Consider the following 56,713-nt stretch of genomic DNA (forward strand, 5'->3'; position numbering starts at 1 on the left):
CATCACGAAGTTCACCAAGTTCAAGAAGCTGGCCGAGGTCGGTGAAGCCCTCGACAAGGCGTCCGACGCGGCGGAGAAGGCGCGCAAGGCGGCCAGGGCGGGCGACTTCGACGGCGCGAAGAAGGCTGCGGACGAGGCCCAGAAGCATGCCGACGAGGCCAAGAAGAAGGCCGAGAAGAACGGCAGCTGCACCATCGCGATCGGGCGCGTCCCGTACGGCGGTGGCGGCGGCCTGCGCGGCGTTACGGGCACCGGCACGGGCGTCCTGGCAGCCCCGCAGGGCGACCGGATCGTCGTCGCCGCAGGAGGCGGCAAGGAATGCACGGGCGACGACGCCGACGACGCACGCCAGGCCCAGCAGCAGGCCCTGGAAGCGCGGGCCGAAGCAGCGAAGGCCGCGCTGCGGGAGCGGGGCTCTTCGGTGCCCGACGACCAGATCGACGGGCTCGTCAACCGAGCCAAGGACCCCCCGGGACCCGGTGAGATCAGCACGAAGGACGCGGCCGACTCGCTCGACGAGATCACTGACCTCGCACGGCGCGGAAACGTCAACGGCGATGCCGCCGCCGCGCTGGAAGGCAAGGTCGCCAACGCCTCCGACGCCAACAAGCTCGCCGAGGCACGCGCGGAGGTGAACGCCGTACGCCGCGCTGCCGACGACGCGGCACCCGGAACCCACGTGGACGCCGGAGTCGGAGGCAAGATGAACCGCAAGGAGGCTGACCTGGGCAACGGGGAGAAGGTGAATCTCGACGAGATCCCCGACGCGGACGTGGTCTACAAGGACAAGAACGGCACCGTGCACGTCAAGGAGGTCAAGAACGCCGGCTCGGCCACACGCAAGGCGGACTTCGCCAATCAGGTCGAGAGGCTCAAGAAGTGGGCGAGCAAGGAGCCGGGCCGCAAGGCCACCGTGGAGATCGAGACGGCGGACCGCTGGACTTCGGTCTTCAGCGAGTTCAAGCCCGCCCGGAACGGCAAGCCGGCGAAGGACACCAGAACGGCGGCCGGTGAGATGGCCAAGAACGGTGTGGACGTGAAGGTGGCGGGCCAGGATCTGTCCGCCGACCAGCTCGGCAGGATGCAGCGTGCCATCGACGAGCGGACGGCGAACGGCACGATGGACTGGTCGAAGATGAAGGACCCGGACAGCGCCAAGGCGTACCTGGGCATCGAATGAGACGAACGAGTGGACGACAGCCACGAGACGTGGCAGGACGGCGGACATGAGCGAGTCGGACGCGGAGCCGAGTGCCGAGGAGATGTGGGATCCGCAGGTCGTGCGATGGCGTGATCCGGAGGGTGACTACGTTCTGCCCCGTGCCCTTCGGTCCTTGCCACAGCCTTGGGGCGAGGGCGACTGGGATCGGATCGGGGACCTGCCGCGCACCGATGAGCGGGTGGCGGAGGCCCGGCAGGTGGTGACCCAGCTGCTGGAGGACCCGGAGTTGGTGCCGAATGTGCCTCAACCGCCGTCTCCGGGCCTGTTGTGGCACGTGTGGGAGGAGTTCCACCAGGCGGTGGGGGAGAGGATGCCCCGCACGAGCCAGGTGACGTGGGCCGGTGTGGACGAGCTGGTGCGCGAGTGGCGGGGACGGGAGAGGCTGAACCCGCTTCAGCGGCATGTCGTCGATCACGTCGAAGCGGCGATGCTCGCCATGATCCCGCGGCTGCGGGACGACATCGCCGACTCGGTGTTCCGCTGGCTGGCCCTCGACTCCGACCCCGGCCGTTTCGCCGACTGGGCGGTGGATGTGGCCGAGCGCTGCGTGATCGAGGACATCGGCGCGGACTCTGCCATCGAGTTGCTGGGCGCGATGGGGAGTCGTGAGGCCAGGGCGGCTCTGAATCGCCTGTCGGTGAAGCCGGGCGGTCCGGCGAGCTGGGACAACGCGGAGGCGGCACAGGGGAGGCTCTTCGATCTGGAGACGGAGAGGCCCCAGTGGTAGGAGGCGCGGAAGCCTCCTGCTCCACCTGCACAAGAGCTTCTTCGCACGTGGGCCCGAAGTCCACCACCAAGATGAAGCTGACCGAGGTCGGTGAGCGATGGAGGGCTCGAAGGCCGCGATGCAGTACCTGGCTGTCAGACAGGTCCTAGGCGGAGCTGGTGGCTGTCACTTTCCGCTCCGGCCTCGTCTTTACAGCGCGATGACTGCGAAGACGAGGAGGGCGACGATGATGACGGCGACGGTCAAGCCGACGCTCCCTCCGACCGCGGCGCCGGATCGGGCAAGCGTTGCCGACATGTGGTGTCCCTTCGCCTGGCCGCCGCGGCGGCTACTTCCTTCTCGCCCTGATCAGGCCGGCGACGATGACGACAAGGCCAATGACGAGTAGAGCGATCGTCACGGGCGGATTGTCACTCGGGAATGCTGCGAGTGGAACCATTTCGAGCCTCCTCACATGAGTGCCCGGCGCCGGCTTCTGGGAGCGAGTACCCGCCGTTCACGCCTCTGTTCATGGCCTCCGACGCCTTGAGCAGGCCGGCGGCCACACCGATCTTTCCGCCAATGAGGTTGACCATCGCGCCGTCGGCTGTCTCGGACGAACTCTTCCCCTGCATGGTGCCTCCGGCGGCCTCCATCACCGGCCGGGGACGGTAGGCCCGATCGCGACCGACAGTCCCCCCTCCCGCGAACACGTCGATGAGTCCCACCGCCTGACCGGCGCGACCGAGAAGTTCGCCACCGTCCATTGGCTCCGTGAACCCGGACGAGATCATTTGCCAGACAGGTCCTAGTGGTCGGCTTCCCTGCCGACACCTCAGCCTCCGTCCGCCGACACGACGATCTCCACCCGAGCCCCCTTCCGAACCCCCCACTCACCCATCGCCCCGGCCTCCGCCTCCACCACATGCCGGGCACGCGGCCGGGGCATCCCCAGCCGGCCCGGCCGCATGGTGCGGACGGCGATGACGCGCAGGTGCCGATCGAGGTAGGCGACGTCGATCGGCATGCGCATGCGAAACGTGTGCACGCTGTTGGCAGGGGAGAGCAGGATCGCCCCGTCGAGGGAGTCCCGCCCCAACAGGCCTTTCGTGCGGGCCCGATAAGAGGTGGCGAACTCCAGCGGGACCCGAAAATGCGGTTCCTCACCGCTCCCGTGCACGATCAGTTCGCCACGCCCGTCCCGCCAACGCCGCCCCATGAGAACCCCCTTCGACCACGCCGCCTGCCGACAGCTCTGCGACCCCGAACGTAACCGCAGCGGGCAGTCCCTCACATGGGCCCACGGACCCATGCTCTTTGCTCGTTCCTGACGGAAACGCCGCGCGATGCGCCGCTGTTGGGGGTGGCGCTGGCGCGTTATGCAACCGTTACGGCTGGAATGGGTCGGCCAATCGCCGATTCCTCCCCGTACGCCCCGCCGATCGACAACCTTCACCCTGGTGCGGCCGCACCCCGCTGGATAGCTTTGGTTCGCTCGAGAGAAGCCTCGCCTCTGACCGGGAGTCGACCGTGAACCGCCGTCCCACCCTCCTCACAGCGCTCACGCTGACCGCCGCTGCGGTTCTGACGCTGGCCGCGTGCGGGAGCGATGACAGCTCCAAGAACAACAAGGACAGCGACAAGATCGCGGGAGCCGACACGGGGAGCGAGGCCTCGGCGTCCCCGACCGCTTCCGACCCGGCATCCACCGAACGCCCGAAGATCGAGCTGCCGTCCGACCTCTCCTACACCTTCGACTGGCCCAAGACCGGGGACAAGGACAAGGACGCGGTCATGGCCGACGGTGAGCAGTCGATCAAGGCGGTCGACCTGGCGATCGTTCACCAGAACGCGCTCGACAAGCCTTACCTCTTCTACTACGAGGGCGAGGCGGCGGCCGACACGCAGAAGTTCGTCCAGAACTATGTCGACCACAAGGCGGCCATCACCGGCGCCTACCGCTTCTACGCCCCCCAGGTGTCCGTGGACAAGGACGGCACGGCGTCGTTCAGTTACTGCGAGGACCAGGGCAAGGCGTACGTGAAAAACCTCAAGACCAAGCAGGCCAAGAAGACCGAGGTCACCGCCAAGAGCTACGTCATCTACCACACGTCGCTCAAGAAGAACGACAAGGGCGTCTGGGTGATCCAGAAGATGGTCTCGCAGAGTGGGAGCCCCAAGTGCCAGCCCTGAAGCGCCCGGTGAGGACGTTCCCCTCGGTGGTCATAGCCGGCACGAGCTGGGCACTGCTGGTCCTGCCCGGAGTGGCACACGCCGACGACACCCTGGGCGGAGCCACACAGGGGACCCAGCAGGGAGCCGAAGCAGGCAAGGACGGCACCGTCTCCGTCACGGTGGGCGGCGTCGTCTTCGACCGTTCCAAGAACGGCAGCGGCACATCCGCCGGCGCCCTCACCTCGTCCACGTCCTGGACCCCACCCCCCTGCTGGTACGCCCCGAAGTACACCCCGGAGCAGCTCCAGAAGGCCATGGAGCCGGTCTGGGAAGCCGGTTCCACGGGCTATGAGTGGGACGCCAAGCAGCGCGACCGGTACGTCAACGGCAAGCCGTACAAGGACTTCAACAAGGACAAGACCGGCAAGGGCTACTTCTGGGACTCGTTCGTCGACGAGGACTTCCCGCCGGGCTGGGACGCCTGCGATGAGGAGCCCTTCTGGGTGGACCAGGGCGCCCCGCCGCCCGCCGGCATCAAGAACGCCGTCACGCCCGAGATCCTCGCCGAACTCGCCTATGCCGAGGTCCGGGTCCCCGGCACCAAGGTGACCCTGGCCCCCGCCGCGCAGACGAAGGTCAACCTGCCCACCTGGGCCTGGCTGGACGCCGCCGACTTCAAGCCGGTCTCCGTCACCGCGTCCGTACCCGCGATCGGCATCCAGGCGACCGCGACCGCGGAACCCGTGTCGCTGCGCATCGAACCGGGCACCAAGGACGCCGTCACCTACCCGGCCTCCGGCGTCTGCGCGATCGACGACGGCCGCATCGGCGAGCCCTACGCCAAGGGCAAGGCGGACCGCACCCCACCCTGCGGAGTGAGGTACCTGCGTTCCTCCGGCAACGGCACGTACCCCCTCCAGGCCACCGTCACCTGGAAGATCCAGTGGACCGGCACCGGCGGCACGGGCGGCGACCTCCCCGACGGCACGTTCGGCGCGACCCAGAACGTGACCGTCCAGGAGATCCAGGCCGTCAACCGCTGAGCCCGGCCACAGCCCCCCACACACACACGCACGGGCGGCCACTCGCGGGTGGCCGCCCCGTTGCACCGAACGACTGACACACATGAGCCAGACCGGCGAGACCCGTGGCTGGTTTGCCACGCATGAGTCGCAAAACGCCTTGTCCGGCGCTTCCCCGCCCGGGTAGGAACAGCCCATGACCCCCCTAGGCGCAGTCTTCCGCCCCCAGCTGGCCCCCGAGCGGCTCCGCTCCGTATGTGAGACCGCGGAGCGGGCCGGGCTCGACGAGCTCTGGCTCTGGGAGGACTGTTTCAGAGAGGGCGGCATCTCCACCGCCGCCGCTGCCCTCGCGTGGACCGAGCGGGTGCGGGTCGGGGTCGGGCTGTTGCCCGTGCCGCTGCGGAACGTCGCCATCACGGCCATGGAGATCGCCTCGCTGCACCGGATGTTCCCCGGCCGGGCCATCGTCGGTGTCGGACACGGCGTGCAGGACTGGATGGGCCAGGTCGGCGCCCGCGTCGAGTCGCCCGTCACCCTGCTGCGAGAGCATCTCCTGGCACTGCGCGCCCTGTTGGCCGGGGAGCGGCTCACCGTCGACGGGCGGTACGTCACGCTCGACGACGTCGCCCTCGACTGGCCGCCGGAGAGCCCCGGGGACGGCGTGCTGGCCGGGGCCACCGGGCCGCGGTCGCTGCGGCTCAGCGGGGAGGCCGCCGACGGGACCATTCTCACCGCCGCCCACAACGCCGAGGGCGTGCGCCGGGCACGCCGGCTCGTGGAGGAGGGCCGGGCGGCTGCCGGTCGCGACGCCGCCCCGCACCCCCTCGTCGTCTATCTGCTCACCGCCACCGGGCCCGACGCCGCCGCCCGGCTGCGTGCGGAGCTCGCCGCCGAGGGGCTGGAGTCCGTTCCGGACCTCGGGGTCGCCGGGGACGCGGGTGCCGTCGCCAAGGCCGTCGGGCAACTGGTCGAGGCCGGGGCCGACCGCGTCGTGCTACAGCCGACGGCGGACGAGCCCGACCCGGAGGAGTTCGTACGGTTCGCCGCCGAGGACGTGCGTCCGCTGGTCCCCTGAGAGCGTCCCGTGAGACACGTCCCGTGTAAGACATCCCGTAGAAGGCGTTCATGAAGCAGCGGGCACCACACCCCCGGCGCCCCGTGCCGCCACACCCCGAACACCCCGTCACCTACGAGGAACTCCTCGCCGAAGGGGCCTCCGTCCCGACGGAAGGCTGGGACTTCTCCTGGTTCGAAGGGCGGGCCACAGAAGCACGGCCCTCATGGGGGTACGCCGTGTCGATGGCCGAGCGGCTGGGACGGGCGAGCGCGGCGCTGGACGTGCAGACCGGGGGAGGGGAGGTCCTGGACTTCGCCCTGGCCAGGCTCGCCGACGGGCACCCGGCCGGGACCACCGCCCGCACCACCGCCCACGCCTCCGCCCCTCCCTGCGCCCGGAAACCGCCCCGGCTCATGGCCGCCACCGAAGGCTGGCCTCCCAACGTCGCCAAGGCGACCGCCCTCCTCCGCCCCCGCGGCGTCGCCGTCGTGGCCGCCGCCGAGGACGCCCCCCTGCCCTTCGCCGACGGCGCCTTCGACCTGGTCGTCAGCCGGCATCCCGTCCGTCCGCGGTGGGACGAGATCGCCCGAGTCCTCCAGCCCGGCGGGACGTACTTCGCCCAGCACGTCGGGCCGGGCAGCGTCTTCGAGCTCGTCGAGTACTTCCTCGGGCCCCAGCCGGACGAGGTGCGCGGTGCCCGCCACCCCGACCGTGAGCGTGCCGACGCCGAAGCCGCCGGGCTGGACGTCGTCGGTCTGCGGGCGGAGCGGCTGCGGATGGAGTTCCACGACATCGGCGCGGTCGTGCACTTCCTGCGCAAGGTGGTCTGGATGGTCCCCGGCTTCACCGTCGAGGCGTACGAGCCGCGGTTGCGGGAGCTGCACGAGCGTATTCAGGCGGAAGGCCCGTTCGTGGCCCACAGCACCCGTCACCTCGTCGACGCACGCAAGCCGGGCTGACGCCCCGTGCCGCGCATCAGGCGTGCGGGCCCACCGTCACCTCTCCCACCACCAGCTCCGCCGTCGCCTCCAGCACCTCGCCCACCCGCTGCGCCTGCTCGTCGAGTTCCCGCTTCTGCCGCGCCGTCAGCCGGACGAGCGGCTCGACCGTGACGGTCGTACGACGGCCCCGGCGCCGCTGGTGCCACACCCCGGCCACCACACCGTCGACCAGCAGCACCGGGTAGTTGCCCGCCTGGCCGCCGCCGAGGGCACGGTGGTACGCCTGTCCCGGGAACAGGCGTTCGCGTGGCTGCCCGGCGATGACGTACGCGTCGAAGTAGGGGAGCAGGCGCACACCCCGCGGCGGACCGTCGGGGAAGTCCGTGTCGCCCGCCGCCACCCACGCCGGTGCCGCCTCGAACAGGACCTGCTCGATACGGCCCGCCGCGGCCAACTCGTCGAACAGCGCCATGGCCCAGCCGGGCGGCGCCGCCAGCCACCGCGCGAAGTGCTTCGGCGTGGCCGGGCCGTACGTGTGCAGATAGCGGTCGACGAAGGCAGCCAGTGCGTCGCTCGGATCCGCCTCCAGGTCCCCGGGGGCCGGCCGCGTGAACGTCGCCTTGCGGCCACGGTTCGGGCCGAAGCACAGCGTGCCCGCCCAACCCGCCCGGTGCATCACCTGGCGCCAGCGCGGCCACATGTCCTGGAACGCCGGCATCACGCGGTCTCCCGCCCAGGGGCCCGTCCGGGCGACGACCTCCTCGGACAGCTCGTCGATGGTCAGATACCTGCCGTCGAGCGCGTCACTGATCGCCGTGACCACCTGGCGAACCTGCTCCTCGGTGAGCCGCGCGTCGGGCGGGAACGGGCTCGGCCCGCTCGGAACCGCGCTCAACGCCGCCGAGAAAAGGGGGAGTTCATGGGTCGGGAGGAGGTGGACGGTGCCCCGCGGGCCGTACGTCTTGATCAGGGACCGTTCCTCCCAGAGCGCGGCCCGTACGTCCGCCCGCGTCACGCCGTCCGCCCGCATTCCCACCGACACCTCGGCCGCGGAGAGCACCTGCGCGTGCGCGCCCCGCATCGCACCCACCACCTCGGCGACCGGGGTGCCCGGGCGCGCCGGTCCGGTCAGATGCTGTCGCTCGGCCCGCCGCGCGCTCGCCGCGTCCCACGTGATCCTGAGGCTCGTCGTCATGCGGCGACGCTAAACGCCATTGAGGACAGCATCCGTCCTAATGGCCTCTGACGGCCCCTGACAGCCCTGACAGCTCCTGACGGCGGGCAGCGTGGGCGGATGCCGCCGGAATCCCTCGTGCATCCGTGGCCGGCCTAGGGTCACTCCTATCGCTCACCGCACTTGCGCAACTCCCGACGAGAGTTTTCACATCGTTATCGCCGGCGGCTCGCCTCCACGTCGTCACTCACGTAAATTCGGACCAGGAGATTCGCGTGAGCAAAGCTGCGCGGGCGGTACCGCGCAGTGGAGGGGGCTGCGCGGTGCCAAGGCCTCCACGCCGAGCCGCAGGGGCGGCGATGTCGTTCGGCAAAGGGCGGCGCTGGGCGGTCGCGGGGGACGCCCCGGTCCAGTGGATGCCGAGCGGGCGGTTCACCCATCGGGGGGATGTCGGGACAAGTCACCCGAGTGGCCCTGACGGCGCGTCCGATCCTCCGGATTCCGTGCCGGTGCATCCTGTTTTCCCTGTACAGGGGCCATGTTTCGGCCAGAAGCGAGCCCTGAACGAGAGCTTCCGCGGTCATCGCCGCGTCGCCGGGCGGCTCCGGAGAGTAGTTGTGGCCCGCCAATGCACGCAGCATCACTTACAAAGGGTTATGGTGGAAACCCCCCCTCGGGCCGGTCCGTCTCCCCCCCACGGACCGGCCCGTTTTTTGTTGGTCCGCCCGGCGGCTCGAACCCCGGGCCGGAACCTTTCGTTCCGCACCCGTTGGCGGCCCACGGCCGCGGCGGGGGTAGGCTTCGCCTCCGGGGACTGCCATACGGGCAGGGACCGCCCGCGGGCCACGACCGGGCCGCACGCCGCGGCCTGTCCGATCCGTACGGAGGGGCTGACAAACACGTGAACCTGCGCGACAAGCTGCGTGGCCTGCTGGTCAGGCTGTACGCACGCCGGGTGGAAGGCCACCTGGACCACGCTCAGGTGCCCAAGCACATCGGCGTCATCATGGACGGCAACCGGCGCTGGGCGAAGGCCGCCGGTTCCAGCACCGTCCACGGCCACCGGGCCGGCGCCGAGAAGATCGAGGAGTTCCTCGGCTGGTGCAGTGAGACCGACGTCGAGGTCGTCACCCTCTGGCTCCTGTCGACCGACAACTTCGACCGGCCGCGCGACGAACTCGTCCCGCTGCTCGGCATCATCGAGGACGTGGTCCGCACCCTGGCCGCCGACGGACGCTGGCGCGTGCACCACGTGGGCACGCCCGACCTGCTGCCCTCCGGCATGCAGACGGTCCTCAAGGAGGCCGAGGAGAGCACCGCGCACGTCGACGGGATAGTGGTCAACGTCGCCATCGGCTACGGCGGCCGCCAGGAGATCGCCGACGCCGTGCGGTCGATGCTGCTCGACGCCCAGGACAAGGGCACCTCGATGGAGGAGCTCGCCGAGGCCGTCGACATCGACATGATCGGGCGTCACCTCTACACGAGCGACCAGCCCGACCCCGACCTGGTGATCCGCACCAGCGGCGAGCAGCGGCTGTCCGGATTCATGCTCTGGCAGACCGCGCACTCCGAGTACTACTTCTGTGACGTGTTCTGGCCGGCGTTCCGCAAGGTCGACTTCCTGCGCGCCATGCGTGACTACGCCGCCCGCCACCGGCGCTACGGCGGCTGACGCACCCGTCGCGCACGGCTGAATCACCCCTCGCGCACCCCCGCGGACGCAGGACGTCCCATGTCCGCAACACCTCCCGGTACCCCGTTGACGGCGCACGTAACGCCAAGTTCACCGGCGCGCCGTCATATGCCGTGGCATGGCGACGCTCGTTCGAGGGCATAACCCAGACAGGTCGACGCCCGAACCACGGGTGTCGGATCTCAGCGGACGGCACGGGGCCGTCCGCCCGGGAGGCCCTTTGCACCAGCCCGATCGTGCGGTCACTGCACGGACGAAGAGGCGGAGGGCCGGTTCTCGGCCCGCGCAGGGCGGCCGACGACCGGTCCAGCTCCATACCGTCGCTCCCCGACCTCATCCGAGGGGGTACGTCCTTCCGTGGTGACCAGCACAAAGCGCCACAAGCCAGACCGGCGCACCTATGTTCTCGACACCAGCGTCCTGCTGGCCGACCCACACGCCCTGAACCGCTTCGACGAGCACGAGGTCGTGCTCCCCATCGTCGTGGTCACGGAGCTGGAGGCCAAGCGGCACCACCCCGAACTCGGCTACTTCGCCCGGCAGGCCCTGCGCCTGCTCGACGAGTTCCGGGTCCGGCACGGTCGCCTCGACGCCCCCATCCCGATCGGCGATCTGGGCGGGACGGTCCGTGTCGAGCTCAACCACTCGGACCCCAGCGTGCTGCCCAGCGGCTACCGCCTGGGGGACAACGACTCCCGCATCCTCGCGGTCGCCCGCAATCTGCAGGCCGAGGGGTTCGACGTCACCGTCGTGTCCAAGGACCTCCCCCTCAGGATCAAGGCGTCCTCCGTCGGGCTCCTCGCCGAGGAGTACCGCGCGGAACTCGCCATCACGGACTCCTCCGGCTGGACCGGCATGTCCGAACTGACCCTGCCGGGCGAGCAGGTGGACATCCTCTTCGAGGAGGGACACGTCTACGTCCCCGAGGCCGCCGATCTGCCGGTGCACACGGGCCTGATGATCCAGTCGGAGCGCGGCAAGGCCCTCGGCCGGGTCACGCCCGAGGGCACCATCCGCGTCGTGCGCGGGGATCGTGAGGTCTTCGGGATCAAGGGCCGCAGCGCCGAGCAGCGGATCGCCCTCGACCTGCTGCTCGACCCGGACGTCGGGATCGTGTCGATGGGCGGCCGGGCCGGCACCGGAAAGTCGGCGCTGGCGCTGTGCGCGGGCCTGGAGGCGGTACTGGAGCGCCGCCAGCACCAGAAGGTGATGGTCTTCCGTCCGCTGTACGCGGTGGGCGGGCAGGAGCTCGGCTATCTGCCCGGCACCGAGGCCGAGAAGATGAGCCCCTGGGCGCAGGCCGTGTTCGACACCCTGTCGGCGGTCACCAGCCGAGAGGTCATCGAGGAGGTGACCGCGCGCGGCATGCTCGAAGTCCTGCCGCTCACCCACATCCGCGGCCGCTCGCTGCACGACGCGTTCGTGATCGTGGACGAGGCGCAGTCACTGGAACGGAACGTACTTCTTACCGTTCTGTCCCGGATCGGGGCCAATTCACGGGTCGTTCTCACCCATGACGTGGCCCAGCGCGACAATCTGAGGGTCGGCCGGTACGACGGTGTGGTCGCCGTCGTCGAGAAGCTGAAGGGGCATCCGCTCTTCGCGCATGTCACCCTGACGCGGTCCGAGAGGTCCCAGATCGCCGCGCTTGTGACCGAAATGCTCGAAGACGGGCAGGTCTGACCGCGCCCAGTAAGTAGGGCCGGTTATGCGATAGTTGGCGCCGTCCGGAAAAGGCGAAGAGCCTAGCCGGGCGGCGCCTTCGCATGTGGACGTTCCTGTGAATCTCCCGCACCAAACGGGATGTGAGCTTTCACACGCAACTCAGAATTGCCTTGCCCCGTCGGGTTACGGCAGAGTCTCAGTCCTGTCAGGCCCCGCATACGACACACCTGTACCCCCAGCGGTACGGCACCACCGAAGCAACAGCATCAACTGCATAGCGATGTCGTATGCCGCCCGAGCTACACACGGCGCTCCCCTCGCGGGAGTTGCCCACCGGGCCCGCGCCTCCCGTGACCCCGCAGTTGGGGAGGCCAGTGCCAGGGGCACGATTGCGTCCGCGAGGGTCACCGAAGCGGGCGATGCTGGAAGGAAAACCGTGTGAGCCGGATCTCGGTCCGGGGATTCGCAGTGGCCTCGGCCACGGCGGTCACCGCTGTCGGAAGCGTCGTCGGAGTTGCCTCGGGCAGCACCGCGCAGAACAACGACGCCGAAGCGACGGCCAGCGGCGCCACCCTGCTCGCGGACATCCCCGCGGGCCAGCAGGCCCAGGTGCAGACCGCGTCGCTGACGCAGCAGGCCGACGCGCAGGCCATCCAGGCCGACGCGAGCGCCAAGAAGGACGCCGAGGAGGCCGCCCGCAAGGCCGCCGCTGAGACGGCCATCGCCAAGAAGGAAGCCGCCAAGAAGGCCGCCAAGGCCGCCGAGGCCGCAGCCAAGGAGCGCGCGGAGGTCAAGGCCGCCGCCAGCCGCTCCAAGGACATCTCGGACTTCCCCGTCGCGAGCTCCTACAGCATCGCCCAGATCCAGGCGATGGCACGGCAGATGGTGCCGTCGGGTCAGTTCCAGTGCTTCAGCAACATCGTGGACCACGAGTCCGACTGGAACTACAAGGCGGTCAACCCCTCTTCTGGGGCCTACGGCATGTTCCAGGCGCTGCCCGGTTCCAAGATGTCGTCCGCCGGCGCCGACTGGCAGACCAACCCGGCCACCCAGATCAAGTGGGGCCTGAACTACATGAACGACCGCTACGGCAGCCCCTGTGAGGCCTGGACGTTCTGGCAGGCCAACCACTGGTACTGAGCCGACCGGCCCCCGTGGCCGATCCGTTGCCCTTCGCGAGCCCCGCACCGTCGTCCGGTGCGGGGCTCGCGCCATGTACGGTCGGACGGACGACTCCCGGGGGGAGTGGTGCGCTGAGACGGGGGAAAAGGACGGATCATGTCGCGAGTGCCAGGGTGGCTCGGCCGGCTCGGTGCCGGGCTGACCGAGATCAGCGAGCGTTACAACGAACGCCGGGCCGAGGCCGAGCGGGAGCGGGACGACTCCGAACCTCCGGTCCTCTCCGACGAACACGTGCCGCCGCCCCCGGACTACGCGCCCGACGTCCCCGCCCGTCCCGATCCGGCACTGGCCGTGCCGTGGGGGGTGCGGGTCGCCGCCGAGGCCGGCTGGCGGCTCCTCATCCTCGCGGGCACCGTCTGGGTGCTGATGCGGATCATCAGCGCCGTCCAGCTCGTGGTGCTCTCGTTCGTGATCGCGCTGCTCATCACGGCGATACTGCAACCGACGGTGGCGCGGCTGCGCCGCCACGGCGTGCCGCGCGGACCGGCGACGGCGCTGACGGCGATGTTCGGCTTCGTCGTCATCGGCCTCATCGGCTGGTTCGTGACCTGGCAGGTCATGGAGAACATCGACGACCTCTCGGGCCAGATCCAGGACGGCATCGACGAGTTGCGGAACTGGCTGCTGAACAGCCCCTTCCACGTCACGGACAAGCAGATCAACGAGATCGCCACCAATCTGCGCGAGGCCGTCGGGGCGAACACCGACCAGATCACCTCGGCGGGGCTCGAGGGCGTCACGGTCGTCGTCGAGGCACTGACCGGGATCCTGCTGTCCGTCTTCTGCACGCTGTTCCTGCTATACGACGGCAAGCGGATCTGGGAGTGGACCCTGAAGCTGGTGCCGGCCGCCGCGCGGCCCGGGGTGGCCGGCGCCGGTCCTGCGGCCTGGCGGACGCTGACGGCCTATGTGCGGGGCACGGTCATCGTCGCCCTGATCGACGCGATCTTCATCGGGCTCGGCATCTACTTCCTCGATGTGCCGATGGCCGTGCCGCTGGCGGTGTTCATCTTCCTGTTCGCGTTCATCCCGCTGGTGGGCGCGGTGGTGTCCGGTGCGCTGGCGGTGGTCGTCGCCCTGGTCACCCAGGGGGTGTTCACGGCCGTCATGACGCTGGTGGTGGTGCTCGCCGTGCAGCAGATCGAGGGGCACATCCTCCAGCCGTTCATCCTGGGACGCGCCGTGCGCGTGCACCCGCTGGCGGTCGTGCTGTCGGTCGCGGCGGGCGGCATGGTGGCCGGGATCGGCGGTGCCGTCGTCGCGGTGCCGCTGGTGGCGGTGACGAACACGGTCGCCGGATATCTTCGGTCGTACTCGCAGAGGGCGGCGTTGCGGCACTCGGTGCGGCCCCGCGGGGCCACGGCGGTGAGCGCGGAGCCCGGCCCGGAGGCGGCCCCGGAATAGTCCCGGAGCCCCGGAACGCCCGCAGGGCCCCGCCCACCGGTTCAGGTGGGCGGGGCCCTGCGTCGTGAGACGTGCGGCCGTGCCTACTCGGCCAGGACCGCCTCGGCGTCCAGCGTGACGCCGACCGCCTGGATCACGGAGGCGATCTTGAACGCCTCCTGGATGACCTCACGGTCGAGGCCGGCCTTGCGCAGCACCTGCTCGTGCGAGTCCAGGCACATGCCACAGCCGTTGATGGCGGAGACCGCGAAGGACCACAGCTCGAAGTCGACCTTGTCGACGCCCGGGTTGCCGATGACGTTCATCCGCAGACCGGCGCGCAGCGTGCCGTACTCGTGGTCCGACAGGAGGTGACGGGTGCGGTAGAAGACGTTGTTCATCGCCATCACCGCGGCGGCGGCCTTGGCCGCCGTGTAGGCCTCCGGCGACAGGTTCGCCTTGGCCTCCGGCTCCAGTTCGCGCAGCACGATCGGGGAGCGCGAGGCGATCGCCGTCGACAGCACCGTGCCCCACAGCTGCTGGGCCGGCAGGTCGGAGTTGCCGATGACCGAGCCCAGGTTGAGCTTCAGGTCCTTGGCGTAGTCCGGTATGGCGGACTTCAGGGCGTCCAGCGACATGTCAGATCACTCCCCGGAGAGCAGCGCGACCGGGTCGAGGGTCTCGTCGCCCTTCGACCAGTTGCAGGGGCACAGCTCGTCCGTCTGGAGCGCGTCCAGGACCCGGAGGACCTCCTTCGGGTTACGGCCGACCGAGCCCGCGGTCACCATCGAGAACTGGATCTCGTTGTTCTGGTCCACGATGAACACGGCGCGCTTGGCGAAGCCGTCCTCGCCCTCGATGCCCAGCTCGCGCATCAGCTCGTGCTTGGAGTCGGCCATCATCGGGAACGGCAGGTCACGCAGGTCGTCGTGGTCCTTGCGCCAGGCGTGGTGGACGAACTCGGAGTCGCCGGAGAAGCCGAGGACCTGGGCGTCGCGGTCGGCGAACTCGTCGTTCAGCTTGCCGAAGGCGGCGATCTCGGTCGGGCACACGAAGGTGAAGTCCTTGGGCCACGCGAAGATGACCTTCCACTGACCCTCGTAGGTCTTGTGGTTGATCTGCTGGAACTCCTTGCCCTTCTCCAGCGAGACACAGGCGGTCAGGTCGAACTCGGGGAACTTGTCACCGACGGTGAGCACACATTCTCCTTGCAGCGAAGAAACACCCGGATCGCGGGCGTTTCCCATGGGTTGGACTGTGTTGATGTTGGCACAGGCTGGATTGATTACGGAAATAGCTACACTCGGTCGGGTTGATCGGAGGTAGTTATCAGTGACGGTCGGTAACAAGCGCAGGCAGCCCAGCCTGGCCCAGCTCCGGGCCTTCGCGGCGGTGGCGGAACACCTTCACTTCCGGGACGCGGCCGCGGCGATCGGCATGAGCCAGCCCGCCCTCTCGGGCGCCGTGTCGGCCCTGGAGGAGACACTCGGAGTGACGCTCCTCGAGCGTACGACGCGCAAGGTGCTGCTCTCGCCCGAGGGTGAGCGGATCGCCGTACGGGCCAAGGCGGTGCTGGCGGAGATGGGTGCCCTCATCGAGGAGGCCGAGGCGGTCCGGGCACCTTTCACCGGGGTGCTGCGGCTCGGGGTGATCCCGACGGTCGCCCCCTATCTGCTGCCGACGGTGCTGCGGCTCGTCCACGAGCGGTATCCGCAGCTCGACCTCCAGGTGCACGAGGAGCAGACCGCCAACCTGCTCGACGGCCTCGCCGCCGGACGGCTCGATCTGCTGCTGCTCGCCGTGCCGCTCGGGGTCCCGGGCGTGGTCGAACTACCGCTCTTCGACGAGGACTTCGTGCTCGTCACCCCGCTCGACCACCGGCTCGGGGGGCGGGAGGGCATTGCGCGGGACGCCCTGCGCGAGCTGAACCTGCTGCTCCTCGACGAGGGGCACTGCCTGCGCGACCAGGCCCTCGACATCTGCCGGGAGGCCGGCCGCGACGACGTGCCGGTCACCACGACCGCCGCCGGGCTGTCCACGCTGGTGCAGCTCGTGGCGGGCGGGCTCGGAGTCACCCTGCTGCCGCGCACCGCCGTCAAGGTCGAGACCTCCCGCAGCAACCAGCTCCTCACCGGGTACTTCGCCGACCCGGCCCCCGCCCGCCGGATCGCCCTGGCGATGCGGGCGGGGGCCGCGCGCGGCGCGGAGTACGAGGAACTGGCGGCCGCCCTCCGGCATGCCCTGCGACCCCTGCCCGTACGGGTACTGGACCGGCACGCCTGACGGTTCGTACGGGCGCCGGGCCGGGACGCCTGGCGGCCAGTACGGGTGCTTGGGCGCGACGCCGACGGTCCGTATGGGTGCCGCGCGGGGACGCCGGCGGCTCGTGCGGGTGTGGGACCGGTACGCCTGGCGGCTCGTACGGCTGCTTGAGCGCGGCGCTTGACGGCCTGTACGGGTGCCCGTCCAGGCCGCCGGACGGCCCGTAGGGGTGTGGGACCAGGGCGCTGACCGCCCATACGGGTGCCGCGCGGGGACGCCGGCGGCTCGTGCGGGTGTGGGACCGGTACGCCTGGCGGCTCGTACGGCTGCTTGAGCGCGGCGCTTGACGGCCTGTACGGGTGCCCGTCCAGGCCGCCGGACGGCCGGTAGGGGTGTGGGACCAGGGCGCTGACCGCCCATACGGGTGCCGCGCGGGGACGCAGGCGGCTCGTGTGGGCGCCGGGCCAGGAAGCCTGGCGGCCCGTACGGGTGCCGGACCAGGACGCCTGGCGGCCCGTACGGGTGCCGGGCCGGGACGCGACACCCGTGCGGGTGTCGGACCAGGGCGCTGACGACCCGTACGGGCTGTGCGCGACAGCGCTACTCGGTGCGCAGGCCGTCCGGCCGCATCAGCCTCAGCAGCGGCGGCAGGCTCAGCAGCGTCACCACGAGTACGACGCCCGCGCCGATGCCGGTCATCGACAGCACGCTCGGCCAGTCCACGCGGACCGACGTGTTGGTCATCCGCAGCAGGACCGCGCCCAGGGCGATGCCCACCGTCGCGGCGAGCAGCAGGCCCAGCCCGATCGGGATGGCCGTCTGCCACAGCACCGAAAGGCTGAGGGTGCGGCGCCGGGTGCCGAAGGCGACCAGGGCCGACAGCAGCCTGCGGCGTTCGCGCAACTGCTCCAGCTGCGAGACCAGCAGACTCGCCCCGATCAGCGCCAGCACGCAGGCGGAGCCGACGGACAGGCCGGTGCGGATGGTGGCGTAGCGCTCGTTGCTCTCGATGCTGTGCCAGGTCATGGGCTGGACCGTGGGGTCGAACCGCGCGGCCGTGTTGCGCACGTGGTCGTAGGCGTCCGGCACCGACGGGTCCACGCTCACGAAGAGCCGGGTGGAGGCGACCGCCGCGAGCTTCGCGGGCAGCGCGCCGGGCGTGATCAGGATGCCGCCGCGCTCGTTCCCGGTGGGGTCCTCGCGGGACCGGGCCGGACGGATGTCCTCCGGCACGGTCCAGGAGACCGCGTGGCCGTCCGAGCGGGCGCCGTCGCGGTCCGGCTCGGCCCGCAGAGCCGTGCCCGGCTCGGACAGGTGGTCACTGTCGCTGTCGTACCGCGAGCCCTTGACCGCGAAGACGTCCCCGTCGCGGCAGGAGGGGAGCGTGGCCACCTCGCGCAGCGACGCGCAGTCGGCGATGGTGATCTGGATGAAGGAGTCCTCCTGGCCCCGGTCGCGCAGATAGGCGTCGGACAGCGCGGTGACCTTGCGCACGCCCTCGGTGTCGCGGTACTTCCCGGCGACGGCCGCGGCGTCGGAACCGTCCGGCACGTCCACGCTCATCTGGGCCCGGGAGACGTCGTACCGCGATGCCGTGGTGTAGGTGCCCTCCACTCCGGCGAACAGCATCTGCAGGGCGATCGCCCCGGCCACCGCCACGGCGATGCCGTTGACCAGCCGGGCGGCCGCACCACTGCTCAACTGGAGTCTGCGCACGGCCAGTTGCCAGGCGACCCCACCCCGGCCCAGCCGGGCCACGACCGTCTCGACCACCCAGGGGAGCAGGGCCGTGACGCCCACCAGCAGGAGCATCACGCCGCCGACGACGAGGTACTGGTTGAAGGTCCCGCCGTCGTCGCCCTGCCCGATCATCGGGGAGAGCAGCGCGAGCCCGCCCAGCGGCAGCAGCAGCCGCCACCACAGCCGGCGCCGCGCCGGCTTGGCCGTGCGCACCACGCCGAGCGGCTCGATGACCACCCCGCGCAGGGCGAGGATCGTCACCAGGACCGCGGCCGCCGGCACCGCCAGTGCGACCAGGACGGCCAGCACGGGCGAGGGGTTCAGATAGCTCGGGAACACGCTGACGCGGAACACCTCGACGGAGGCCGCCAGTTGACGTCCGAGCAGGAAGAACCCGGTGCCGAGGACGAGCCCCAGCACGGAACCGGCGAGTGCCTCGCCGGCGGCGATCCGCCGGGTCATCCGGCTGTCGGAGCCGACCAGTCGCAGCGCCGCCAGCCGGCGGTCGCGCCGTTCGCCGCCGAAGCGCACGGCCGCGGCGATGAACACGGCGACCGGCATCAGCAGCACCACGAAGACGACCAGGACCAGCAGGAGCAGCACCGGGTCCCAGGCCTCGGACGACCCCAGGTCGTCGTTGCCGAAGCGGTCGATCCGGGCCCCGCCGGCGGGACCCTCCAGCACCTTCGCGAGCCCCGTGCCGCCCGCGAAATAGGCGAGTTCCTGTGAGCCGACCAGCCCCTGCTCGCCGATGGTGCCCGAGATCCGGTAGTTCAGCCGCTCCCGCAGCAGCTTGCCGTCGTCGGAGGCGAGCAGTTCCTTCAGTGCCGGGGAGACGACCATCTCGCCCGCCGCCGGGAACTTCGCGACCCCCGGGGGCAGCGGAGCCCGCGGGCCCTCCGGCTCCAGCAACCGGCCGCGCACGTCCAGGTCCCGGAACGTGGTGTCCGCGTCCAGAATGATCAGGGTGTCGTCGGCCTTCGGTATCTCCTGCTGGCCGAACGTGTGGTCGCTGCGCGCCTCCTCGCGCCGGTCCCGCTCCGCGAGCGCGTTCGGGACGGCGGTGGTGAGCAGCAGCAGCGCCACTCCGAGACCGACGCCCACGGCCGTGAGCAGCGCCCGGGTCCACCCCTCGCGTCCGCCGGCGAACGCGAACCGGGTGCCCATGGCCAGGTCCCGGCCCCACTGCCCGAGGCTCATACGACGCGCTCCATGTCACGGGACTTGCCGTCCCGTACGACGATCTCGCGGTCGGAGTACGCGGCCACCCGCGCCTCGTGCGTGACGAGCACCACGGCCGTGCTGGCGGACCGGGCGGCGTCGGTGAGCAGCTCCATCACGCGCTCGCCGTTGAACGAGTCGAGCGCACCGGTCGGTTCGTCGGCGAAGACCACCCGCGGGTTCGTCACCAGCGAGCGTGCGACGGCGACCCGCTGCCCCTGACCGCCGGACACCTCGCCGGGCCGCTTCTTGCGCAGGTCGTCGACCTCCAGCCGTTCCATCCAGGCCAGCGCGGTCCGTTCGGCGTCCTTGCGGGACGACCCGTTCAGCCGCAACGGGAGCGCGACGTTCTCCACGCAGGTCAGTTCCGGCACGAGCTGCCCGAACTGGAACACGAACCCGAACTCCGAGCGCCGCAGCGCACTGCGCTCGGCGTCGCTCATCGCGGTCACCTCACGCCCGTCGTACCTGATCGAGCCCGAGTCGGGCATGACGATCCCGGCGAGGCAGTGCAGCAGCGTCGACTTGCCCGAGCCGGACGGGCCCATCACGGCGACGACCTCGCCGGGGTGGATGGAGAACTCGGCGCCGTCGAGGGCGGTCGTCGGCCCGTAGGACTTGCGCAGGTCCTGGGCGGTGAGGAGCGAACCAGCGGGAATCGTCACCGGGCCACCGCCTCACGGAGCTTGTCCAGACGTGCCGCGGTCAGCTCCAGCCAGCGCAGGTCCGCCTCCAGGTGGAACAGCGCGTGGTCGCAGATGAGCTGGTCGGCCAGGTCGCCCTTGCGCTTGCGGTCGGTGAGGATCCGCATGCTGCGCAGGTGCTCCGAGCGCTGGGTGTCGAGGATGTCACCGGCGTCGCGGTGGGTGAGCAGCGCGAGGACGACCTTGGTGTAGAGGGTCGACTGGAGGTACGGCTCCGGCTTCTCCGGCGTGGCGAGCCAGCGCTCGACGTCGGTGATGCCGGCCTCGGTGATCGCGTACCGCTTGCGCTCGGGCCCGCCGCCCGCCTCGATGCCGTCGACTTCGACGAGACCGTTCTTCAGCAGACGGGACATCGTCGAGTAGACCTGGCCGTAGTGGAGCGGCCGGTCGTGACCGAACTTCTCGTCGAAGGCCCGCTTCAGGTCGTAACCGTGACGCGGGCCGGACTCCAGGAGCCCCAGGAGAGTGTGACCGATGGACATGCCGATGACTCTACACACCGTGTATACGCCCTGTGTATACGTCGGGTGTTCAGTTCATGGCGGGCGGTACGGCCGTGCAGGTCGGGGCCTGTTGTCACGGTTCCGCAACAGCCGTTGCGCCGGTCCGCTCAGGTGGGCGGCGGGCCCGGGGGAGAGCCCCCGGGCGACCCGGGCGGACGCCCCCTGCGGGGCAGCGGCCCGGTCTCCCGCGGCAGCCGCCCCGCCTCGGCCAGCGCCCTGCGCAGCAGGAACTCGATCTGCGCGTTGGCGGACCGCAGCTCGTCCCCGGCCCACCGCGCGAGCGCCTCGTACACCGCCGGGTCCAGCCGCAGCAGCACCTGCTTGCGCTGCTGCTGCGGCCGGCGCTGGGGGCCCGGACCTTCGTCAGGGACCGTCACTGGTAGAGGGACCCGGTGTTGAGGACCGGCTGCGCGGCACGGTCACCGCACAGCACGACCATGAGGTTGGAGACCATCGCCGCCTTCCGCTCGGAGTCCAGTTCCACGATGTCCCGCTCGGTGATGCGGGCGATCGCGGCCTCCACCATGCCCACCGCGCCGTCCACGATCTGCCGCCGCGCCGCGACCACCGCTCCGGCCTGCTGGCGCTGGAGCATCGCCGAGGCGATCTCGGGGGCGTAGGCGAGGTGCGTGAAGCGGGACTCGATGATCTGCACACCGGCCGCCTCCACGCGCGCGTGCAGTTCCACGGCGAGCTTCTCGGTGATTTCCTCGGCGTTGCCGCGCAGCGAGAGGCCGTCCTCCTCGTGGGCGTCGTAGGGGTACTCGATGGCGATGTGCCGCACGGCCGCCTCGGTCTGGGTGGAGACGAACTCGATGTAGTCGTCGACCTCGAAGGTGGCCTGGGCGGTGTCCTCGACGCGCCACACCACGACCGCGGCGAGCTCGATGGGGTTGCCGTAGGCGTCGTTGACCTTCAGGACGGCCGTCTCGTGGTTGCGTACCCGGGTCGAGATCTTGGTGCGCGAGGTGAAGGGGTTCACCCAGCGCAGACCGTCCTGCCGGATGGTGCCCCGGTACCGGCCGAAGAGCTGGACCACCCGGGCCTCGCCCGGCGCCACCATGTTCAGCCCGCACATGGCGAGGAACGCCGCCAGCGCCACCAGGATGCCGCCGATGATCAGCCCGGCCTGCGCGCCGGCCGGGTCCACCGAGGTGGCGAGCGCGATCAGCCCGGCGCCGGCCAGCAGCCCGACCAGGCCCAGCAGCAGGGCGAGGCCGCCGCCGATGCTGTGCGCGGCGAATTCCCGCACGCGAGGCGCCGGCATCTCGGGCACGTCGGCGGTGACCTGCGTGTCGTGAGTGGACATGGGTGGTCCCCCGTTCTCCTGAGAAGCTACTTCCGCATAGCTTCTGTCTAGCTAAGTGATATCACTTTTCCGCGTTCTGGCAACCCTGCGCGTGTCTCGTACGTCGGTTCCGTTGGGATGGGTGCTGATTGTCACGTCCGTAAAGGACCGGATCGGCAGCCCTATCTCTTATCTCCCGGTGTTAGCTTTCTGAGCTGACCTGAGCGGCGAACCTGTGTGACGTGTGAGCACACATGAACGAAGCGGAGCGGATCGGACCGATGGGACGAGCGGAAGAGAGACGCGCCCGACAGCGCGGTGGGCGCCGGGCGGCACCCAAGGGCCGCCGTTCGTCGGGGGCGGCCGGCAAGGGCGGCATACGCAGGCTCTTCACCTGGAAGAAGATCCTCGGCACCTTCCTGGGCCTGTGCCTGCTGGGCATGGGTGCCTTCATCGTGCTGTACATGGTGATCGACATCCCGAAGGGGAACGCCGACGCCAAGTGGCAGAGCAACGTCTACAAGTACAGCGACGGCTCCCTGCTGGGCCGTACCGGCGACCGCAACCGCGAGATCGTGGATCTGGCCGAGGTCCCCAAGCCCGTCCAGAAGACGTTCGTCGCCGCCGAGAACAAGACCTTCTACAAGGACGCCGGCGTCGACCTCAAGGGCACGGCCCGCGGTCTGCTCAACACGGTCACCGGCAAGGGCGCGCAGGGCGGATCCACGATCACCCAGCAGTACGTCAAGAACTACTACCTGACGCAGGAACAGACCGTCTCGCGCAAGCTGAAGGAACTGGTCATCTCGCTGAAGCTGGACCGGGAGAAGTCCAAGGACTACATCCTGGCCGGCTACATCAACACCAGCTACTACGGCCGGGGCGCCTACGGCATCCAGGCCGCCGCCCAGGCCTACTACCGCGAGGACGCCAAGGACCTCTCGGTCGCGAAGGGCGCCTACCTCGCGGCGCTCCTCCAGGCACCGAACCAGTACGACTGGGCCATCGCGTCCGACACCGGTAAGAAGCTGGTGAAAGCCCGCTGGAACTACGTCCTGGACAACATGGTCAAGCAGGGCTGGCTCAGCGAGTCCGAGCGCCAGGGCCTGACGTTCCCGGTCCCCGAGGAGCCGAAGGCCGACCCGAGCCTGGGAGGCCAGACCGGCTACCTGGTGAAGGCCGCCAACGCGGCGCTGGAGAAGCAGCTCGTCGCCCAGGGCACCGCCGAGGACGCCAAGCAGGCGGAGGCCATGGTCGACCAGGGCGGCTGGACCGTCACGCTCAACATCGACAAGAAGAAGCAGGCGGCGCTGGAGAAGTCCGTCCGGCAACAGCTGGACAGCAAGCTCGACCCGGCCAAGCGCAAGGTCGACGGGGACGTCCAGGCCGGCGCCGCGTCCGTGAACCCGAAGACCGGTGCCGTGGTCGCCATGTACGGCGGCCGGGACTACCTCAAGCACTACGTCAACAACGCCACCCGCACCGACTACCAGCCCGCCTCCACCTTCAAGCCGGTGATTCTCGCCGCCGCCCTGGAGGGGCAGGCCAAGACCCAGGACGGCACCCCGATCCGGGCGAACACGGTCTACGACGGCACGAGCAAGCGGCCCGTGGTGGACAACGGCGCCAAGGTGGGGTTCGCCCCGGAGAACGAGGACGACACCGACTACGGGAAGGTCACCGTCCAGACGGCGATGAACAAGTCCATCAACTCGGTCTTCGCGCAGATGGGCGTCGACGTCGGCATGCCCGAGGTGATGAAGGTCGCGGGCGAGCTCGGCATGGACACCAAGGGGCTCCAGGCGGTGCCCGCGCAGACCCTGGGCACCATGGGCGCGAGCCCGCTCCAGATGGCCGGCGTCTACGCCACCCTCGACAACCACGGCCGGAAGGTCACGCCCACGCTCCTGAAGTCCGTCGAGCACAACAGCCGCACGGTCACCATCCCGGACGCGGTCGGCGACCAGGTCATCAGCCGTGAGGCCGCCGACTCGGTCACCTCGGTGCTGACCGGCGTGGTCGACGACGGCACCGCCCAGAAGTCCGTACGGAGAAACCCCCAGCGCGACGGGCAGCAGGTCGCGGGCAAGACGGGTACGTCCGACAACAACAAGTCGGCCTGGTTCACCGGCTACACGCCGAAGCTGGTCACCTCGGTGGGCCTGTTCGGTGAGGACGCCAAGACCCACGCCCAGGTCCCGATGTACAAGGCGGCCGGCGAGCCCCGCATCAACGGCGGTGACTTCCCGGCGCAGATCTGGGCGGCGTACACCTTCGGTGTGATGGGCGAGGTCAGCAAGTTCGACCTGGACACCGAGCAGGGCGCCGCCGTCCAGCCGACGTGGACGCCGACGCCTTCGCGGACGCCGACCGAGGAGCCCTCCCAGGAGCCGACGACGAAGGAGCCGTCGTCGTCCCCGCCGCCCACGTCGGAGAAGCCGTCGTCGTCCCCGCCGCCGAGCCCGTCGACGACATCGCCCACCGCCAGCCCGCCCACGGCCCCGCCGACGACACCGCCGGGCGACGGCCGTGACCCGCTGGACCCGCTCAAACCGCGCGACGACGGATAACAGGCGGACAGCAGGCACGAGAAGGGCGCCCGGTGGACACCGGGCGCCCTTCGGCATGTCGCTGGGCGGGTCAGCCGCGGTTCAGCTCGAACCAGACCACCTTGCCCGTGCTCAGCCGGGTCGCGCCCCAGCGCCTGGCCAGCCGGTTCACCAGGTACAGCCCGCGCCCGCCCTCGTCGGTGGCGCGGGCCTGGCGCAGCCGCGGCAGCTGGGGCACGTCGTCGCCGACCTCGCAGCGCAGCACGTCGGTGCGCAGCAGCCGCAGGGTCACCGGCCTCGACGCGTACCGCACGGCGTTGGTCACGACCTCGCTGACCAGCAGCTCGACGGAGTCGCTGAGCTCCTCCAGGCCCCAGCGCTGCAACGCGCGCCGGGCCAGCCGACGGGCCCGGCCCGGGGCGGCGTCCTCCGGCTCCAGGAACCAGTACGCCACATCGCTGGGCGCGATCCCGTCGAAGCGGGCGGCGAGCAGCGCGATGTCGTCGTCCCGGTCGCCCGGGCCGAGCATGTCGAGCACCTCGTCGCACAGCGCTTCCAGGGGCGGCGGATGGTCCGGCCCGGTGAGCTGCGCGACCGCGGCGAGCTTCTCGCGCAGCTGCTCGATGCCCGTCCACACGTCACGCAGCCGGGACTCGACCAGGCCGTCGGTGTACAGCAGCAGGGTCGCTCCGGCGGGCGCGTCCAGCTCCACCGCCTCGAAGTCCACGCCGCCGACCCCGATCGGGGCGCCGGCGGGCACGCGCAGCACCTCGGCACGGCCGCCCAGGTGCAGCAGGACGGGCGGCGGATGACCGGCGTTGGCGATGGTGATGCGGTGCGATACCGGGTCGTACACGGCGTAGAGACAGGTCGCCATGCGGTCCACGCCCAGGCGCTGGGCCTGTTCGTCGAGGTGGTGCAGGACCTCCTGCGGCGGCAGATCCAGACCGGCGAGGGTCTGGGCCGTGGTGCGCAGCTGGCCCATGATCGCCGCCGAGGTCATCGAGTGGCCCATCACGTCACCGACGACCAGGGCGACCCGGCTGCCCGGCAGCGGGATCGCGTCGTACCAGTCGCCGCCGACCCGGGCCGTCTCCGCCGCCGGCAGGTAGCGGGAGGCCAGCCGCACGCCCGTCGGCCGGGGCAGCGTCTCGGGCAGCATGGTGCGCTGCAACTCGTCCGCGATGTAGGCCTCGCGGCCGTACAGCACGGCCTTGTCGATGCCGAGGGCGCTGTGCGTGGCGAGCTGGGCGGCCACGAGCAGGTCGTCCGGCTCGAAGGCGATGCGCTCGGGGCGGCGCAGGAACAGCGCGGCACCGATCACCCGGCGCCGGCCGCGCAGCGGCGCGAGAATGGCACGCTGCCCGTCCGGCACGGCGAACTCTCCGCCCTCGCCGAGCAGTTCGGGCAGGGCGGCGCGGGCCGCGGGGGCGTCGGTGAACACCGGGCGCACGCCCCGCAACACCTCGGCGAGCGCGCTGCCCGGCCGCACCTCGCACAGCTCGGCGCCGACCGACTCCAGCTCGCTCGGCTCGGGCTGCGCGGCCGGCAGGAAGCCGTTCTCCGTGTCCCGCTCCGCCGGTATCCGGTCGGTGCGGCGCAGCCGCAGCACCAGCGGGCCCATGGGCCGCTCGTCGCCGACGGGCAGCGGGTCACGCAGATACACCAGGATCGCGTCGGAGAAGGTGGGCACGGTGGCCCGGCACAGCCCCATCACGATCTCGTCGAGGTCGATGCCGCGGGCGATCCGCCGGGTGGCGGCCCCCACGAACCTGAGCCGGTCGCCGTCCCGCCGCATCGGCGTGGGCCGGCCCGGCGGCAGGCTCTGCCCGCTGCGGCGCTCGGCCCCGTCGGCGTCCACCGGCGGACGGTCCTGTCCGTCGGCCGGCTGGACCGGAATGCCCTCGGGGGCGGGGCGCGGCCGAGGCGTCTCGCGCTCGGCGGTCTGCTCGGCACCCGGCTGGGAGTGCTCGGAGGCGGGGTCGCTCACGGTGTCCTTGCCCTTGCCGAACGGCGTGGAGGTGCCCGGCTCCGACGTGCCCGGCGTGCTGTGTGCCGTCGTGACCGGAACGGTGACGTCGCCGCCGGGGCGGCCCTGTACCGGTAAGGTGCCCGCGCCCGGCGCTCGCGCCGGTGTCGGGGTGTGCACGAACGCCCCGCGGGGATCCACGGGGTCGACGCCCGGCTGGGGGCGTTCGAACGAGGTCGGCTGCTCCGTCACGCGTGTCGCATCCATCCGTCCGGGGCTGCGCGCCGCGCGCGCAGTTGGTCCCGCCGAAACTCCGATACCCGCAATACATGCCCCAGGAACGGAATTCCCGCGTGGTCAGAGGTTGTTCCTGTGCCACCGGCAGACCGGCCGCGGCCCGCGGGGCCTGCGGCGCAGGCCCTGCCGGTGTTGCCCTCGTACCCCTCGCTCACGTCCTGCCGCCCCTCGGTGACGATCGGTCAAGCCCAGCGCGTGCTCCGGTAGTTGCCGCCGCGCGCCCTTGCGGAGGACGATCCTACGTTTCTTGCCCGGGGGCGCATCAAGGGTCTCATGTGGACACATGCGCGGGCGTACGATCCCAGTCCTCCGGCAGTGACGGTACCCCCCAGGACGGATCCGGGCGCCAGCGCTGCCAGCGTTCCGAGAACGGCGGCCCCCAGTCACGGATCACCCGTACCGCCTCCCGCCCGGCAGCCCGTACCTTTTCGGCCTGTTGGTCGTCCATCAGGCCGTCCCGCCGGGCCTGGGCGAACTCGTCCTCGTCACGCCAGTGCCAACTGCGGTCGGGATGGACGGAGATGTCCAGGAAGTGGTCGACGGAGTCCACGCCGCCCGCCCAACGGGCCAGCGGCTCCTCCAGGTTCACGTACCAGTTCTTGAACTGCCAGCCCGGCTCCCAGAACAGCCACACCGACCAGGGCTCGCCGGGCCGTGCCAGCTTCAGCACGCCCGTGCCGAACCACCGGTCGCGCACCACGGTACGCGGTTTGGTGTAGCGCGACGGAAGCGGTTCCAGGTGCACCGGCGTGCCGTCGGCGAGCACCGGTTTGACGCACTCGGTGCCGGGGGCCAGCCAGACCGCGAGCAGGTCGGCGTCGTCCCGGACGACGGTGACGGGACGCGCGATGTGCACGCGCGTGCCGCCGTTCTCCCGGTAGCGCCACAGGATCCGGCTTCCCGGAGCCCAGAACCCTGCCGCACCACCCGTTTCCACGCGTCTCATCGCTCCACCGTCCGCCATGAACAGATATTAGGTGCCGTAGGCATACGACGCTGCGGCGCGTGTCACGGTTCACGCGCCGGGCACACGTCCGCCCCTGTTGTCACGGGTGCGTCATCCGCAGGACATCCAGCGCCTCGTCGAGCTGCTCGGAGGTCAGGTCCCCGCGCTCCACGTACCCGCCGTCCAGGACGACCTGACGGATCGTCTTGCGCTCGGCCAGCGCCTTCTTGGCGACCTTCGCGGCCTCCTCGTAGCCGATGTACTTGTTGAGCGGCGTGACGACCGAGGGGGAGGACTCGGCGTACTCCCGGGCCCGCTCGCGGTTCGCGGTGATGCCGTCCACGGTCCGGTCGGCCAGCAGCCGTGTCGCGTTGGCGAGCAGCCGGATCGACTCCAGCACGTTCTTCGCGATGACGGGCAGCATCACGTTGAGCTCGAAGTTGCCGGCGGCGCCCGCGGTCGCGACGGTGGCGTCGTTGCCCACGACCTGCGCGGCGACCATCAGCACGGCCTCCGGGACGACCGGGTTCACCTTGCCCGGCATGATCGAGGAACCGGGCTGGAGGTCGGGCAGGGCGATCTCGGCGAGACCCGTGCGCGGCCCGGAGGACATCCAGCGCAGGTCGTTGGCGATCTTCGTCAGCCCGACCGCGATGGTCCGCAGCTGCCCGCTGGTCTCGACGACGCCGTCCCGGGCGCCCTGTGCCTCGAAGTGGTTGCGGGCCTCGGTGAGGGGCAGCCCGGTGGCGCGGGCGACCTCCTCGATCACTGCGGCGGAGAAACCCGGCGGGGTGTTGATGCCGGTGCCGACGGCCGTACCGCCGAGCGGCAGCTCGGCGAGCCGGGGGAGCGAGGCCTCCAGACGCTCGATGCCGTACCGCACCTGGGCGGCGTACCCGCCGAACTCCTGGCCCAGCGTCACGGGCGTCGCGTCCATGAGGTGCGTCCGCCCGGACTTGACCACGTCGGCGAACTCCTCGGCCTTGCGCTCCAGGGAGGCGGCGAGATGGTCCAGGGCCGGGACGAGGTCGCGCGTCACCGCGGCGGTGGCGGCGATGTGGAGGGACGAGGGGAAGACGTCGTTGGACGACTGGGAGGCGTTGACGTGGTCGTTCGGGTGCACCGGGCGCCCGAGCCGCTCACTGGCCAGGGTGGCGATGACCTCGTTGGTGTTCATGTTGGACGAGGTCCCCGACCCGGTCTGGAACACGTCCACCGGGAAGTGCTCGTCCCACCTGCCCTCCGCGACCTCTCCGGCCGCCTCCTGGATCGCCTGGGCGATGTCCTTGTCCAGAACTCCCAGCTCGGCGTTGACCTTGGCCGCCGCGCCCTTGATCCGGGCCAGCGCCTCGATGTGCGCGCGCTCGATGCGCTGTCCGGAGACCGGGAAGTTCTCCACCGCCCGCTGGGTCTGGGCGCGCCACTTGGCGTGGGCGGGCACCCGCACCTCGCCCATGGAGTCGTGCTCGGTGCGGTACTCGGTCCTGTCCTGCTCGTCGGTCATCGACGATCACCTCCACGTGTCACAGCGTCAGCGCCGCGACCACTGTTCCCCGTGGAGGCGAATCGTCACCGCCGGTGTCAGGCGAGTCCGGGACCCCGTACCGGAATGGACGTGAACGTCGGGGCCGGTGCCGGGTCCTGGAAGAAGTCGTTGCCCTTGTCGTCGACCACGATGAAGGCCGGGAAGTCCTCGACCTCGATCTTCCAGACGGCCTCCATGCCGAGCTCCTCGTACTCGACGACCTCGACCTTCTTGATGCAGTCCTGCGCCAGGCGCGCGGCCGGGCCGCCGATGGAGCCCAGGTAGAAGCCGCCGTGGGTGTCGCACGCGTCGGTGACCTGCTTGCTGCGGTTGCCCTTGGCGAGCATCACCTTGGAGCCGCCCGCCGCCTGGAACTGCTCCACGTAGGAGTCCATCCGGCCGGCCGTGGTCGGGCCGAAGGAGCCCGACGCGTAGCCCTCGGGCGTCTTGGCGGGGCCCGCGTAGTACACCGGGTGGTCCTTCAGGTACTGCGGCATCTCCTCGCCCGCGTCCAGCCGCTCCTTGATCTTGGCGTGGGCGATGTCGCGCGCCACGACCAGCGGGCCGGTCAGGGACAGGCGGGTCTTCACCGGGTACTTGGTCAGCTCGGCCAGGATGTCGTCCATCGGCTGGTTGAGGTCGATCCTGACCACGTCGCCGTCGGCGTCGAGCTGCTCGTCCGTCGTCTCCGGCAGGAAGCGCGCCGGGTCCGTCTCCAGCTGCTCGAGGAAGACGCCCTCGGCGGTGATCTTCGCGACGGCCTGGCGGTCGGCGGAGCAGGACACCGCGATCGCCACCGGGCAGGACGCGCCGTGCCGGGGCAGGCGCACCACGCGCACGTCGTGGCAGAAGTACTTGCCGCCGAACTGCGCGCCGATGCCGATCTTCTGCGTCAGCTCGAAGACCTTCTGCTCCAGCTCCTTGTCCCGGAAGCCGTGCCCGAGCTCGGAGCCCTCGGCGGGGATCTCGTCCAGGTAGTGCGCGGAGGCGTACTTGGCCGTCTTCAGCGCGTACTCGGCGGACGTGCCGCCGACCACGATCGCGAGGTGGTAGGGCGGGCAGGCCGCCGTACCGAGCGAACGGATCTTCTCCTCCAGGAACTTCATCATGGAGGACTCGTTCAGGACGGCCTTCGTCTCCTGGTACAGGAACGACTTGTTGGCCGAGCCGCCGCCCTTGGCCATGAACAGGAACTTGTAGGCGCCGCCGTCGGCCGCGTACAGCTCGATCTGCGCGGGGAGGTTGGAGCCGGTGTTCTTCTCCTCCCACATGGTGAGCGGAGCCATCTGCGAGTAGCGCAGGTTGAGGTTCTGGTACGCGTCGTAGATGCCGCGGCTCAGGGCCTCCTCGTCGCGGCCGCGCGTCAGCACGTTCTGGCCGCGCTTGCCCATGACGATCGCCGTGCCGGTGTCCTGGCACATGGGCAGCACGCCGGCCGCCGCGATGTTGGCGTTCTTCAGCAGGTCCAGCGCCACGAACTTGTCGTTGCCCGACGCCTCGGGGTCGTCGATGATCCGGCGCAGCTGCGCGAGGTGGGCCGGGCGCAGGTAGTGCTGGATGTCGTGGATGGCCTCCTCGGCGAGCTTGCGCAGCGCCTCCGGCTCCACCTGGAGGAAGGTGCGCCCGTCCGGCCCCTCGACCGTGGAGACACCCTCGGAGGTCACCAGCCGGTAGGGGGTGGTGTCCTCTCCCTGGGGGAGCAGATCGGTGTACGCGAACTCAGGCATCTCAGCCCATTCCTCACTCGACGGACGGCGGCCCGCCTCCGTTGGCGGGCGCCCACCAGCGTAGAACCTGCCGCCGACGGCGGGCTTGTGAGGTAAGGCTCAGTTCGTCACACTCGGCCCGCGAACCGGGGGTGTCGCGATCTATCGTGTTTCGGTACGCTGCCGTCGTGGACCTTCACCAGCAGGACCAGAAGCCGGCCCTTCAGCAGCAGGAGCCCGCCGTCTCCGCGCTGCCCGCCTCGGACGCCGAGCGCGACCGCATCGCCGACGTCCTCCACGACGCCCTGGCCGAGGGCCGCCTCACCGCGGACGAGCACGCCGAGCGCGTCGAGGGGGTGCTGCGCGCCAAGACGGTCGGCGAACTGGAGGTCTTCATCCGGGACCTGCCCGCCGCCCACCGCCGGGGCCCCGGCCTCTCCCACGCACCGGCTCCCCAGCGCCCCACGGCCGGCGCCATCCCGATCGACCCGGACGACAACGTGGTCGCGGTGTTCAGCAGCGCCGTCCGCAAGGGCCGCTGGCGCGCGGGCCGCCGCATCCACGCGTACGCGATCTTCGGCAGTGTCGAGATCGACCTCAGTGAGGCCCTCTTCGACCACCAGCAGGTGGTGGTCAAGTCGTTCGCGGTCTTCGGCAGCGTCGACATCCGCGTCCCGGAGAACGTGTCGCTGCGCGGCATGGGCGGCGGGGTCCTCGGCAGCTTCGAGGTGGCCACCCTCGACTCGGGCGAACCGGAGGCCCCCATCGTCTACGTCGACGGCTGGGCCGTGCTGGGCAGCGTCGAGGCGCGGCCCCGGCGCGGCAAGGTCGTCGCGGACATCATGGACCGGGTGCAGCGCAAGGTCGACAGGGGTTTGCGCAAACACCTGGGCCATTGACAGTCGCGAACCCTCCGTGCCCGGCGGTTCGGAACTCAGTGCATAGGCGCGCGTACAGCGGGTAGGCCTTGCTGCATCGTCTCTCGCTCGCGAAGCCGTCGTCAGGAGTAGACCGTGCTGCAACCGCCGCATTCGTCCGTGCAGGTAGCTGCCGTTCCGGCCCCGCGGGTGCCAGCGCGAGACAGGGACCAAGACGCCCCGTGGCACACCGAGGCGGTGTGCCGGCGAGACGAGGCAGGCCTGTTCTTCGCTCCCTCCAAGGAGCCGACCGCCGCGAGGCTGTCCCGGGAGGAAGCGGCGAAACGGGTCTGTGCCCGCTGCCCGGTGATGGTCGAGTGCCGTGAACACGCCCTGCTCCAGCCCGAGCCCTACGGCGTCTGGGGCGGCCTCACGGCGGCGGAGCGCCGCGTGGTCCTGGCCCGGCGCCGCCGCCGGGACATGGAGCTGAAGAAGACGGCCCGCCCCGCGAATCAGATAGCGGCGGCGGGCTGACGGTCCGGCGGCACGAGAAGGGCGCCCCCACCGCACCGGGGACGCCCTTTCGTTGTGCCGGTCCGCTTCTGCCCGGGGTCACTTCCCCTTGTCGAAGTCGATCGCGCTGTAGGCACGCAGCTTGCTCAGCCGGTGCTCGGAGGAGATCCGGCGCACCGTGCCCGACCGCGACCGCATGACGATCGAGTCGGTCGTGGCGGTCTCCGCCCGGTAGCGGACCCCCCGCAGCAGCTCGCCGTCGGTGATGCCGGTGGCCACGAAGAACACGTTCTCGCCGGTGACCAGGTCCTCGGTCGTCAGCACGCGGTCGAGATCATGTCCCGCGTCGATCGCCCGCTGCCGCTCCTCGTCGTCCTTGGGCCACAGCTTGCCCTGGATCGTGCCGCCCAGGCACTTCACCGCGCAGGCCGAGATGATGCCCTCGGGCGTACCGCCAATGCCGAGCAGCAGGTCGACGCCGGTGCCCTCCCGCAGTGCCAGGATCGAGCCGGCCACATCGCCGTCGGAGATCAGCCTGATGCGCGCGCCGGTCTCCCGGATCTCCTTGATGATGCCCTCGTGCCGGGGGCGGTCGAGGATCACCACCGTCACGTCCTCCGGCGCGGACCGCTTGGCCTTGGCGACCCGGCGGATGTTCACCGACACCGGGGCGTTGATGTCGACGAAGTCGGCCGCCTCGGGACCGGTGACGAGCTTGTCCATGTAGAAGACGGCGGACGGGTCGAACATCGACCCGCGCTCGGCGGCGGCCAGCACCGCGATCGCGTTCGTCATGCCCTTCGCGGTCAGCGTGGTGCCGTCGATCGGGTCGACGGCGATGTCGCACTCGGGCCCGGTGCCGTCGCCCACGCGCTCCCCGTTGAACAGCATCGGGGCTTCGTCCTTCTCGCCCTCGCCGATCACGACGACGCCGTTCATCGAGACGGTGGAGACGAGGGTGCGCATGGCGCGCACCGCGGCACCGTCGGCGCCGTTCTTGTCACCCCGCCCGACCCAACGGCCCGCGGCCATCGCCGCCGCCTCGGTGACCCGGACCAGTTCCAGGGCGAGGTTGCGGTCGGGGGCCTCGGAGGGCACATCGAGTTCGGTCGGCAAGTGATGGTGCTCGGTCATCGGAGCGCACCTTTCTGTACGACGACGGCCGGATGAGGGTGTTGTCGCACGACTCTATCTCCGTGTCGCCAAAATGAGCAGGGGCCCCCACGGATGAGCGCGGCAGGGACCTGCGACGATAGGGGGCGTGGCAGGCGAGAACGGCAAGCAGAAGACGGCGCGGGACATGATCCTCTCCATGGGAGTCATCGTCCTGGTGGCGGGCTTCGTGTACCTCTTCATCCCGCACGACGACAGCGCGCCCGACGTGAAGGCCGTCGACTACCGGGTCGAGCTGCTCACGGCACGCCGTGCCGCCTCGTACCCCGTGGCCGCCCCCGAAGGGCTGCCCGCCACGTGGAAGGCCACCTCCGTCCGCTTCCAGGGGGACAAGTTCGACGCCTGGCACCTCGGCTTCCACGACCCCGAGGGGGAGTACGTGGCGGTCGAGCAGTCCACTCAGCGGCGCCCGGTCTTCCTCGACGAGGCGACGCAGGGCGCGCGGGAGACCGGCAGGACCGAGAAGATCGACGGCCGGACGTGGACCCGCTACGAGGGCGGCCGGTACGACGCGCTGGTCCTGGAGGGCACCAAGGGCGCGACGACGGTCGTGACGGGCACCGCGTCGTTCGCGCAGCTGACGAAGATGGCAGGGGCGCTGGAGACGAAGTGAGCCCATGACGAAGGCCCCCGGCGCGTGTGCCGGGGGCCTTCGTCATGCGTCGTGTCCGTCGGTCAGACGGTGGTGACGACCTGGTCGAAGTCCAGTCGCGGGGAACGCGGGTGCCAGGCGTCCGGGCCCGGGCGGCCGATGTTGACGACCATCAGCGGGGTGTGGTCGTCGTCGAGGAACTCCTTGCGGACACCCTCGAAGTCGAAGCCGGTCATCGGGCCGGCGGCGAGACCGGCGGCGCGCACGCCGACGATGAAGTACGCGGCCTGCAGGGCGGCGTTCATCGCGGCGGCGCTCTCACGCGCGGGGCGCTCGGCGAAGAAGGCGTCCTTGGCCTGCGGGAAGGCCGGGAACAGGTGCGGCAGCTCCTCGTGGAACTCGTTGTCCGCGGAGAGGATCGCCACCAGCGGGGCGCTCGCCGTCTTGGCCCGGTTGCCTTCGGCCATGTGCGCGACCAGGCGCTCGCGGGCCTCGGCGGAGCGGACCAGGGTGATGCGCAGCGGGGTCTGGTTGAAGGCGGTCGGACCGTACTTGACCAGGTCGTAGATCGCCTGCACCTGCTCGTCGGTCACCGGCTCGTCGGTGAACGTGTTGGCGGTGCGGGCCTCGCGGAAGAGCAGGTCCTGGGCGGCGGGGTCAAGAACGAGGGACATCGATGCACTTTCTCGCGGCTGGTCCGGAAGATCGGCTGACGTCTCCGACCGTACGCGAATGAAGTTCAACGTTCAACTAAGGTGAGGGTGTCGTACGTCACCCCGAACCGCACCCGGTCCCGGCTACTGCGTGTCCTCGTCCTCCGCGGCCTCCTCCGCCAGCGCCGCGTCCAGCCGCGCCCGGGCCCCGTCGAGCCAGCGACGGCACACCTTGGCCAGCTCCTCGCCCCGCTCCCAGAGCGCGAGGGACTCCTCCAGCGTCGTACCGCCCGCCTCCAGACGCCGGACGACCTCGATCAGCTCGTCCCGCGCCTGCTCGTACCCGAGCGCCTCGCTCATGCCCGGTGCCTCATCAACCTCGCTGGTCATCCACCCACCCTATGTGTCCACTCGTACGGAGAACTCACCCTCGGAGACCCGGGCCCGCAGGGCCTGTCCGGCCTCCACCTCGCCGGGGTCGCGGACCGCGTGCCCGTCCGCCCTCTGCAACACGGCGTACCCGCGCTTCAGGGTCGCGGCGGGGGAGAGGGCCACCACGCGCGCGTGCGTGTGCGTCAGCTCCGAGTCGGCCCGGTCCAGCTGGTGCCGCAGACAGCGCCGGCCCCGGTCGAGCAGGTTCGCCACCTGGTCGGCCCGCTCGTCGATCATCCGGTGCGGATCCTCTATCGACGGCCGCGCCAGCGCGTGCGCCAGCCCCCGCTCCTCCCGCTCCACGATCGCCGCCACACACCGCCGCGCCCGGTCCCGCAGCTGCCGCACCCGCTCGTACTCCTCGCCGACGTCCGGCACGACCTTCTTCGCGGCATCGGTCGGGGTGGAGGCGCGCAGATCCGCGACGTGGTCCAGCAGTGGGTTGTCCGGCTCGTGCCCGATGGCGGACACCACGGGCGTACGGCACTGCGCGACCGTCCGGATCAACTGCTCGTCGGAGAACGGCAGCAGGTCCTCCACGCTGCCACCGCCCCGGGCGACGATGATCACGTCCACGTCGTCCAGCGCGTCGAGCTCCTTCACCGCCTGCACGACCTGCGGCACGGCGTGCACACCCTGCACCGCGACGTTGCGCACCTCGAAGCGGACGGCGGGCCAGCGGTGCCGGGCGTTCTCCAGCACGTCCCGCTCGGCCGCCGAGGCCCGGCCGCAGACCAGCCCGACCAGCTGCGGCAGGAACGGCAGCGGCTTCTTGCGCTCCGGCGCGAACAGCCCCTCGCGCGCCAGGGCCTTCTTCAGCTGCTCCAGCCGGGCCAGCAGCTCCCCGACGCCCACCGGCCGTATCTCGGCGGCCCGCAGCGACAGCTGGCCCCGCGGGGCGTACCACTCGGGCTTCGCCAGGACGACCACCCGGGCGCCCTCGCTCACCACGTCCGCGACGGCGTCGAACACCTGCCGGTAGCAGGTGACGCTCACGGAGATGTCGTACGACGGGTCCCGCAGCGTCAGGAACACCACACCGGCACCCGGGCGCCGCGACAACTGCGTGATCTGCCCCTCGACCCACACCGCCCCGAGCCGGTCGATCCAGCCCCCGATGAGCCGCGACACCTCGCCGACGGGCAGCGGGGCTTCCGGAGTCGTGTTCACAGCCATGCCCGCGAGAGTAGTGGGCGGCACCGACAACCCGGCTCAGCCGCCCTGCGGACACCGGCACCTCACGGGGGCGGCGGCACCGCCCGCCGGCTTCCCTGCACCGCCAGCACCACCAGCCCCACCGCCAGCCACACCGCGCCCACCGCCTGGGCGGTTCCCGACGCCTCCACGATCACGGCGACGGTGATCGCCGCCCCCGCCGCCGGTGCCAGGACGTGGCGCCACCAGACGACCGGGCCGCCCCGGCGCCTCACCGCGAACCAGCCCACCACGCTCGCGTGCAGCAGCGTGAACGCCGTCAGGGCACCGATGTCGACCACCGACACCAGCTGGTCCATGCCGTCGTCCCGGCGGGCCGCCCAGACCGCCGCCACCAGGGTGATCACGGCCGCGCACAGCAGTGCCGGCCGGGGCACCCCGTTGCTCGTCCGGGACAGCGCGTGCGGCAGCCGCCGCTCGCGCCCCATGGCGAACAGCAGCCGGCCCGCCGCGGCCTGCCCGGCCAGCGCCGCGAAGGCCGCACCGATCGCCTTGCTCACCGCCACCAGGTCGTGCAGCCAGGTACCGGCCGAGGCGTCCAGCGTGTCGTAGAAGGCCGTCCCCTGCCGCCCCGGCTCCGCCGCCAGGCGTGCCGACGACACCGGCTCCAGGAGTGCCACGAGGTAGGTCTGGGCGATGAACAGCACACCCGCGAGCGCCAGACAGAACAGCAGCGCCCGCGCGATCTTCGCCGAACCGCCGGTGACCTCCTCCGCGAAGGAGGCGATCGCGTCGAACCCCAGATACGACAGCACCGCCACCGACACCGCCCCGAGCACCGCCGACAGCGCGAACGCCCCCTGCGTGCCGTCCCCCGTCAGCGGCGACAGCCAGCCCCGCTCGGCGCCGTCCCGGGCCAGCACCACGACCGCCGACACGACGAAGACCAGCAGGACCACGACCTCCATCGCCAGGACCACGAAGCCCACCCGGGCGGCGGCCCGTACGCCCCGCAGGTTCAGCAGCGTCGTCACGACCACCGCCAGCGCCGTCCACACCCACCGCGACACCTCGGGGACCAGCGCGTTCATCGCGACCCCGGAGAACAGGTAGGCCACCGCCGGGATCAGGACGTAGTCGAGCATCGCCATCCAGCCCGCCACGAACCCGGCGCCGTGCCCGAGCCCCGCCCGCGCGTAGGCGAACACCGAGCCCGCCTGGGGGACCACCCGGACCATCTGGGCGTAACTGAACGCGGTGAACGCCATCGCGATCGTGGCCACCAGGTAGACCAGCGCGACGGCGCCGTGCGACTTGGCGTCCAGCGTGCCGAACACGCCGACCGGCGCCATCGGCGCGATGAACAGCAGCCCGTAGACGACCAGGTCCCGGAAGCCGAGACTGCGCCGCAGTGCGGGTTCCCCCTCGTCCGCACGGGCCTGGGTTCCGGTCTCGGACATCGCGCCTCCGCTCCCGCCGTACGTCACTCGCGCCGCGCGATGTCAGTCTTCCCGGGGACTCCACACGCCCGCGATCTTTGACCCGCCGAACGCGGCCTTACGATGGGACGCATGTCTGCTTCGCCTGGCCGCCGTGTCCTGCTCGCCGCCCCCCGTGGCTACTGCGCGGGTGTGGACCGCGCCGTGATCGCCGTCGAGAAAGCCCTGGAGCAGTACGGCGCTCCGGTGTACGTCCGCCACGAGATCGTCCACAACAAGTACGTCGTGCAGACCCTGGAGAAGAAGGGCGCGATCTTCGTCGAGCGGACGGAGGAGGTCCCGCCGGGCAACATCGTGATGTTCTCGGCGCACGGCGTGGCCCCCGTCGTCCACGAGGAGGCCAAGCAGGGCCGCCTCGCCACCATCGACGCCACCTGCCCGCTGGTCACCAAGGTCCACAAGGAAGCCGTCCGCTTCGCCGACGACGACTACGACATCCTCCTGATCGGCCACGAGGGCCACGAGGAGGTCATCGGCACCTCCGGCGAGGCCCCCGACCACATCCAGCTCGTCGACGGCCCCGGCGACGTGGCGAAGGTCGAGGTCCGCGACCCGTCCAAGGTCGTCTGGCTCTCCCAGACCACGCTGTCCGTCGACGAGACCATGGAGACCGTCGACGCCCTGAAGGACAAGTTCCCGCAGCTCATCTCCCCGCCCAGCGACGACATCTGCTACGCCACGCAGAACCGCCAGCTGGCCGTGAAGCAGATGGGCGCCGAGTCGGACCTGGTCATCGTGGTCGGCTCCCGCAACTCCTCCAACTCCAAGCGGCTCGTCGAGGTCGCCAAGATCGCGGGCGCCCGCGCGGCCTACCTCGTGGACTTCGCCGACGAGATCGACGAGGCCTGGCTGGAGGGCGTGACCACGGTCGGCGTCACCTCGGGCGCCTCCGTTCCGGAGATCCTGGTCGAGCAGGTCCTGGAGTTCCTCTCCCGGCGCGGCTTCGAGGACGTCGAGATCGTCAAGGCCGCCGAGGAGTCCATCACCTTCTCCCTGCCCAAGGAGCTGCGCCGCGATCTGCGCGAGGAGGCCGCGGCCCTGGTCGCCGAGCGCACCGGCGCCGGGACCGGTGAACATTCCGGGGAGTGATCGGGGAGTGCTCGCGCACAGGCCGGGCGGCACCCCCGTCCGGCCTGTGACGGTCAGTCGTTCGTCGTAACGTAGAGCCATGCAGATCTTCGGAGTGGACATCGGCGGATCCGGGATCAAGGGCGCCCCGGTGGACCTGGACAAGGGCGACCTGGCCCAGGAGCGCCACAAGGTCCTCACCCCGCACCCGGCCACGCCCGACGGGGTGGCCGACGGCGTCAAGCAGGTCGTCGACCACTTCGGCTGGACGGGCCCGGTCGGGGTCACCTTCCCGGGCGTGGTCACCGACGGAGCCACCATCCGTACGGCGGCCAACGTCGACGACAGCTGGATCGACACCGACGCCCGCGCGCTGCTCGGCGAGCGGCTGGGCGGACTGCCCGTGACGGTGGTCAACGACGCGGACGCGGCGGGCGTCGCCGAGATGAACTTCGGCGCGGGCCGGGGCCGCCGGGGCACGGTCATCCTGCTGACCCTCGGCACCGGCATCGGCAGCGCGGTCTTCGTGGACGGCGTCCTCGTCCCCAACACCGAGCTGGGGCACTTGGAGCTCGACGGGCACGACGCGGAGAAGCGCGCCTCCAGCAAGGCCCGCGAGGACCACGACATGACGTGGGAGCACTGGGCGGCACACCGCGTGCGCAAGTACCTCGCCCATGTGGAGATGCTGTTCTCGCCGGAGCTGTTCATCATCGGCGGCGGCGTCAGCCGCAAGTCCCACAAGTTCCTGCCCTACATCGAGGGCCTCAAGACGGAGATCGTCCCGGCGCAGCTCCAGAACAACGCGGGGATCGTGGGCGCGGCGATGCGGGCGGCCGGCCACTAGGGCCGTCGCCGGACTTCAGGCGGCACGGCGGCGGCGGCCGGGCTCAGGGGCATGTCCGGGACTTGAGGTGTCACACCGGGGGCCGGGCTCCGGGGCCCTTCCGGGGCTGAGGCGTCGCACTGGCGGCCGGGCTCCGGGGCTAGTCCCGCACCGGTGGGTGTCGGACCGGGGGCGGGCTCCAGGGCCCTTCCGGGGCTGAGGCGTCGCACTGGCGGCCGGGCACCAGGGCCCGTCCCGCACCGGTGGGTGTCGGACCGGCAGCCGGGCACCAGGGCGTGTCCCGTGCCGGTGGGTGTCAGACCGGTGGGCGGGCTCCTGCCGTCCGCCGCCGGTGCACCATCCGGATCCGCCGGACGATCACGATCAGCCCGGCGATCAGAGTGCCTCCGTAGAGCCAGCCGGCCTGCGTGGCGAGCGCCGTCACCAGGCCCATCAGGGTGCCGCTCGACCCGTCCTCCCCGTCCGCCACCGGCACCAGTCCGACGGCGAAGGCGATCGGCACGACCACGGGCGCGGTCATCAGGTCCCCCCGGCGCACCCAGAGGGCGGTCAGCGCGCACACCGGCAGGAACAGCACGCCGTACGCCGTCAGGGACGCGCCGAACAGCGCCGCGCACAGCGCGCCGAGCAGGAACATCGCCGCCATGCAGAACAGCCCGCTGCCCAGGCCGGTCAGCCGGGGGTTCGGCAGCCGGCCGGCGGCGGACGCCGGTGCGGGCGCGGGCCGCCGTACCGGCGCGGGGCGGGGCCGCGGCTGGGGCGGCCGGGCCGCGCGCACGGGCTCGCCGCCCGCTCCGCGCCCCGCCTGGGACGGCACGGGCTGCCGGGGCGGCCCGGGCCGGTCCCGTCGCGGTCCGTGCGGTCGCGGCCCGTCCTGGCGCGGTGCGTCCTGTCGCGGTGCGTACTGGGGAGATCGCGTCCTGTATTGCTCCACCGCACCAACTTAGGTCGTTCAATATGCCGAATAGGCCTTCTGACACGCCGTGGACCGCGGCTTGGCCAAGCGTTCGATACGTCGCCGGGACGGTTCCGGACACGCCGTAGACTGGTGGATCGGCCGGTCCCCTGGCCTTCTGGCCCTCCACTCACGGGAAGTCGCAACGTGTCGCTCACGATCGGAATCGTCGGTCTGCCGAATGTCGGCAAGTCGACCCTGTTCAACGCCCTGACCAAGAACGACGTGCTGGCGGCCAACTACCCGTTCGCCACCATCGAGCCGAACGTCGGCGTGGTCGGCGTCCCCGACCCCCGCCTGACGAAACTGGCGGAGATCTTCTCCTCGCAGCGGGTCCTTCCGGCCACGGTCGACTTCGTCGACATCGCCGGCATCGTGCGCGGCGCCTCCGAGGGCGAGGGCCTGGGCAACAAGTTCCTGGCGAACATCCGCGAGTCCGACGCGATCTGCCAGGTCATCCGGGCCTTCAAGGACGAGAACGTCGTGCACGTCGACGGCAAGGTCTCGCCCAAGGACGACATCGAGACGATCAACACCGAGCTGATCCTCGCCGACCTGCAGACCATCGAGAAGGTCCTGCCGCGCCTCCAGAAGGAGTCGCGCATCAAGAAGGACATCGCGCCGAAGGTCAAGGCCGTCGAGGACGCCAAGGAGATCCTGGAGAAGGGCGACACGCTCTTCGCGCACGGCCTCGTCCAGGGCAGCGAGCGCGCCGAGCTCCTGCACGACCTGCACCTGCTCACCACCAAGCCGTTCCTCTACGTCTTCAACGTCGACGAGGACGAGCTGACCGACGAGGACTTCAAGAACGAGCAGCGGGCCCTGGTCGCCCCCGCCGAGGCGATCTTCCTCAACGCCAAGCTGGAGGCGGACCTCGCCGAGCTCGACGAGGAGGAGGCCCTGGAACTCCTCCAGTCGGTCGGCCAGGAGGAGCCGGGCCTGGCGACCCTCGCCCACGTCGGCTTCCGCACGCTGGGGCTCCAGACGTACCTGACGGCCGGCCCCAAGGAATCCCGCGCCTGGACGATCAAGAAGGGCGCCACCGCCCCCGAGGCCGCCGGTGTCATCCACACCGACTTCCAGAAGGGCTTCATCAAGGCGGAGGTCATCTCCTTCGACGACCTGGTGGAGACCGGCTCGGTGGCGGAGGCCCGCGCGAAGGGCAAGGCGCGCATGGAGGGCAAGGAGTATGTGATGCAGGACGGGGACGTGGTGGAGTTCCGCTTCAACGTGTGAGCGGATGAACCAGGTCAGACGGGGTCGGCTCCTCCGGGAGCCGGCCCCTTCGTCCATCGTGAATGACCCACACCACGAGCTCTCCGTTGTCGATCGTGTAGACGACTCGATAGTCGCCGACCCGCAGTCGACGGCGGTCAGGCTGGGGGCGGGGTCCTATGCCGTACTTCGTCCGTCACTTCCGTTGATGCCGATCGCGGGCCGCCTGGTTCACGTGCGCTCGCGCACGGCTGAGCGCTCCTGCCGGGACCGGCGGAGGGCGGCGATGCCCGTCGACGCGGTGAGGGCCAGGGCGGCCAGGAGCAGTGCCCGCTTCGCGTGGTCCGGGAGGGCTGGGGGCGGTCGGGGCGGGTCCGGCTCCTGGGAGAGGTCGCGGGTGATGCGCTGCCAGACGCGTTCGGGGGGTGCCGCCGGCAGGTCCACCAGGTGCGCGGCGCGGGCCGCCGTGACCACGCGGGTCAGCATCCGCAGGTCGTCGCGGCAGCGGTCGCACCGTTCGATGTGACGCAGGGCCTCGGCGTCCGTGTCGGTCGGGGCGGCGTTGCGCAGCGCCAGTTCCGCCAGCTGCGCGGGCTCTACGTGGGCCACTGCGCCCTCCCGGCCGGTTCCGTCGCGAGGACGAGGTGGGGCAGGCCGTCCTTCCGCGCGGTGACGCGGGAGCGGCCGGACCCGGAAGGGTCGTCGGGGGCGGCCGTGTCCCCCTGACCGGCGACGCCTGCCGGGCTCACGGATGCGGCCGGGTGCGACGGCCGGTCCGGACAACCGCGGGCGGCTGCCGGAGCGGCAGCCGCCGCGGTCGGACCGGTCGGCCGTCGCCCGCCCTCAGCCAACGCCACGGGGCGAGGACGCCATGCCGCTGAACGTCTGGGTCGCCAGGGCCAGGTTCTTGTCCTCGGCGCTGCCCCAGGCGTAGACGACGTTGCTGGTGCTCGCCGAGAGTTTCAGGTCGGCCGGTCCGATGGCCACGGTGTTCGTACCGGCGAGCACCACATCGGTGTTGAGGGAGCCGGCGTCGACCTCGGCCGTGTCCTCCTTCGGGTTGGTGAGGTTGCTGAAGACCGGCTGGCCGCCCGCCCGGACGTCGACGGCGGGTGCTGCCGCTACATGACGGACCGTCAGCCGGGCCTTTCCGGCGTCCACCTGGGAGACGTCGTTCGTGAAGGTCGTCAGCTCCGGTTCACCGTCGGCGGAGAGGTGGGCTGCGACCGTGGCGTTCGCGCCCTCGGGCACCTCGATCTTCTTCTCCAGGGCCGGAGTTCCGCCGGGACCCTCGCCGGCTTCGAAGATCTGGATGTCGTACGTGCCGGCGGTGAGGGAACGGGGGTCGCTCACCGTGCCGGGCTTGAAGTCGCCGATCAGTTCGTCGCCGTTGGCGTACACGTCCACGGTCATGCCGGGGATGCCGTGGAAGACGGACACCGTGGCTTTGTCCTGCTGGCCGGCCAGGGCGGGAGCGCAGACGCCGAGGGCCAGGGCGCAGGCACCGGCCGAGGCGGCGAGGGTGAGGCGGGTGGAGGAGATGCGGGGGGAGGAGATCATGGGAATCATCCCTTCGACAGCCCTTGGAAGGGCTCTGCGTCGGGTGCGGAGTCTCGGTCCTTTTTCTGGTGCGGGGACCGCGGTGGATGCGTGCACGGCGGCACCTGCTTGGGGTCCGTGTCGGGGACCGGGGGCTGCTCGATGACCGTCCGCAGCCGGTGCAGGCCGCGGCGGGCGTGGCTCTTGACCGTGCCCAGGGGCATGCCGGTCCGTTCGGCGATCTGCGCCTGGGTGAGGTCCTCGTAGAACGCCATGCACAGCACCTCCCGCTGATGACGCGGCAGCCGGGCGAGGGCGTCGAGGAGCAGGACCCGGTCCAGGACGTGGTCCGGTGCCGTCTCGTCGGGCCCCGCGGTGTCCGCGGCGTTGCCGGCCGAGTCGATGAGGGTCAGCCGCCGCGTCCTGGCCGCCAGCGCGTCGACGATCTTCCGGCGGGTGATGCCGACCAGCCAGGCGCCGAGCGGACCGCGTTCGGGGCGGAACCCGGCCCGGCCGTGCCAGGCGCCGAGGAAGACCTGCTGGGTCACGTCCTCCGCCTCGTAGGTGTCGCCGAGCAGTCGGGTGGCCATGGTGTGGACGAGTGAGCCCCAGCGCCGGTAGATGGCGGCGAACGCCTCCTCGTCGGCGGCGACGAGGCCACGGGCCAGCTCCTCCTCGTACCGCGTTTCCTCCGAGGGCGCGTGCGCGGTCGGGGCGGTGGGTCGTGTGTCGGTGATCATGGCCTGGTTCCTCCTGCAGTGCGTCGTGCGGGGACGGAAGGCCGTCTGCCGAGCCGCACGGGTCGCGCTGTGCCGAGCCGCGACCACGGGCTCCAGGCCAGTGTTCGGTGCACAAACGACGCGACTCAACATGCGTCGTTTTTGCGTCGTACAGTCGGAGGCATGGGTGTACACGAACGGGACACCGAGGACCGCGGGCCCCGGGTCCCGCCGGCCGGAGGCGGGCTGACCACCGGCGAGGTGGCCAGGCGGCTGGGGGTGGCGCCCACCACGGTCCGGACGTGGGACCGCCGCTACGGCCTCGGACCCGACGGGCACACCGGCGGCCGGCACCGGCGGTGGGCGCCCTCGGACGTGGCCCGGCTGGAGCGGATGTGCGCCCTGACGGCGACCGGGATACCGCCCGCCGAGGCGGCGCGCACGGTACTCGGCGAAGCGACGCAGCAGGTCGCCCCGGCCGGGGCGACCGCCGACGCGCCCTCGGCGGCCCGTCCGCAGACCTCCCCGACGACCCCGCAGCCTTTCCCTGAGGCGTCCCCGGGCCGTCCGAGCTCCGGCGCTCCGTCCCGGCCCTCCTCCTCGACCCGGGCCCGCAGCCGGGCGGGCAGCGGTCTGCGCCTCGGTGACGCGCGCCAGGAGTGCAAGGGGATCGCCCGCGCCGCCCTGCGTCTGGACGCCGCCGCGCTGGACGACCTGCTCCAGGCCGCGATCACCGAGCACGGGCTGGTCGCCGCCTGGACCGAGGTGATCATGCCGACCCTCCAGGCCGTCGGCCGCTCATGGGAGAGCTCGGGCGAGAAGTACGTCGAGGTCGAGCACTTCCTGTCCTGGCACGTCTCCGGGGCGCTGCGGCGCGCCGCACCGCCCGCGGCCGCCGACCACCCGGGCGCGACCGTCGTGCTCGCCTGTGTGCCGGGCGAGAACCACACCCTGCCCCTGGAGGTGCTGGCCGCCGCGCTCGCCGAACGGGGGCTGCCGGTACGGATGTTCGGAGGTGCCCTGCCCGTGGAGTCCCTGGTCACGGCCGTACGCAGGACGGGCCCCGCGGCGGTGGGGCTGTGGGCGCAGTCCCGCACCACCGCCAGCCGGCCACTGGCCCAGCACGTGGCCGCGATGGAGTGGGGCGTACGGGGCGCCCGCCGCAAGCCGGTCGTGTTGACGATGGGACCCGGCTGGGCCGGCCGGTCCGTCACCGGCCTGCCGCGCCCCACGGGCCTGGCCGAGGCCGTCGCGCTGCTGGAGTCGGTCCTGTCGCGCTAGGGCCTGCCATTTGGACCATGCCGACCCGAGCGGGGCTGCCGCGAGGCGCAGTCGCTCTCGGCCGGCCTGATCCGAACGACAGGCCCTGGTTCCGGCCGGCTGCATCCGAACGCGGCCGCCCGCCCGAAGCGGTGAGCGAGCAGGACACAGTCGACCGGGCGGCCGGGAGCGTGGTGTGGAGATGAGCGGCGCGGCGGACCCGGTGAGCCGGGGGCCCGCCGAAACGTCGGACGTGGTGGTGATCGGGGGCGGCGCGGCCGGCCTCAGCCTCGCGCACCGGCTGGTCGAGACCGGCGCCGCCACCGTGACCGTGGTGGAACCACCGGACGGTCCCACGCGGCCCCCCGAGCGGACCTGGTGCTACTGGGACCAGGACGGCGGCGACCTCGACGCCGCGGTCACCGCGACCTGGCCCCTGCTGCGGGTGCACGGCCCCGACGGCAGCCCGCACACCCTCGACCCGGCCCCCTCGCGCTACCGCATGATCCGCTCCACGGCGTTCGAACGGCTGGTGCACGCCCGGCTGGCGCGTTCCTCCGGCGGGCGGCTGCTGCGGGCGACGGCCGACAGCGTGCGGGACGGGCCCGCGGGCGCGGAGGTCGGCTGCACGGCACCCGACGGCCGGACGCTGACCCTGCGCGCCCGGTACGTCTTCGACTCGCGGCCCCTGCCCGCCCTGCCCCCGGCCCGGACGCAACTGCTCCAGCACTTCCGCGGCTGGTTCGTGCGCACCCGCACCGGCCGGTTCGACCCGGCGGTCGCCGACCTCATGGACTTCCGGGTGCCCCAGCCCCGGCACGGACTCGCCTTCGGTTACGTCCTCCCGCTGGCCCCGGACCGGGCCCTCGTCGAGTACACCGAGTTCTCCCGCACCCCCCTGACCACCACGGCCTACGAGGCGGCGCTCGGCCACTACGCCCGAAACGTGCTGCGCCTGGGCGAGTTCACCGTGGAGACGGCCGAACAGGGCGTCATCCCCATGACCGACGCCCGCTTCCCCCGGCGGAGCGGGGCGGCCGTGTTCCGCATCGGGACGGCGGGCGGCGCCACCCGCCCCGCCACCGGCTACACCTTCGCCGCCGTACAGCGGCACAGCCGTGCCATCGCCGACGCCCTGCGTGACGGCCGCGCCGCCGTGCCCCGGCCGCACGGGCGGCGGGCGCTCGCCATGGACGCGGTGCTGCTGCGGGCCCTGGACACCGGGCGGATCGACGGCCCCGCGTTCTTCACCGGCCTGTTCCGGCGTACGCCCCCGCAACGCCTGCTGCGCTTCCTCGACGGCGCCACCTCCGTCCGGGAGGAGTGGGGCATCGGACTGCGCACCCCCGTGGGCCCGATGCTGCGCACCGCGTGCGAAGTGCCCTTCCTGCCCCGCCGCACCCACCCCGCCCCAGGAACCGGAACCGGAACCAGAACCGGAGAGAGCCCTCGATGACCCTGCTGCGCGACCGCGACCTGGCCCACGCCTTCGACCACGCGTCCGGCACCTACGACCGTCTCACCGGCCTCAACCCCGGTTACCGCACCGACCTGCTGCGCTCGGCCCGCCGGCTGCGCCTCCCTGCGGAAGGGGCCGGTCTGCACCTGCTCGATCTCGGCTGCGGCACCGGCGCCTCCACCCGGGCCCTGCTGCGGGCCGCGCCCCGCGCCCGGATCACCGCCGTGGACGCCTCCGCGGGCATGCTGCGGCGGGCGCTGGCCAAGCCGTGGCCCGACGGGGTGCGCTTCCTGCACCTGAGTGCCGAGGAGCTGCCGACGGCCGGCGAAGGCCCGTTCGACGCGGTCTTCGCCGCCTACCTGTTCCGCAACGTCTCCGACCCGGACGGCGTCCTCGCCACGGTGCGGTTCCTGCTGCGGCCGGGCGGGCGGCTCGCCGTCCACGAGTACAGCCTCGGCGGCTCGCCCGCGCACCGGGCGCTGTGGACGGCCGTGTGCCAGGGGGTGATCATCCCGGTGGGCACGCTCACCGGTGACCGGGCCCTGTACCGGCACCTGTGGCACAGCGTCCTCGACTTCGACACGGCCTCTGGTTTCACCGGGCGGCTGACGAGGGCCGGGTTCACGGGCGCACGTGCCCTGCCCCTCGCCGGGTGGCAGACCGGCATCACGCACACCTTCGTCGCCCGCAACGGGTCAGCCGCGGCCGGGGAGGCCACTCGATGAGTCCTCCGATGAGTCCCTCGGACAGCACACCCGAGAGCCGCCGGGCGCGTACCCGCCCGGCCGCGCGTCGCGGCCGGGACCGCCGGGCCGAGGGGCTGATGCCCCAGCCCGGCCGGGACCGGTTCGCACGCGCTGACGCGCCGTCCGTCGCCGTCGTCGGTGGCGGCATCGCCGGACTCGCCGCGGCCACCGGACTGGCCGAACGCGGCGCCCGGGTGACCCTGTACGAACGGGAGGAGTCCCTGGGCGGCCGCCTCGCCGGCCACCCGACCCGGCTGGCGGACGGCTCGGACGTCACCATGAGCCGGGGCTTCCACGCCTTCTTCCGGCAGTACTACAACCTGCGCGGCCTGCTGCGGCGCACCGACCCCGGCCTCGCCCGCCTCACCCCGCTGCCCGACTACCCCCTGCGGCACAGCGCAGGGCTGACCGACGGCTTCGCCCGCGTCCCGCGCACCCCGCCCCTCAGCGCCCTCGGGTTCGTCGCCCTCAGCCCCACCTTCGGCCTGCGCGACCTGGCCGCCCTGGACGCCCGGGCGGCGCTGCCGCTGATGGACGTGCGCGTGCCCGGCGTGTACACACGCTTCGACCACGTCAGCGCGACCGACTTCCTGGAACGCGTCCGCTTCCCCGAGGCCGCGCACCACCTGGCCTTCGAGGTGTTCTCGCGCAGCTTCTTCGCCGATCCGCGCGAACTCTCCGCCGCCGAGCTGATGCTGATGTTCCACATCTACTTCCTCGGCTCCTCGGAGGGGCTGCTCTTCGACGTGCCCGACGAGCCCTTCCCGCAGGCCCTGTGGGAACCGCTCGCCGACTACCTCCAGCGCCTCGGCACGACCGTCCGCACCGGCACGCCCGTCCTGGCCGTGGACCCCGCCGGTCCCGCCGGGGCCGAGGTGCGCACCGGCACCGGGACCGGCCGGCACGACGCCGTGGTGCTCGCCCTGGACACCGAGGGGCTGCGCCGGGTGGTGGCCGCCTCGCCCGGCCTGGGCACCCCTGCCTGGCGCGAGGACATCGCCGCCCTGCGCACCGCCCCGCCGTTCCTCGTCTCGCGGCTCTGGCTGGACCGGCCGGTGCGCGCCGACCGCCCCGGCTTCCTCGGCACCAGCGGCTACGACGGTCTGGACAACATCAGCGTCCTGGAACGCTACGAGGGCGAGGCCGCCCGCTGGGCCGCGAAGAACGCCGGTTCCGTCGTGGAACTGCACGCCTACGCCGTCGGCCCGGGCGCGGACCCCCGGGGCGTGCAGGACGCGCTGCTCGGGCAGTTGCGGCGGATCTACCCGGAGACCCGTCAGGCGCGGGTCGTCGACGCCCGGCACGAGTGGCGCTCCGACTGCCCGCTGTTCCCGGTCGGCACCCACCATCGGCGCCCCACCGTGGAGACTCCCCACCCGTGGCTCGTGCTGGCCGGGGACGGGCTGCGCTGCGACCTGCCCGTGGCCCTGATGGAACGTGCCGCCACCACCGGCTTCCTGGCGTCCAACGCCCTGCTCGCCGGGTGGGGCGTCCGGGGCCAGGTGCTGTGGACGGTGCCGCGCGCGGGCCGCTCCCGGGTGCTGCGGGCACTGGGCGCGCTCGCGGCCCGCCCACCACACCGGTGACGCCGGGCCGGCCGGAGGGGCCATCCCCGGCAGGTCCGCCCGGCCCGGCACATCACCCGGGAAAACGCCCCGTGCTGCGCAATTCCCAGCGCCGCTCGGCGTAGGCCAGGTCGTCGCGCCACAGGCGCCCGGCCGTGCTCCGCATCAACGGGCGCAGCAACGGGGCCGCGGCCCGGGCCAGGGCGAAGCCGGGCCGGTCCGAGGTGGCGACGACCGCCTCGATCACGGCCGTCCGCGGCTGCCGCGCGTCCGGTGCGGTCAGCGGCGTGGCATGGGTCTCCACCACGGACGTGGCTCCCTCGCCGTCGGTGATGCGCATGACGACGGTGCGTGGCTCCGGCGCGGTGAACTCGGCCCGCACGGGCACCACCAGACGGCCCGCCACCCGGAAGGAGACGTCGACCACGAAGGCGTCGTCCTCGTCGCCCCGCGGCTCCCTCACGACCGTCAGGTCGACGAAGGAGTACGGGTGGAACCAGGAGCCGTGCCACGGGTCGAGGCGGTTGGCCACCACGTCCTGCGGCTCGCACCGCCCGGCCGCCGTGAACACGGCGTCCACCCCGGCTCCGGCGGCGGGACGGGCCGGAACCACCGGCCGCTCCGTCGGCTCCTCACCGCCGGCCGCGTCCAGCCGCACCCACACCAGCACCCCGTCGTCGTGGGCGGGGTACGGCAGCCAGCCCGCGAACGGGGAACCGTCCAGGGCCAGTCCGTGCCAGTGACACATCAAGGTGCCGCACACCACCCGGCTGTCCCGCAGCGGTGCCCCGAGGTGCGGGCAGACACCGGGCCCGGCCCGCAGGTCACCCGACCGCGAGCGCCACAGCACCACCTCCGCGCCGCCGACGGTCCTGCCGTAGGGGCGGCCGGGGCGCACGTCCCGGGAGGCGCCCACCACGAACCAGTTGCCACCGGGCCGTGCGCAGGCCCGTTTGAGCGCGTCCGCGATCAGCGCCGGCCGGGCCGCGCGCCAGGTCGGCGTCTGTTCCGCCCAGCCCGGGCCGCGGCGCCGCCGCAGCGGTGATGTCCAGCGTGCCTTGTCCGCTCGGTCAGCCACGGCCCGGTCCTCTCCGTTCCAGTGCGGCGCGATCCGCCGCGTGCCCCGCACGCCACCGTGCGGTGGCCACCTTCAGGACACCCGCCGCGGCGGTGGCCGCCCGCCGCCGGCGGGGCACCACGGCGCGGTGGTGCAGCACGGTGTAGTCGTGCCGCGCGATCGCGTCGAGGATGCCGCCGTACAGGGTGCAGGCGGCGCTGACGCAGGGGCGCACCCTCGGGTCGAGCATCGCGATGCCCGGCCGTGCCGTCCGGTACACGTCCCTGGTCATGGCCTCGGCCGCAGCCAGCGCCGCCCGGATGCGCGGGTCGCGGCGGCCGGTCCGCCGGCTCCAGAGCAGGAGCGCCCGGTCCACGCCGTGCGCGGCGAGCAGGTCGGCGGGCAGGTAGACACGGCCGCGGTCCAGGTCCTCGCCCACGTCCCGCAGGAAGTTGGTCAGCTGGAACGCCACACCGAGGGCCGCCGCGTGCGGAGCCGCCTCCTCGCGGGGGACGACCGTGCCCAGTACGGGCAGCATCTGAAGGCCGATCACCGCGGCCGAGCCGTGCATGTAGGCCCGCAGATCGGCGTAGGTCGGGTAGTCGGTGACGGTCAGGTCGGCGCGCATCGAGGCGAGGAAGTCGGCGAACAGGTCCACCTCGATGCCGTAGCGCTCGGCGGTGTCCGCCACGGCCCGGACCACCGGCTCGGTCCCGCCGCCGCTGCGCAGGGCGTGCGCGAGGTCGCCCTCCAGCCGCTTCAGCAGCAGGTCCCGCTCGTCGGGGGTCAGCCGCCGGTCCAGGTCGTCGACGATGTCGTCGGCCCAGCGGGCGAAGCCGTACAGCGCGTGCACGGCCGTACGGCGTTCCAGTGGGAGCAGGCGCGTGGCCAGGAAGTAGGTCCGGCCGTGCCGGGCGTTGAGCTGCCGGCACCGGCCGTAGGCGCTGCGCAGGCCGGGGTCGGTGATCCCGGCGGCGTCCAGTTCACGACGGGTCATGGGCACCTGCTCCGGTCGGGGCGGACGGGCGGTGGTGCGGGCGCCGGATCGCCCGGGTCGCCCGGGTGCGGCCCCCGGTGACGCGGGCGGCGGCGAGTTTGCCGCTGATGAGCACGGTCGGGACGCCGACGCCGGGCGTGGTCCCGCAGCCCGCGAGCACCACGTTGTCCAGGTCGCGTACGAGGTTGCGCGGCCGGAAGGGGCCGGTCTGGGCGAAGGTGTGGGAGACGGAGAAGGGACTGCCCGCCGCGTGCCCCTGGGCCGTCCAGTCGAGCGGGGTGACCAGCAGTTCCTCCTCCACGCCGGCCGCGAAGCCGTCGAGGCCGCGGCGTTCCAGCTCGGCGACCAGACGGTCCCGGTAGCGCGGGCCCAGGTCCCGCCAGGCGGCGGCGGAGGGGCCGACGTCGGTGTTGGGGCAGGGCGCCAGGACGTAGTGGAGGTGGCGGCCCGGCGGTGCCAGGGAGGGGTCGTGCGTGGTCGGCCGGGTGATCAGCAGTGACGGGTCGCTCATCAGCGTTCCCGAGCGGGTCAGTTCGTCGAAGGTGTCCTCCCACGCGGCGCCGAAGGACAGCGTGTGGTGGGCGAGGTGGGGCCAGGTGCGGTCGGTCCCGGCGTGCAGGACCACCGCGGACGGCGAGTGCCGCAGCCGGACCGGGCGCCGCGGTGCCCGGCCCAGCAGCCGGTGCGCGGCGGTCAGTTCACAGGTCAGCACCACCGCGTCGCACGGGATGCGCTCACCCGAGGCGAGGCGGACCGCCCGCACCCGGCCCGCGGAGCGTTCCAGCGCGTCCACCTCGGCCGACCAGCGCAGGTCGGCACCGGCCCCGGCCGCCACGTCCGCCATCGCCCGGGGCAGCGCGTGCATGCCGCCCTTCGGGAACCAGACACCGGCCACGGTGTCCATGTAGGCGATCACCGCGTAGGCCGCGAGGGCGCGGGCCGGTGCCACCCCGGCGTACAGGGCCTGGAAGGAGAAGACGCGGCGCAGACGGGCGTCGGAGAGGAAGCGGCCGATGCGGCCGTCCAGACGCCCGAAGCCGCCGAGCGCCGCCAGCCGGGCCAGGTCGGGGTGCGCCAGCTGCAGGGGCGAGTCGAAGTTCGTGTCGATGAACCGGCGCATCTGCGCCCGGTACAGCCGCTCCAGCCACTGGCGCAGCCGGCGGTAGCCGGCCGCCTCCACCGGTCCGGCGAAGCGCCGCACCTCCGCCTCCATGGCGTCGCCGTCGGTGTGCACGTCGAGCGACGTGCCGTCCGCGAAGCCCGCCCGGTAGGCGGGGTGCAGGGGCACCAGCTCGACGTGCCGTGCCAGGCTCTCGCCGACGGCCGCGAACGCCTCGTCGGCCAGGTGCGGCATCGTCAGCACGGTCGGGCCGGTGTCCGCCAGATAGCCGCCGAGCCGTACACGCCCGGCCCGGCCGCCCGGCCCGGCGTCCCGTTCGACGAGCGTGACCCGGCGGCCCGCGCCCAGCAGATGCAGGGCGCAGGCAAGACCGGACAGGCCGGCGCCCACCACCACGACATGGTCCGTGGGACCCGTCACCGTCCTCATACGAGCTCCTCCGCGGGCCGCGGGGCGATGCCCGAGGCCCGCTCGACCAGGGCGGCGAACTCCCGCCGTACGGCCGGTGCGGCGCCGGTCGCCTCGAAGTGCCGCACACCGGCTGCCGCCAGGCCGGCGATCCTCGCCTCGATCTCGGCCCGGGCACCCGTGCGCTCCAGCGCCGCCCGCATCCGCTCGACGGTGTGCTCCGGCCGTGCGTGCGCGCCCGGGGCGAGCAGGGCGGCGGCGTCCCGGTCGCCGGTGGCCTCGGCGAGCCGGACGGCGGCCGCGAGGAGCGGCGTGAGCTTGCGGGAGCGCAGATCGTCGTCGGCCGGTTTGCCGGTCAGCGCCGGGTCGCCGAAGGCCCCGAGGAGGTCGTCGCGCAGCTGGAACGCCAGCCCCGCGCACCGGCCCGCCGCCCGCAGCGCGCCCAGGACGGGTGCGTCCGCACCGGCCAGGGACGCGCCCAGGGCCAGGGGCCGGGCGACGGTGTACCGGGCGCTCTTCAGCACGGCGATGGTCTGGGCCTCCTCGGCACCGGACGAGCCGGTCGCCTGCGCGCGCAGGTCGCGGTACTGCCCGGCGACCATCTCGGTGCGCATGGCCCGCCACTCGGCGTACAGCCGGGAGCCGTGCGGTGCGGCCAGCGCCGTCTCCGTCAGCAGGTCGTCCGCCCACGCCAGCGCCAGGTCGCCCGCGAGCACGGCGGCCGACGTCCCGAACGACTCGGCGGACACGTCCGCCCGGCCCGCCCCGGCCTCCCGGGCCAGGTCCACGTGCATCGCCGGCGCGCCCCGGCGCAGTGGGGAACCGTCCATCACGTCGTCGTGGACCAGGGCGCAGGCCTGGAGCAGTTCGAGGGCGGCCCCCGTGCGCAGGACCGCGCCGGTGTCGCCGGTGCCGCCCGCGGCCCGCCAGCCGCACCACACGAACGCCGTACGCAGCCGCTTGCCGCCCCGCCGGACGAACGCGGCGAGACGCTCGGCCATGTCGTGGGCGAACACGGTGTCGATCTCACGGGCCTGCCGCAGCCGCGTGTCCAGCACCCGCTCCAGGACGTGCTCCACGGCGCGCGTGGCCCCGGGAGCGGTGAGCGGGGCACGGTTCGTCTCCGCCGGTCCGGCCGGCGTCGGCCGCGGTCCAAGCATGCGCAACCCCTTCTCGCTTCCGGTCATCCGCACATCAGTGCTTCCACGGACAGCGGTGTTTCGGATGCGCGTGCCGCCGGGGCTGTCAGCCGCCGCCGCGGGCCTGCCGGAAACGGGCCAGGCCCTCGCCGAGGTCGACGAGCGGCGCGGGGTAGCGCAGCCGGGCCCGCTCGCCGGCGGGCAGCCGCCACGGTTCGTGCACCGCCGCGCCGCCGACATCCGCCAGTTCGGGCACCCAACGGCGTACGTAGGCGCCGTCCGGGTCGTAGCGCCTGCCCTGGAGCACCGGGTTGAGGACGCGGTGGGGGCGGGTGTCGGTGCCGGTGCCCGCGACCCACTGCCAGTTCAGCTGGTTGTTGACGAGGTCGCCGTCCACCAGGAACCGCAGGAAGTGCCGGGCGCCGATCCGCCAGTCCACGTACAGCGTCTTGGTCAGGAAACTCGCCACCAGCAGCCGGGCCCGGTTGTGCATCCAGCCCTCGTGGCGCAGCTGGCGCATGCCCGCGTCGACCACCGGGTAGCCGGTGCGGCCCTCCCGCCACGCGGCGATGTCCTCGGCGGCCTCCTCCTCGCCGCGCCACCGGTCGCCCCGGCCGCGGTAGTCCCGGACGGACGTCTCGGGCCGGGCCGCGAGGACCTGGTGGTGGAAGTCGCGCCAGCACAGCTGACGGACGAACGCCTCCGCCCCGGCGCCGCCCTTCTCCCGGGCCCGCCGTACGACCTCCACCGGCGAGAGCGCCCCGAAGTGGAGGTAGGGCGACAGGCGCGAGGTCGCGTCACCGGCCAGGTCGTCGTGCCGCTCCTCGTACTGGGGCAGGCCGGTGTCCGCCCACCGGGCGAACCGGTCCCGGCCCGCCGTCTCCCCGCCGTCCGGGAGGCGCGGTGACAGGCCGGTCATGCCCGCCCGGGACGGCGGCTCCTCGCCGCGCACCGCGTCCGGGACGCGCACCGCGCGCGGCGCGGGCAGGGGGTCGCGCAGCCGTTCCCTGGACCAGCGGCGCATGTAGGGCGTGAACACGGCGAAGTGGTCGGAGCCGAGCGGTGTCACGGCCCCCGGCGCGACGGCGGTGACCACGCTGTCGTGCACCCGCAGCGCGATCCCCTCGGCGCCGAGCTCCTCGCGCAGCCGCTCCTCACGGCGGTGGGCGAAGCCGGTCACGCCCGCTGCCAGGTGCACCTGCGTGGCGCCGCAGGCGGCGGCGACCGCGCGGACCTCCCGGGCGACCGGGCCGCTGCGCACGACCAGCCGTCCGCCGCGCCGGCGCAGGGCCGCGTCCAGGTCGGCCAGGCAGTCGGCGAGGAAGGCGGCGCGGTTGGGCGCGTCGAAACCGGCGGCGTGGACGGCCGGGTCGCGGACGAACAGGGGCACCACCTCGTCGGCCGCTCGCAGCGCCGCGCGCAGGGGCGGGTGGTCGTGCAGGCGCAGGTCCGAGGTGAACAGGACGACCGCGGCGGTCATGGCGTCACTCCTGGTGCGGTGGTGCGGAATCCGGCTGGTGCTGCCGGGCACTTCGGCGCGCGCGGTGGCGCCGGACGCGCGGGCGCCCCGGGCCTGTGCGGGCGCCGCCACCGGACGCGGCCGCCCGGGCGATGTTGCGCGCCATGCCGCCGAAGACGACGGAGTGGAACGGGGCGACGCTCCACCAGTAGGCGTGGCCCAGCAGGCCGCGCGGATGGAACAGGGCCCGCTGCCGGTAGCGGGTGCGGCCCTCGGAGTCGGTCTCGGCGTACATCTCCAGCCAGGCCAGCCCGGGCAGCCGCATCTCGGCGCGCAGCCTCAGCAGACGACCCGGCTCGATCTCCTCGACCCGCCAGAAGTCCAGCGAGTCGCCGACCCGCAGCCGCTCGGTGTCCCGCCGTCCGCGGCGCAGCCCGACCCCGCCCGCGAACCGGTCGAGCCCGCCCCGGATCGCCCAGGCCAGGGAGGAGGAGTACCAGCCGTTGTCGCCGCCGATGCCCTCGATCACCCTCCACAGGGCCGCCCGGGACGCCTCGACCGGCCGCTGCCGCTCGTCCTGGTAGAGGCTGCCGCCCGCCCAGTCCGGGTCCGTGGGCAGCGGATCGCTGGGCGCCCCGGGCACCGAGGCCGACGACCAGCGCGTGGCGACCTGCGCCTCCCGCACCCGGCGCAGTGCCAGGGCGAGAGCCTCGTCGAAGGGCAGCGGCCGGCCCGGGGTGTCCGGTACGTACCGGGCGATGTCGTGTTCGTGGCAGACCACCTCGTGCCGAAGCGACTCGGTCAGCGGCCGGGCGAGGGAGGCGGGCACCGGGGTGACCAGGCCGACCCAGTGGCTGGACAGCCCCGGGGTGAGGACCGGGACCGGCAGGATGAACCGCTTCGGCAGCCCGGCCACGGCGGCGTAGCGCAGCATCATGTCCCGGTAGGTGAGGACGTCCGGCCCGCCGATGTCGAAGGCCCGGTCGACGTCGTCCGGCATGGTCGCCGACCCGACGAGGTAGCGCAGCACGTCCCGTACGCCGATGGGCTGGGTGCGGGTGTGCACCCAGCTCGGGGTGACCATGACGGGCAGGCGTTCGGTGAGGTAGCGCAGCATCTCGAACGACGCAGAGCCCGAGCCGATGACCACGGCGGCGCGCAGCACGGTGGCGGGGACGGGGGAGGCGAGGAAGATCTCTCCCACCTCGGCCCGGGAGCGCAGATGCGGGGACAGCGCCCCCTCGGGGACGCCACGCGGGGTGAGCCCGCCGAGGTAGACGATCCGCCGCACTCCCGCGGCCCGGGCCTGTTCGGCGAAGATCCGGGCCGCGGCGCGGTCGGTGTCCTCGAACC

50 protein-coding genes and 2 pseudogenes (1 of these 52 cut by a window edge) are annotated in these 56,713 nt (G+C 72.0%); 22 read left to right on the forward strand and 30 right to left on the reverse strand.

Features of this window, described 5'->3' with window-relative positions:
- Together AB0I06_RS03310 and AB0I06_RS03315 are read left to right on the forward strand one after the other, a co-directional pair.
- A pseudogene (locus AB0I06_RS03310) lies at positions 1-1,180 on the forward strand (hypothetical protein); the annotation flags it as partial.
- Positions 1,181-1,226: 46 nt separating this feature from the next.
- On the forward strand, positions 1,227-1,949 hold the full coding sequence (locus tag AB0I06_RS03315; RefSeq protein WP_363117035.1) for a hypothetical protein: 723 nt from the start codon (positions 1,227-1,229) through the stop codon (positions 1,947-1,949).
- Positions 1,950-2,359: 410 nt separating this feature from the next.
- On the opposite strand, the gene AB0I06_RS03320 is transcribed toward AB0I06_RS03315, so the two are convergent.
- Both AB0I06_RS03320 and AB0I06_RS03325 read right to left on the reverse strand, forming a co-directional pair.
- Positions 2,360-2,722, reverse strand: a complete 363-nt coding sequence (locus tag AB0I06_RS03320) for a hypothetical protein (RefSeq protein WP_363117036.1) — start codon at positions 2,720-2,722, stop codon at positions 2,360-2,362.
- A 41-nt stretch (positions 2,723-2,763) separates the two neighbouring features.
- Positions 2,764-3,147 carry a DUF192 domain-containing protein gene (locus tag AB0I06_RS03325; protein ID WP_363117037.1) on the reverse strand — a complete coding sequence of 128 codons (384 nt, stop codon included), beginning with the start codon at positions 3,145-3,147 and terminating at the stop codon, positions 2,764-2,766.
- Positions 3,148-3,458: 311 nt separating this feature from the next.
- Between AB0I06_RS03325 and AB0I06_RS03330 the strand changes: the two genes are divergently transcribed.
- The 4 genes from AB0I06_RS03330 (at position 3,459) to AB0I06_RS03345 (ending at position 7,141) form a co-directional block, all read left to right on the forward strand.
- On the forward strand, positions 3,459-4,121 hold the full coding sequence (locus tag AB0I06_RS03330; protein ID WP_363117038.1) for a hypothetical protein: 663 nt from the start codon (positions 3,459-3,461) through the stop codon (positions 4,119-4,121).
- Between the two features lie 92 nt (positions 4,122-4,213).
- Positions 4,214-5,146 (forward strand): hypothetical protein, encoded by a 933-nt coding sequence (locus tag AB0I06_RS03335; protein ID WP_363117673.1) that lies wholly within the window; start codon positions 4,214-4,216, stop codon positions 5,144-5,146.
- A gap of 175 nt (positions 5,147-5,321) precedes the next feature.
- On the forward strand, positions 5,322-6,200 hold the full coding sequence (locus tag AB0I06_RS03340) for an LLM class flavin-dependent oxidoreductase (protein WP_363117039.1): 879 nt from the start codon (positions 5,322-5,324) through the stop codon (positions 6,198-6,200).
- Positions 6,201-6,250: 50 nt separating this feature from the next.
- The gene (locus tag AB0I06_RS03345; protein ID WP_363117040.1) at positions 6,251-7,141 is read left to right on the forward strand and encodes a methyltransferase domain-containing protein; all 891 of its coding nucleotides are present in this window, start codon (positions 6,251-6,253) and stop codon (positions 7,139-7,141) included.
- Positions 7,142-7,157: 16 nt separating this feature from the next.
- On the opposite strand, the gene AB0I06_RS03350 is transcribed toward AB0I06_RS03345, so the two are convergent.
- On the reverse strand, positions 7,158-8,318 hold the full coding sequence (locus tag AB0I06_RS03350) for a winged helix DNA-binding domain-containing protein (protein ID WP_363117041.1): 1,161 nt from the start codon (positions 8,316-8,318) through the stop codon (positions 7,158-7,160).
- An 880-nt stretch (positions 8,319-9,198) separates the two neighbouring features.
- Here AB0I06_RS03350 and AB0I06_RS03355 point away from each other — a divergent pair.
- From AB0I06_RS03355 to AB0I06_RS03370, 4 genes are all read left to right on the forward strand, one after another.
- Positions 9,199-9,972 carry an isoprenyl transferase gene (locus AB0I06_RS03355; RefSeq protein ID WP_363117042.1) on the forward strand — a complete coding sequence of 258 codons (774 nt, stop codon included), beginning with the start codon at positions 9,199-9,201 and terminating at the stop codon, positions 9,970-9,972.
- A gap of 378 nt (positions 9,973-10,350) precedes the next feature.
- Positions 10,351-11,676 (forward strand): PhoH family protein, encoded by a 1,326-nt coding sequence (locus tag AB0I06_RS03360; protein ID WP_363117043.1) that lies wholly within the window; start codon positions 10,351-10,353, stop codon positions 11,674-11,676.
- A 420-nt stretch (positions 11,677-12,096) separates the two neighbouring features.
- Complete coding sequence (locus tag AB0I06_RS03365; RefSeq protein ID WP_363117044.1) at positions 12,097-12,798, forward strand: transglycosylase SLT domain-containing protein; 702 nt, start codon at positions 12,097-12,099, stop codon at positions 12,796-12,798.
- Positions 12,799-12,936: 138 nt separating this feature from the next.
- Entirely contained in the window at positions 12,937-14,244 is a 1,308-nt protein-coding gene (locus AB0I06_RS03370; RefSeq protein ID WP_363117045.1) for an AI-2E family transporter, read from the forward strand.
- A gap of 83 nt (positions 14,245-14,327) precedes the next feature.
- On the opposite strand, the gene AB0I06_RS03375 is transcribed toward AB0I06_RS03370, so the two are convergent.
- Both AB0I06_RS03375 and AB0I06_RS03380 read right to left on the reverse strand, forming a co-directional pair.
- Positions 14,328-14,861 (reverse strand): alkyl hydroperoxide reductase, encoded by a 534-nt coding sequence (locus tag AB0I06_RS03375; RefSeq protein ID WP_361301283.1) that lies wholly within the window; start codon positions 14,859-14,861, stop codon positions 14,328-14,330.
- A 6-nt stretch (positions 14,862-14,867) separates the two neighbouring features.
- Entirely contained in the window at positions 14,868-15,422 is a 555-nt protein-coding gene (locus AB0I06_RS03380) for a peroxiredoxin (protein ID WP_363117046.1), read from the reverse strand.
- 133 nt (positions 15,423-15,555) lie between these two features.
- Between AB0I06_RS03380 and AB0I06_RS03385 the strand changes: the two genes are divergently transcribed.
- Positions 15,556-16,506: a LysR substrate-binding domain-containing protein gene (locus AB0I06_RS03385; protein WP_363117047.1), complete on the forward strand. Its 951-nt coding sequence runs from the start codon at positions 15,556-15,558 to the stop codon at positions 16,504-16,506.
- A 579-nt stretch (positions 16,507-17,085) separates the two neighbouring features.
- Here the strand turns inward: AB0I06_RS03385 and AB0I06_RS03390 are convergent.
- From AB0I06_RS03390 to AB0I06_RS03410, 5 genes are all read right to left on the reverse strand, one after another.
- Positions 17,086-19,425 carry an FtsX-like permease family protein gene (locus AB0I06_RS03390; protein ID WP_363117048.1) on the reverse strand — a complete coding sequence of 780 codons (2,340 nt, stop codon included), beginning with the start codon at positions 19,423-19,425 and terminating at the stop codon, positions 17,086-17,088.
- Positions 19,422-20,111 (reverse strand): ABC transporter ATP-binding protein, encoded by a 690-nt coding sequence (locus AB0I06_RS03395; RefSeq protein ID WP_363117049.1) that lies wholly within the window; start codon positions 20,109-20,111, stop codon positions 19,422-19,424. Before AB0I06_RS03395 ends, AB0I06_RS03390 begins: the two co-directional genes overlap by 4 nt.
- Entirely contained in the window at positions 20,108-20,632 is a 525-nt protein-coding gene (locus AB0I06_RS03400) for a PadR family transcriptional regulator (protein ID WP_363117050.1), read from the reverse strand. The genes AB0I06_RS03395 and AB0I06_RS03400 overlap by 4 nt, the downstream gene beginning before the upstream one ends.
- Positions 20,633-20,760: 128 nt before the next feature.
- Positions 20,761-21,030: a hypothetical protein gene (locus AB0I06_RS03405; RefSeq protein WP_298571424.1), complete on the reverse strand. Its 270-nt coding sequence runs from the start codon at positions 21,028-21,030 to the stop codon at positions 20,761-20,763.
- Positions 21,027-21,962, reverse strand: a complete 936-nt coding sequence (locus tag AB0I06_RS03410; RefSeq protein ID WP_363117051.1) for an SPFH domain-containing protein — start codon at positions 21,960-21,962, stop codon at positions 21,027-21,029. Before AB0I06_RS03410 ends, AB0I06_RS03405 begins: the two co-directional genes overlap by 4 nt.
- Before the next feature lie 260 nt (positions 21,963-22,222).
- Here AB0I06_RS03410 and AB0I06_RS03415 point away from each other — a divergent pair, with 260 nt between their 5' ends.
- Positions 22,223-24,511 (forward strand): transglycosylase domain-containing protein, encoded by a 2,289-nt coding sequence (locus AB0I06_RS03415; protein ID WP_363117052.1) that lies wholly within the window; start codon positions 22,223-22,225, stop codon positions 24,509-24,511.
- A 70-nt stretch (positions 24,512-24,581) separates the two neighbouring features.
- On the opposite strand, the gene AB0I06_RS03420 is transcribed toward AB0I06_RS03415, so the two are convergent.
- The 4 genes from AB0I06_RS03420 to AB0I06_RS03435 all read right to left on the reverse strand — a co-directional run bounded on the left by AB0I06_RS03420 (position 24,582) and on the right by AB0I06_RS03435 (position 30,954).
- Positions 24,582-26,726: a SpoIIE family protein phosphatase gene (locus AB0I06_RS03420; RefSeq protein ID WP_363117053.1), complete on the reverse strand. Its 2,145-nt coding sequence runs from the start codon at positions 26,724-26,726 to the stop codon at positions 24,582-24,584.
- A 301-nt stretch (positions 26,727-27,027) separates the two neighbouring features.
- Entirely contained in the window at positions 27,028-27,720 is a 693-nt protein-coding gene (locus AB0I06_RS03425; RefSeq protein WP_363117054.1) for a DUF402 domain-containing protein, read from the reverse strand.
- A gap of 82 nt (positions 27,721-27,802) precedes the next feature.
- Positions 27,803-29,206, reverse strand: coding sequence for a class II fumarate hydratase (locus AB0I06_RS03430; protein ID WP_363117055.1), 1,404 nt, complete (start codon positions 29,204-29,206; stop codon positions 27,803-27,805).
- A 77-nt stretch (positions 29,207-29,283) separates the two neighbouring features.
- Complete coding sequence (locus tag AB0I06_RS03435) at positions 29,284-30,954, reverse strand: fumarate hydratase (protein WP_363117056.1); 1,671 nt, start codon at positions 30,952-30,954, stop codon at positions 29,284-29,286.
- A gap of 230 nt (positions 30,955-31,184) precedes the next feature.
- Between AB0I06_RS03435 and AB0I06_RS03440 the strand changes: the two genes are divergently transcribed.
- Entirely contained in the window at positions 31,185-31,832 is a 648-nt protein-coding gene (locus AB0I06_RS03440) for a DUF1707 domain-containing protein (protein ID WP_363117674.1), read from the forward strand.
- Positions 31,833-31,946: 114 nt separating this feature from the next.
- Positions 31,947-32,324 (forward strand): WhiB family transcriptional regulator, encoded by a 378-nt coding sequence (locus AB0I06_RS03445; RefSeq protein WP_031103048.1) that lies wholly within the window; start codon positions 31,947-31,949, stop codon positions 32,322-32,324.
- Positions 32,325-32,402: 78 nt separating this feature from the next.
- On the opposite strand, the gene glpX is transcribed toward AB0I06_RS03445, so the two are convergent.
- Entirely contained in the window at positions 32,403-33,437 is a 1,035-nt protein-coding gene (gene glpX, locus AB0I06_RS03450; protein WP_363117057.1) for a class II fructose-bisphosphatase, read from the reverse strand.
- Between the two features lie 127 nt (positions 33,438-33,564).
- Between glpX and AB0I06_RS03455 the strand changes: the two genes are divergently transcribed.
- Positions 33,565-34,089: a DUF4245 domain-containing protein gene (locus AB0I06_RS03455; RefSeq protein WP_363117058.1), complete on the forward strand. Its 525-nt coding sequence runs from the start codon at positions 33,565-33,567 to the stop codon at positions 34,087-34,089.
- Positions 34,090-34,151: 62 nt separating this feature from the next.
- On the opposite strand, the gene AB0I06_RS03460 is transcribed toward AB0I06_RS03455, so the two are convergent.
- The 4 genes from AB0I06_RS03460 to AB0I06_RS03475 all read right to left on the reverse strand — a co-directional run bounded on the left by AB0I06_RS03460 (position 34,152) and on the right by AB0I06_RS03475 (position 37,768).
- Entirely contained in the window at positions 34,152-34,742 is a 591-nt protein-coding gene (locus AB0I06_RS03460) for a malonic semialdehyde reductase (RefSeq protein ID WP_363117059.1), read from the reverse strand.
- Positions 34,743-34,865: 123 nt separating this feature from the next.
- The gene (locus tag AB0I06_RS03465) at positions 34,866-35,111 is read right to left on the reverse strand and encodes an exodeoxyribonuclease VII small subunit (protein ID WP_363117060.1); all 246 of its coding nucleotides are present in this window, start codon (positions 35,109-35,111) and stop codon (positions 34,866-34,868) included.
- Between the two features lie 9 nt (positions 35,112-35,120).
- The gene (xseA, locus tag AB0I06_RS03470) at positions 35,121-36,329 is read right to left on the reverse strand and encodes an exodeoxyribonuclease VII large subunit (protein WP_363117061.1); all 1,209 of its coding nucleotides are present in this window, start codon (positions 36,327-36,329) and stop codon (positions 35,121-35,123) included.
- A 62-nt stretch (positions 36,330-36,391) separates the two neighbouring features.
- On the reverse strand, positions 36,392-37,768 hold the full coding sequence (locus AB0I06_RS03475) for an APC family permease (RefSeq protein WP_363117062.1): 1,377 nt from the start codon (positions 37,766-37,768) through the stop codon (positions 36,392-36,394).
- 102 nt (positions 37,769-37,870) lie between these two features.
- On the opposite strand from AB0I06_RS03475, the gene AB0I06_RS03480 reads away from it, so the two are divergent.
- Both AB0I06_RS03480 and ppgK read left to right on the forward strand, forming a co-directional pair.
- Complete coding sequence (locus tag AB0I06_RS03480) at positions 37,871-38,896, forward strand: 4-hydroxy-3-methylbut-2-enyl diphosphate reductase (protein WP_363117063.1); 1,026 nt, start codon at positions 37,871-37,873, stop codon at positions 38,894-38,896.
- Between the two features lie 79 nt (positions 38,897-38,975).
- A complete protein-coding gene (gene ppgK / locus AB0I06_RS03485; protein ID WP_363117064.1) occupies positions 38,976-39,722 on the forward strand; it encodes a polyphosphate--glucose phosphotransferase in 747 nt (248 codons plus the stop codon).
- Between the two features lie 295 nt (positions 39,723-40,017).
- Here the strand turns inward: ppgK and AB0I06_RS03490 are convergent, their stop codons facing one another.
- A complete protein-coding gene (locus AB0I06_RS03490) occupies positions 40,018-40,539 on the reverse strand; it encodes a DUF6542 domain-containing protein (protein ID WP_363117065.1) in 522 nt (173 codons plus the stop codon).
- A gap of 285 nt (positions 40,540-40,824) precedes the next feature.
- On the opposite strand from AB0I06_RS03490, the gene ychF reads away from it, so the two are divergent.
- The gene (ychF, locus tag AB0I06_RS03495; protein ID WP_363117066.1) at positions 40,825-41,913 is read left to right on the forward strand and encodes a redox-regulated ATPase YchF; all 1,089 of its coding nucleotides are present in this window, start codon (positions 40,825-40,827) and stop codon (positions 41,911-41,913) included.
- Here the strand turns inward: ychF and AB0I06_RS03500 are convergent.
- The 4 genes and pseudogenes from AB0I06_RS03500 to AB0I06_RS03515 all read right to left on the reverse strand — a co-directional run.
- Positions 41,903-42,058, reverse strand: a pseudogene (locus tag AB0I06_RS03500) (type II toxin-antitoxin system RelE/ParE family toxin); the annotation flags it as partial. The gene ychF and the pseudogene AB0I06_RS03500 sit on opposite strands and share 11 nt — an antisense overlap.
- Before the next feature lie 65 nt (positions 42,059-42,123).
- Positions 42,124-42,501: a hypothetical protein gene (locus tag AB0I06_RS03505; RefSeq protein WP_363117067.1), complete on the reverse strand. Its 378-nt coding sequence runs from the start codon at positions 42,499-42,501 to the stop codon at positions 42,124-42,126.
- 234 nt (positions 42,502-42,735) lie between these two features.
- A complete protein-coding gene (locus AB0I06_RS03510) occupies positions 42,736-43,461 on the reverse strand; it encodes a DUF4397 domain-containing protein (RefSeq protein ID WP_363117068.1) in 726 nt (241 codons plus the stop codon).
- The gene (locus AB0I06_RS03515) at positions 43,458-44,171 is read right to left on the reverse strand and encodes a sigma-70 family RNA polymerase sigma factor (RefSeq protein WP_363117069.1); all 714 of its coding nucleotides are present in this window, start codon (positions 44,169-44,171) and stop codon (positions 43,458-43,460) included. Before AB0I06_RS03515 ends, AB0I06_RS03510 begins: the two co-directional genes overlap by 4 nt.
- A gap of 162 nt (positions 44,172-44,333) precedes the next feature.
- Between AB0I06_RS03515 and AB0I06_RS03520 the strand changes: the two genes are divergently transcribed.
- The 4 genes from AB0I06_RS03520 (at position 44,334) to AB0I06_RS03535 (ending at position 49,201) form a co-directional block, all read left to right on the forward strand.
- Positions 44,334-45,431, forward strand: a complete 1,098-nt coding sequence (locus AB0I06_RS03520) for a MerR family transcriptional regulator (protein WP_363117070.1) — start codon at positions 44,334-44,336, stop codon at positions 45,429-45,431.
- 181 nt (positions 45,432-45,612) lie between these two features.
- Positions 45,613-46,866 carry a lycopene cyclase family protein gene (locus tag AB0I06_RS03525; protein WP_363117071.1) on the forward strand — a complete coding sequence of 418 codons (1,254 nt, stop codon included), beginning with the start codon at positions 45,613-45,615 and terminating at the stop codon, positions 46,864-46,866.
- Entirely contained in the window at positions 46,863-47,594 is a 732-nt protein-coding gene (locus AB0I06_RS03530; protein WP_363117072.1) for a class I SAM-dependent methyltransferase, read from the forward strand. The genes AB0I06_RS03525 and AB0I06_RS03530 overlap by 4 nt, the downstream gene beginning before the upstream one ends.
- A gap of 8 nt (positions 47,595-47,602) precedes the next feature.
- Positions 47,603-49,201 (forward strand): FAD-dependent oxidoreductase, encoded by a 1,599-nt coding sequence (locus AB0I06_RS03535; protein ID WP_363117073.1) that lies wholly within the window; start codon positions 47,603-47,605, stop codon positions 49,199-49,201.
- A gap of 52 nt (positions 49,202-49,253) precedes the next feature.
- On the opposite strand, the gene AB0I06_RS03540 is transcribed toward AB0I06_RS03535, so the two are convergent.
- From AB0I06_RS03540 to AB0I06_RS03565, 6 genes are all read right to left on the reverse strand, one after another.
- The gene (locus tag AB0I06_RS03540) at positions 49,254-50,258 is read right to left on the reverse strand and encodes a DUF5914 domain-containing protein (RefSeq protein ID WP_363117074.1); all 1,005 of its coding nucleotides are present in this window, start codon (positions 50,256-50,258) and stop codon (positions 49,254-49,256) included.
- Positions 50,251-51,234 carry a phytoene/squalene synthase family protein gene (locus tag AB0I06_RS03545; RefSeq protein WP_363117075.1) on the reverse strand — a complete coding sequence of 328 codons (984 nt, stop codon included), beginning with the start codon at positions 51,232-51,234 and terminating at the stop codon, positions 50,251-50,253. The genes AB0I06_RS03540 and AB0I06_RS03545 overlap by 8 nt, the downstream gene beginning before the upstream one ends.
- Complete coding sequence (crtI, locus tag AB0I06_RS03550) at positions 51,221-52,783, reverse strand: phytoene desaturase family protein (protein ID WP_363117076.1); 1,563 nt, start codon at positions 52,781-52,783, stop codon at positions 51,221-51,223. Before crtI ends, AB0I06_RS03545 begins: the two co-directional genes overlap by 14 nt.
- Positions 52,780-53,922 (reverse strand): polyprenyl synthetase family protein, encoded by a 1,143-nt coding sequence (locus tag AB0I06_RS03555; RefSeq protein ID WP_363117077.1) that lies wholly within the window; start codon positions 53,920-53,922, stop codon positions 52,780-52,782. Before AB0I06_RS03555 ends, crtI begins: the two co-directional genes overlap by 4 nt.
- Positions 53,923-54,007: 85 nt before the next feature.
- On the reverse strand, positions 54,008-55,381 hold the full coding sequence (locus tag AB0I06_RS03560; RefSeq protein ID WP_363117078.1) for a deoxyribodipyrimidine photo-lyase: 1,374 nt from the start codon (positions 55,379-55,381) through the stop codon (positions 54,008-54,010).
- A gap of 4 nt (positions 55,382-55,385) precedes the next feature.
- Positions 55,386-56,713, reverse strand: partial view of an SDR family oxidoreductase gene (locus tag AB0I06_RS03565; RefSeq protein ID WP_363117079.1) — the 3' portion only. The gene runs 262 nt beyond the window's last position; 1,328 of the gene's 1,590 nt are visible here — the last part of the coding sequence; its start codon lies beyond the right edge, outside the window — the gene reads right to left on this strand; the stop codon is at positions 55,386-55,388.

It is taken from the genome of Streptomyces sp. NPDC050674 (genome assembly GCF_040654575.1).
Classification (GTDB): domain Bacteria; phylum Actinomycetota; class Actinomycetes; order Streptomycetales; family Streptomycetaceae; genus Streptomyces.

Excerpts from the sequence above, each read along its gene's own strand:
- AB0I06_RS03315 (WP_363117035.1), top strand. The coding sequence starts at position 1,227 with ATGAGCGAGTCGGACGCGGAGCCGAGTGCCGAGGAGATGTGGGATCCG.
- AB0I06_RS03320 (WP_363117036.1), bottom strand. The coding sequence starts at position 2,722 with ATGATCTCGTCCGGGTTCACGGAGCCAATGGACGGTGGCGAACTTCTC.
- AB0I06_RS03325 (WP_363117037.1), bottom strand. The coding sequence starts at position 3,147 with ATGGGGCGGCGTTGGCGGGACGGGCGTGGCGAACTGATCGTGCACGGG.
- AB0I06_RS03340 (WP_363117039.1), top strand. The coding sequence starts at position 5,322 with ATGACCCCCCTAGGCGCAGTCTTCCGCCCCCAGCTGGCCCCCGAGCGG.
- AB0I06_RS03345 (WP_363117040.1), top strand. The coding sequence starts at position 6,251 with ATGAAGCAGCGGGCACCACACCCCCGGCGCCCCGTGCCGCCACACCCC.
- AB0I06_RS03350 (WP_363117041.1), bottom strand. The coding sequence starts at position 8,318 with ATGACGACGAGCCTCAGGATCACGTGGGACGCGGCGAGCGCGCGGCGG.
- AB0I06_RS03370 (WP_363117045.1), top strand. The coding sequence starts at position 12,937 with ATGTCGCGAGTGCCAGGGTGGCTCGGCCGGCTCGGTGCCGGGCTGACC.
- AB0I06_RS03375 (WP_361301283.1), bottom strand. The coding sequence starts at position 14,861 with ATGTCGCTGGACGCCCTGAAGTCCGCCATACCGGACTACGCCAAGGAC.
- AB0I06_RS03390 (WP_363117048.1), bottom strand. The coding sequence starts at position 19,425 with ATGAGCCTCGGGCAGTGGGGCCGGGACCTGGCCATGGGCACCCGGTTC.
- AB0I06_RS03400 (WP_363117050.1), bottom strand. The coding sequence starts at position 20,632 with ATGTCCATCGGTCACACTCTCCTGGGGCTCCTGGAGTCCGGCCCGCGT.
- AB0I06_RS03410 (WP_363117051.1), bottom strand. The coding sequence starts at position 21,962 with ATGTCCACTCACGACACGCAGGTCACCGCCGACGTGCCCGAGATGCCG.
- AB0I06_RS03415 (WP_363117052.1), top strand. The coding sequence starts at position 22,223 with ATGGGACGAGCGGAAGAGAGACGCGCCCGACAGCGCGGTGGGCGCCGG.
- AB0I06_RS03420 (WP_363117053.1), bottom strand. The coding sequence starts at position 26,726 with ATGGATGCGACACGCGTGACGGAGCAGCCGACCTCGTTCGAACGCCCC.
- AB0I06_RS03425 (WP_363117054.1), bottom strand. The coding sequence starts at position 27,720 with ATGGCGGACGGTGGAGCGATGAGACGCGTGGAAACGGGTGGTGCGGCA.
- AB0I06_RS03430 (WP_363117055.1), bottom strand. The coding sequence starts at position 29,206 with ATGACCGACGAGCAGGACAGGACCGAGTACCGCACCGAGCACGACTCC.
- AB0I06_RS03435 (WP_363117056.1), bottom strand. The coding sequence starts at position 30,954 with ATGCCTGAGTTCGCGTACACCGATCTGCTCCCCCAGGGAGAGGACACC.
- glpX (WP_363117057.1), bottom strand. The coding sequence starts at position 33,437 with ATGACCGAGCACCATCACTTGCCGACCGAACTCGATGTGCCCTCCGAG.
- AB0I06_RS03460 (WP_363117059.1), bottom strand. The coding sequence starts at position 34,742 with ATGTCCCTCGTTCTTGACCCCGCCGCCCAGGACCTGCTCTTCCGCGAG.
- AB0I06_RS03465 (WP_363117060.1), bottom strand. The coding sequence starts at position 35,111 with ATGACCAGCGAGGTTGATGAGGCACCGGGCATGAGCGAGGCGCTCGGG.
- xseA (WP_363117061.1), bottom strand. The coding sequence starts at position 36,329 with ATGGCTGTGAACACGACTCCGGAAGCCCCGCTGCCCGTCGGCGAGGTG.
- AB0I06_RS03475 (WP_363117062.1), bottom strand. The coding sequence starts at position 37,768 with ATGTCCGAGACCGGAACCCAGGCCCGTGCGGACGAGGGGGAACCCGCA.
- AB0I06_RS03480 (WP_363117063.1), top strand. The coding sequence starts at position 37,871 with ATGGGACGCATGTCTGCTTCGCCTGGCCGCCGTGTCCTGCTCGCCGCC.
- ppgK (WP_363117064.1), top strand. The coding sequence starts at position 38,976 with ATGCAGATCTTCGGAGTGGACATCGGCGGATCCGGGATCAAGGGCGCC.
- AB0I06_RS03510 (WP_363117068.1), bottom strand. The coding sequence starts at position 43,461 with ATGATTCCCATGATCTCCTCCCCCCGCATCTCCTCCACCCGCCTCACC.
- AB0I06_RS03515 (WP_363117069.1), bottom strand. The coding sequence starts at position 44,171 with ATGATCACCGACACACGACCCACCGCCCCGACCGCGCACGCGCCCTCG.
- AB0I06_RS03520 (WP_363117070.1), top strand. The coding sequence starts at position 44,334 with ATGGGTGTACACGAACGGGACACCGAGGACCGCGGGCCCCGGGTCCCG.
- AB0I06_RS03525 (WP_363117071.1), top strand. The coding sequence starts at position 45,613 with ATGAGCGGCGCGGCGGACCCGGTGAGCCGGGGGCCCGCCGAAACGTCG.
- AB0I06_RS03530 (WP_363117072.1), top strand. The coding sequence starts at position 46,863 with ATGACCCTGCTGCGCGACCGCGACCTGGCCCACGCCTTCGACCACGCG.
- AB0I06_RS03535 (WP_363117073.1), top strand. The coding sequence starts at position 47,603 with ATGAGTCCCTCGGACAGCACACCCGAGAGCCGCCGGGCGCGTACCCGC.
- AB0I06_RS03545 (WP_363117075.1), bottom strand. The coding sequence starts at position 51,234 with ATGACCCGTCGTGAACTGGACGCCGCCGGGATCACCGACCCCGGCCTG.
- crtI (WP_363117076.1), bottom strand. The coding sequence starts at position 52,783 with ATGAGGACGGTGACGGGTCCCACGGACCATGTCGTGGTGGTGGGCGCC.
- AB0I06_RS03555 (WP_363117077.1), bottom strand. The coding sequence starts at position 53,922 with ATGCTTGGACCGCGGCCGACGCCGGCCGGACCGGCGGAGACGAACCGT.
- AB0I06_RS03560 (WP_363117078.1), bottom strand. The coding sequence starts at position 55,381 with ATGACCGCCGCGGTCGTCCTGTTCACCTCGGACCTGCGCCTGCACGAC.